33 protein-coding genes are annotated in these 42268 nt (G+C 74.6%); 16 read left to right on the forward strand and 17 right to left on the reverse strand.

All coding sequences use genetic code 11. From position 1 onward, the window contains the following. The first annotated feature begins 339 nt into the window (after nucleotides 1–339). Nucleotides 340–1644 (forward strand): PP2C family protein-serine/threonine phosphatase, encoded by a 1305-nt coding sequence (locus tag IE225_RS18920; RefSeq protein ID WP_190058851.1) that lies wholly within the window; start codon nucleotides 340–342, stop codon nucleotides 1642–1644. 221 nt (nucleotides 1645–1865) lie between these two features. Next, nucleotides 1866–3587, forward strand: a complete 1722-nt coding sequence (gene ctaD, locus IE225_RS18925) for an aa3-type cytochrome oxidase subunit I (protein WP_373303228.1) — start codon at nucleotides 1866–1868, stop codon at nucleotides 3585–3587. Between the two features lie 49 nt (nucleotides 3588–3636). Here the strand turns inward: ctaD and ppk2 are convergent, their stop codons facing one another. From ppk2 to ppdK, 6 genes are all read right to left on the reverse strand, one after another. Then, nucleotides 3637–4476, reverse strand: coding sequence for a polyphosphate kinase 2 (ppk2, locus tag IE225_RS18930; protein WP_190058739.1), 840 nt, complete (start codon nucleotides 4474–4476; stop codon nucleotides 3637–3639). After that, nucleotides 4473–4982, reverse strand: a complete 510-nt coding sequence (locus tag IE225_RS18935; protein WP_190058740.1) for a flavodoxin domain-containing protein — start codon at nucleotides 4980–4982, stop codon at nucleotides 4473–4475. The genes ppk2 and IE225_RS18935 overlap by 4 nt, the downstream gene beginning before the upstream one ends. Before the next feature lie 320 nt (nucleotides 4983–5302). Beyond that, nucleotides 5303–8110 (reverse strand): bifunctional acetaldehyde-CoA/alcohol dehydrogenase, encoded by a 2808-nt coding sequence (gene adhE / locus IE225_RS18940; protein ID WP_190058741.1) that lies wholly within the window; start codon nucleotides 8108–8110, stop codon nucleotides 5303–5305. Nucleotides 8111–8339: 229 nt separating this feature from the next. After that, on the reverse strand, nucleotides 8340–8981 hold the full coding sequence (locus tag IE225_RS18945) for a CBS domain-containing protein (protein WP_190058742.1): 642 nt from the start codon (nucleotides 8979–8981) through the stop codon (nucleotides 8340–8342). Nucleotides 8982–9085: 104 nt separating this feature from the next. Beyond that, nucleotides 9086–9457, reverse strand: a complete 372-nt coding sequence (locus IE225_RS18950) for a hypothetical protein (protein WP_190058743.1) — start codon at nucleotides 9455–9457, stop codon at nucleotides 9086–9088. A 105-nt stretch (nucleotides 9458–9562) separates the two neighbouring features. Then, nucleotides 9563–12259 (reverse strand): pyruvate, phosphate dikinase, encoded by a 2697-nt coding sequence (gene ppdK / locus IE225_RS18955; RefSeq protein ID WP_190058744.1) that lies wholly within the window; start codon nucleotides 12257–12259, stop codon nucleotides 9563–9565. Nucleotides 12260–12799: 540 nt separating this feature from the next. Here ppdK and IE225_RS18960 point away from each other — a divergent pair. The 4 genes from IE225_RS18960 to pflA all read left to right on the forward strand — a co-directional run bounded on the left by IE225_RS18960 (nucleotide 12800) and on the right by pflA (nucleotide 17915). Then, nucleotides 12800–13711 (forward strand): universal stress protein, encoded by a 912-nt coding sequence (locus IE225_RS18960; RefSeq protein ID WP_190058745.1) that lies wholly within the window; start codon nucleotides 12800–12802, stop codon nucleotides 13709–13711. Between the two features lie 123 nt (nucleotides 13712–13834). Further along, complete coding sequence (locus IE225_RS18965; protein WP_190058746.1) at nucleotides 13835–14755, forward strand: amino acid kinase family protein; 921 nt, start codon at nucleotides 13835–13837, stop codon at nucleotides 14753–14755. Nucleotides 14756–14892: 137 nt separating this feature from the next. After that, nucleotides 14893–17154 (forward strand): formate C-acetyltransferase, encoded by a 2262-nt coding sequence (gene pflB / locus IE225_RS18970; protein WP_190058747.1) that lies wholly within the window; start codon nucleotides 14893–14895, stop codon nucleotides 17152–17154. After that, nucleotides 17151–17915 (forward strand): pyruvate formate-lyase-activating protein, encoded by a 765-nt coding sequence (pflA, locus tag IE225_RS18975; protein WP_190058748.1) that lies wholly within the window; start codon nucleotides 17151–17153, stop codon nucleotides 17913–17915. Before pflB ends, pflA begins: the two co-directional genes overlap by 4 nt. Nucleotides 17916–17952: 37 nt before the next feature. On the opposite strand, the gene IE225_RS18980 is transcribed toward pflA, so the two are convergent. The 6 genes from IE225_RS18980 to IE225_RS19005 form a co-directional block, all read right to left on the reverse strand. Continuing rightward, entirely contained in the window at nucleotides 17953–18855 is a 903-nt protein-coding gene (locus tag IE225_RS18980; protein ID WP_190058749.1) for a universal stress protein, read from the reverse strand. A gap of 20 nt (nucleotides 18856–18875) precedes the next feature. Continuing rightward, complete coding sequence (locus tag IE225_RS18985; RefSeq protein ID WP_190058750.1) at nucleotides 18876–20354, reverse strand: FAD-dependent oxidoreductase; 1479 nt, start codon at nucleotides 20352–20354, stop codon at nucleotides 18876–18878. Between the two features lie 106 nt (nucleotides 20355–20460). Beyond that, a complete protein-coding gene (locus IE225_RS18990; protein ID WP_190058751.1) occupies nucleotides 20461–21711 on the reverse strand; it encodes a polysaccharide pyruvyl transferase family protein in 1251 nt (416 codons plus the stop codon). A 438-nt stretch (nucleotides 21712–22149) separates the two neighbouring features. After that, on the reverse strand, nucleotides 22150–22503 hold the full coding sequence (locus tag IE225_RS18995; RefSeq protein WP_190058752.1) for a DUF8129 domain-containing protein: 354 nt from the start codon (nucleotides 22501–22503) through the stop codon (nucleotides 22150–22152). Between the two features lie 90 nt (nucleotides 22504–22593). Beyond that, nucleotides 22594–22971 (reverse strand): DUF6479 family protein, encoded by a 378-nt coding sequence (locus tag IE225_RS19000; RefSeq protein WP_190058753.1) that lies wholly within the window; start codon nucleotides 22969–22971, stop codon nucleotides 22594–22596. A gap of 37 nt (nucleotides 22972–23008) precedes the next feature. After that, the gene (locus IE225_RS19005; RefSeq protein ID WP_190058754.1) at nucleotides 23009–23413 is read right to left on the reverse strand and encodes a ChaB family protein; all 405 of its coding nucleotides are present in this window, start codon (nucleotides 23411–23413) and stop codon (nucleotides 23009–23011) included. A gap of 140 nt (nucleotides 23414–23553) precedes the next feature. On the opposite strand from IE225_RS19005, the gene IE225_RS19010 reads away from it, so the two are divergent. From IE225_RS19010 to IE225_RS19020, 3 genes are all read left to right on the forward strand, one after another. Further along, nucleotides 23554–23937: a four-helix bundle copper-binding protein gene (locus tag IE225_RS19010; RefSeq protein WP_190058755.1), complete on the forward strand. Its 384-nt coding sequence runs from the start codon at nucleotides 23554–23556 to the stop codon at nucleotides 23935–23937. Nucleotides 23938–24139: 202 nt separating this feature from the next. Continuing rightward, complete coding sequence (locus tag IE225_RS19015; RefSeq protein ID WP_190058756.1) at nucleotides 24140–25717, forward strand: phytoene desaturase family protein; 1578 nt, start codon at nucleotides 24140–24142, stop codon at nucleotides 25715–25717. Nucleotides 25718–25870: 153 nt separating this feature from the next. Beyond that, nucleotides 25871–26059: a DUF2795 domain-containing protein gene (locus tag IE225_RS19020; RefSeq protein WP_190058757.1), complete on the forward strand. Its 189-nt coding sequence runs from the start codon at nucleotides 25871–25873 to the stop codon at nucleotides 26057–26059. A 102-nt stretch (nucleotides 26060–26161) separates the two neighbouring features. Here the strand turns inward: IE225_RS19020 and IE225_RS19025 are convergent, their stop codons facing one another. Further along, the gene (locus tag IE225_RS19025) at nucleotides 26162–27940 is read right to left on the reverse strand and encodes a serine hydrolase domain-containing protein (protein WP_190058758.1); all 1779 of its coding nucleotides are present in this window, start codon (nucleotides 27938–27940) and stop codon (nucleotides 26162–26164) included. A 300-nt stretch (nucleotides 27941–28240) separates the two neighbouring features. On the opposite strand from IE225_RS19025, the gene IE225_RS19030 reads away from it, so the two are divergent. Further along, nucleotides 28241–29746: an acyl-CoA synthetase gene (locus IE225_RS19030; protein WP_190058759.1), complete on the forward strand. Its 1506-nt coding sequence runs from the start codon at nucleotides 28241–28243 to the stop codon at nucleotides 29744–29746. An 83-nt stretch (nucleotides 29747–29829) separates the two neighbouring features. Here IE225_RS19030 and paaK read toward each other — a convergent pair whose 3' ends face one another. Continuing rightward, entirely contained in the window at nucleotides 29830–31128 is a 1299-nt protein-coding gene (gene paaK / locus IE225_RS19035) for a phenylacetate--CoA ligase PaaK (protein ID WP_190058760.1), read from the reverse strand. Between the two features lie 195 nt (nucleotides 31129–31323). On the opposite strand from paaK, the gene IE225_RS19040 reads away from it, so the two are divergent. The 4 genes from IE225_RS19040 (at nucleotide 31324) to IE225_RS19055 (ending at nucleotide 34277) form a co-directional block, all read left to right on the forward strand. Further along, complete coding sequence (locus IE225_RS19040; RefSeq protein WP_229879705.1) at nucleotides 31324–32190, forward strand: alpha/beta fold hydrolase; 867 nt, start codon at nucleotides 31324–31326, stop codon at nucleotides 32188–32190. A 117-nt stretch (nucleotides 32191–32307) separates the two neighbouring features. Next, the gene (locus IE225_RS19045; protein ID WP_190058762.1) at nucleotides 32308–32550 is read left to right on the forward strand and encodes a DUF397 domain-containing protein; all 243 of its coding nucleotides are present in this window, start codon (nucleotides 32308–32310) and stop codon (nucleotides 32548–32550) included. Between the two features lie 122 nt (nucleotides 32551–32672). Then, a complete protein-coding gene (locus IE225_RS19050) occupies nucleotides 32673–33644 on the forward strand; it encodes a universal stress protein (protein ID WP_190058763.1) in 972 nt (323 codons plus the stop codon). A gap of 135 nt (nucleotides 33645–33779) precedes the next feature. Further along, the gene (locus tag IE225_RS19055; protein ID WP_190058764.1) at nucleotides 33780–34277 is read left to right on the forward strand and encodes a hypothetical protein; all 498 of its coding nucleotides are present in this window, start codon (nucleotides 33780–33782) and stop codon (nucleotides 34275–34277) included. A gap of 52 nt (nucleotides 34278–34329) precedes the next feature. Here the strand turns inward: IE225_RS19055 and IE225_RS19060 are convergent, their stop codons facing one another. Further along, nucleotides 34330–36300, reverse strand: a complete 1971-nt coding sequence (locus IE225_RS19060) for an N-acetylmuramoyl-L-alanine amidase (protein ID WP_190058765.1) — start codon at nucleotides 36298–36300, stop codon at nucleotides 34330–34332. Between the two features lie 476 nt (nucleotides 36301–36776). Beyond that, nucleotides 36777–37907 carry an aminoglycoside phosphotransferase family protein gene (locus tag IE225_RS19065; protein WP_190058766.1) on the reverse strand — a complete coding sequence of 377 codons (1131 nt, stop codon included), beginning with the start codon at nucleotides 37905–37907 and terminating at the stop codon, nucleotides 36777–36779. Between the two features lie 283 nt (nucleotides 37908–38190). On the opposite strand from IE225_RS19065, the gene IE225_RS19070 reads away from it, so the two are divergent. Next, nucleotides 38191–39684, forward strand: a complete 1494-nt coding sequence (locus IE225_RS19070) for a DNA-binding protein NsdB (protein ID WP_190058767.1) — start codon at nucleotides 38191–38193, stop codon at nucleotides 39682–39684. Nucleotides 39685–39771: 87 nt separating this feature from the next. Here IE225_RS19070 and IE225_RS19075 read toward each other — a convergent pair whose 3' ends face one another. After that, nucleotides 39772–41202: a PP2C family protein-serine/threonine phosphatase gene (locus tag IE225_RS19075; RefSeq protein ID WP_190058768.1), complete on the reverse strand. Its 1431-nt coding sequence runs from the start codon at nucleotides 41200–41202 to the stop codon at nucleotides 39772–39774. A gap of 342 nt (nucleotides 41203–41544) precedes the next feature. Between IE225_RS19075 and IE225_RS19080 the strand changes: the two genes are divergently transcribed. Further along, nucleotides 41545–41958 (forward strand): SsgA family sporulation/cell division regulator, encoded by a 414-nt coding sequence (locus IE225_RS19080; protein WP_190058769.1) that lies wholly within the window; start codon nucleotides 41545–41547, stop codon nucleotides 41956–41958. Nucleotides 41959–42268 lie beyond the last annotated feature (310 nt).

Raw genomic sequence — 42268 nt, forward strand, 5'->3', positions numbered from 1 at the left:
ACCGGCATGTCGCGCACCGGCATGTCGCGCACCGGCATGTCGCGCACCGGCATGTCGCGCACCGGCATGTCGCGCACCGGCCGGGGCGTGCCGCCGGTATGCGCCGTACCCCCGTGCGGGACCCGGGGCCCTGCGCTCCCCCGGGCCGTCACCGCGGAAACCATGCCCGCCGGCCACGGGCGGGCGGCGCCGGCAGGTACTCTGACCTGGGTCGCTCGCTCGTCGCGGGGTGCCCTAGGCTGGTCTGTGTCTGCGGCCCGGCGACCGGCCGGGCGGCTGCGGGAAAAGGGGTGAGCGGCGGTGGCCGGCGGCGGGGAGCCGTTGCGGCACCCGGTGGAGATGCCCAGGCTGGCCTGGGACGAGGGCCTGGACCGCATCACCGAGCAGATCGGCCGGCTGGCCGTGGCGCAGCAGCGGATGCAGGGGCTGCTGGACGCGGTGCCGGCCGTCAGCCGGGAGACGGAACTCCCGGTGGTGCTGCGGCGCATCGTGACCACCGCGATGGACCTGGTCGACGCCCGCTACGGAGCCCTGGGCGTGCTCGACGAGGACGGCACCGGACTGCGGGAGTTCATCCCGCTCGGCCTGGACGACCAGGAACAGCGGGAGCCGGCCGGCGTCGGACTGCCGCACGGCCGCGGCCTGCTCGGGCACCTCATCGACCACTCCGAACCGCTGCGCCTGGAGGACCTTTCCCGGCACCCGGACTCGGTGGGCTTCCCCGCCGGCCACCCGCCGATGCGCACCCTGCTCGGGGTGGCGATCGGCGTGCGCGGGCGCGTCTACGGCAACCTGTACCTGCCGGACCGGCGCGACGGCAGACCCTTCGACGACCACGACGAGGCGGTCGTGGTGGCGCTGGCGGGCGCGGCCGGTGTGGCCATCGAGAACGCCCGCCTGCTGCAGGAGATCCGCTCGGCCGCCGAGCAGTTCCAGCGGCTGCTGCTGCTCACCCTGCCGGACCTCGCCCCGTTCACCGGCGCCGCCGTCCACCGGCCCGCCACCGCCCCCGGCCATCACCTGGGCGGGGACTGGTACGACGCGCTGCGGCTCCCGGACGGCGGCTGCGCCGCCATCATCGGCGACGTGGTGGGCCACGACCTGACGGCCGCCGCGGCCATGGCGCAGATCCGCAACATGCTCCGGGCCCTGCTCTACGACCGGCGCACCCCGCCCAGCCTGGTGCTGCACCGGCTCGACCACACGCTGCAGGCCGTCAGCGAGGTTCCGGTCACCACCGCCTGTCTCGCCCGCATGGAGCCCGCCGCGGACGGCTGGCGCCTGCACTGGTCGACCGCCGGTCACCTGCCCCCGCTCGTCGTGGCCGCCGACGGCTCCGCCCGCTCCCTGCACGTGGAGCCCGGCGTGCCGCTGGGGGTCGACCCGAGCCTGTCGCGCCCCGACCACATCCGGACGCTGGCTCCCGGGGACACGGTGCTGCTCTTCACGGACGGGCTCGTCGAACACCCCCGGCGTTCCCTGGAGCGGGGCCTGGACGCCCTGGCCCGGCTCGCCGCCGCCCACGCCGCGCAGCCCCTGGACGTGCTCTGCCGCACCCTGGCCGACCACCACCCCAGCGACGGCCACGACGACCTGGCCATCCTGGCCCTGCGCATCCCGCCCGCGGACCGCGCGACGGGCTGACCGCGGACGCGGGCGGCACCTCCGGGCGCGCCGCCCCGCGAGGGACCTTCGGCCCAGTTCGCAGGGGGAAGACCGGCCCAGTCCGGTGGGGGAAGACCGGCCCTGTCCCGCCGTCCGCCCGGCCGCCGATCATGAGGCGGCCGGACGGGCCGCCCGTCTCCCCGTGCACCGTGGCCCGTCGGCGTTCCCTGCCGAACCGAGAGGGTGGAGGTCGCGTCCCGGTGGACGTTCACGACACGCACGGCCGCACACGGCACGAAGAGGGCGGCGACCCGCCGGTGAGCGCGGACGGCCGGGCGGCCGCCCGGCCGAGGAGGGGCACCCGGCACGTCGTCGTGGACTGGCTGACCACCACCGACCACAAGAAGATCGGCACGCTCTACCTGGTGTCGGCGTTCTCCTTCTTCCTCGCCGGCGGTGTGCTGGCCCTGGTGATGCGGGCCGAACTCGCCCGGCCGGGACTGCAGTTGGTGACCAGTGAGCAGTTCAACCAGGCGTTCACGATGCACGGCTCCATCATGCTGCTGCTGTTCGCGATGCCGCTGTTCACCGGCTTCGCCAACTGGATCATGCCGCTGCAGATCGGTGCGCCGGACGTCGCCTTCCCGCGCCTGAACATGCTCGCCTACTGGCTGTTCCTGTTCGGCTCGCTGATCGCCGCCGGCGGCTTCCTCACCCCGCAGGGCGCCGCCGACTTCGGCTGGTTCCTCTACGCGCCGCTGTCGGACGCCGTGCACTCGCCCGGCGTCGGCGCCGACCTGTGGATCATGGGAGTGGCGCTGTCCGGCTTCGGCAGCATCCTCGGCGCGGTCAACTTCATCACCACGATCATCTGCATGCGCGCCCCGGGCATGACCATGTTCCGCATGCCGATCTTCACCTGGAACGTGCTGCTGACCGGCGTGCTCGTCCTGCTCGTCTTCCCGGTGCTGGCGGCCGCGCTGCTCGCCCTGGAGTGCGACCGGAAGTTCGGCAGCCACGTCTTCGACGCCGCCAACGGCGGGGCCCTGCTGTGGCAGCACCTGTTCTGGTTCTTCGGCCACCCCGAGGTCTACATCCTGGCCCTGCCGTTCTTCGGCATCATCAGCGAGGTCGTCCCGGTCTTCTCCCGCAAGCCGATGTTCGGCTACCTGGGCCTGATCGGCGCGACCATCGCCATCGCCGGCCTGTCGGTCACCGTGTGGGCGCACCACATGTACGTCACCGGCGGCGTGCTGCTGCCGTTCTTCTCCTTCATGACCCTGCTGATCGCGGTGCCCACCGGCGTGAAGTTCTTCAACTGGATCGGCACCATGTGGAGGGGCAGCCTGTCCTTCGAGACGCCGATGCTGTGGGCCACCGGCTTCCTGGTCACCTTCACCTTCGGCGGGCTCACCGGCGTCATCCTCGCCGCGCCGCCGCTGGACTTCCACGTCTCCGATTCCTACTTCGTCGTCGCGCACTTCCACTACACGCTCTTCGGCACGGTGGTGTACGCGATGTTCGCCGGATTCCACTTCTGGTGGCCCAAGTTCACCGGCAGGATCCTCGACGAGCGCCTCGGGAAGATCACCTTCTGGACGCTGACGGCGGGCTTCCACCTCACCTTCCTCGTGCAGCACTGGCTGGGCGTCGAGGGCATGCCGCGCCGGTACGCCGACTACCTGGCCGCCGACGGCTTCACCGCCCTCAACACCCTGTCCACGATCGGCTCGTTCGTGCTGGGCCTGTCGATCCTGCCGTTCCTGTACAACGTGTGGAAGACCGCCAGGTACGGCAAGCCGGTCGGCGTGGACGACCCGTGGGGCTACGGCCGCTCGCTGGAGTGGGCGACCTCCTGCCCGCCGCCGCGGCACAACTTCCTCACCCTGCCCCGCATCCGCTCCGAGTCCCCGGCGTTCGACCTGCACCACCCGGAGATCGCCGCCGCGGAACTCGCCGCCCGGGAGACCGCCGGGAGTTGAGACGGCCGCGCCGCCCGGGAGGCCGCCGGGAGCCGGGGCGACCGGTTCCTCACAGCCGCGCTGCGTGGTCCGGGACGTAGGTCTGCAGGGCGCGCGGCGGGCGCATGTACCCCGTCGACGGCGGGCGCGGCGGCAGCTCGAGGACGGGCGGCGGCACGTCGCGGTAGGGGACGGAATCCAGCAGGTGGGCGATCATGTTCAGCCGGGCCCGGCGCTTGTCGTCGCTCTCCACGACGTACCACGGCGCCTCGGGGATGTCGGTGTGCACGAACATCTCGTCCTTGGCCCGCGAGTAGGCCTCCCACCGGGTGATCGACTCCAGGTCCATCGGCGACAGCTTCCAGCGCCGCAGCGGGTCCTCCAGGCGGCGCCGGAAGCGTTCCTCCTGCACGGCGTCGCTGACGGAGAACCAGTACTTGCGCAGCAGGATGCCGTCCTCCACGAGCATCCGCTCGAAGACGGGGCACTGGCGCAGGAACAGCCGGTGCTCCTTTGGGGTGCAGAAGCCCATCACGTGCTCGACCCCGGCCCGGTTGTACCAGCTGCGGTCGAACAGCACGATCTCCCCGGCGGCCGGGAGCTGCTCGACGTACCGCTGGAAGTACCACTGGGTGCGCTCCCGCTCCGTGGGCCGGGGCAGGGCCGCGATCCGGGCGACGCGCGGGTTCAGGTGCTCGGTGACCCGCTTGATCGTGCTGCCCTTGCCGGCCGCGTCCCGGCCCTCGAAGACGATGACGAGGCGCCTGCCCTCCGCCCGCACCCACTCCTGGAGCTTCACCAGCTCCGTCTGCAGGCGCAGCAGCTCCTTCTCGTACGCCTTGCGCGGCAGTCGCGTCGCCTGCCCGCCGGTCGTGCCGTCCTCCCGGCGCGGTGCGGCGGGGCGGGTCACCGCTCGCCGGGGCGCTCTCGGAGGTCGTGTGCGACCCCCGCGGCCCAGGTGTCGATCTGCGCGAAGTCGCGGAAGTCGCCGCCCTTGCCCGACTTCACGATGCTGCGGGCGATGCGGCCCTTGGCGCCCTCGGTCAGCCGGCCGCCGAACGTGATGTGCCCGCGGGCGTCCAGCCGGTCCGCGACCCGGCGCACGCCCGGGGCCGGCGGGATGTCCCGCTCGGCCGCGGAGCGGTCCAGGGGGCCGCTGCTGAACAGCCAGACGGGGCGGTGCCGCAGGGCCCGGCGGTGGCGGCGGGCGAACCGGCGCGCGTCGCGCTGCCAGCGCCCCGCGTACAGGGAAGCGCCGAGCACCACCGCGTCGTAGGACTCGACGGTGGCGACCTCCCCGGCGGGGTGCACCTCCACGGCCAGCCCCTCCTTGGCGAGGACCTCGCCGACGTGCTGCGCGATCTCCGCGGTGGAGCCGTACTTCGACCCGTAGGCGACCAGGACCTTCTCCGTCATGGTCACGCACCTCCTCGGCGTCCGTCCGGCCGGGTGTCCGGCGCGGCAGTTCCAGGGTCGCGCCGCCCCGCCCGCCGTCCCATGGGCCGGTCGGGCACGGCGGGGGGCCCTACGGTCCTGCCGGGCGGGTCCGGAGACCAAGGAAGCGGAGACCCGTGGGGGACCGGCCGGAGATCACCGGAGACCGCCGGAGACCCGTCGAAGAAGGTCTCCCCCCGTGTCTTCCGCTGTTTTCGTCCTCGTCGGCCTGGACGGCCGCGGGCCGGCCGCGCGGCCCTGCGGCGCGCGGCCGGCCCGGTGCGGCCGGCGCGGTCCCCGGGTCAGCCCCGGCCCACCAACTCGGCCGGCTTCACCGTCTTCTCGCCCTTCTCCGTCCTCTCGCCCTTCTCCGTCTTTTCCGCCTGCTCGCCCTTCCCGGCCTTCTTCTCTCCCTTCCTCGGCGCCGTCCGGACCCGCTCTCCGGCGGCCGGCGCGGTGCCGTAGTAGGCGGTGCGCATGAGTTCCTCCAGGTCGGCCAGCATCGGCATGCGCGGGTTGGCGGGCGCGCACTGGTCCTCGTAGGCGTTGAGCGCCTGCTGGGGGAGGGCCGTCAGGAAGGTCTGCTCGTCGACGCCGAGCGCGCGGAACGACGGCTCGATGCCGACGGCGTCCCGCAGCCGCTCGACGGCGCGGGCGAGGGACTCCACGCCCTCGGCCGGCGTGGCCGCGGGCAGGCCCAGCGTGCGGGAGATGTCCTGGAAGCGCTCGGGGGCCCGGTAGTGCTCGTACTTGGGCCAGCCGGTCGGCTTGGCCGGGACGGTGCCGTTGTAGCGGATCACGTGCGGCAGCAGGATCGCGTTGGTGCGCCCGTGGGCGATGCGGAAGCGGGCGCCGAGGGTGTGCGACAGGGCGTGCACGACGCCGAGGAAGGCGTTGCCGAACGCCATGCCCGCGATCGTGCCGGCGTTGTGCATCTTCTCGCGCGCCTCCGGGCCGGCGGCGCGGTCGTTCACCGCGGCTTCGATGTGCTCGAAGACCAACCGGATCGCGTGCAGGGCCAGACCGTCGGTGAAGTCGTTGGCGTAGACGGACACGTACGCCTCGACGGCGTGCGTGAGGGCGTCGAAGCCGCTGTCGGCGGCCAGCGTTGGGGGCAGCTCGGTGGTGAGCAGCGGGTCGACGATGGCGACGCTGGGCGTGAGCGCGTAGTCGGCCAGCGGGTACTTCTTGCCGCTCGCGGAATCGGAGATGACGGCGAACGGGGTGACCTCGGCTCCGGTGCCGGACGTGGTCGGGATGCACACCAGGCGGGCCAGTTTCCCCAGCACCGGGAAGCGGAAGGCGCGCTTGCGGATGTCGGAGAACTTCTGCCGCATGTCGGCGAAGTCGACGTCCCGGCCCGCGGCCTGCTCCTCGTACAGCAGCCACATCACCTTCGCCGCGTCCATGGGGGAGCCGCCGCCGAGCGCGATGATCACGTCCGGCCGGAAGTCGCCCATGAGGCGGGCGCCCCGGCGCACCGAGTCGATGCTCGGCTCCGGCTCGACGTTGTCGATGATCTGCAGCGTCACCGGCTCCCGGCGCCGCTGCAGCACCCTGCCGACCCGGTCGACGAAGCCGAGGCGGGTCATGGTCGCGTCGGTGACGACGGTGACGCGGTGGACGTCCGGCATGGACTGCAGGTAGCGGATGGCCTGCGGCTCGAAGTAGATCTTCGGCGGCACTTTGAACCACTGCAGGTTGTTGCGCCGCGTGCTCACCCGCTTGACGTTCAGAAGCTGGGTGGCGGAGACGTTGTCCGACACCGACGTGCTGCCCCAGGAGCCGCAGCCCAGGGTGAGCGAGGGCAGCAGACCGTTGTAGATCCCGCCGATCGCGCCCTGCGAGGAGGGGGCGTTGACGATGACCCGCACGGTCTTCATGCGCCGGCCGTACGCCTCCGCCAGCTCGCGGTCCTCGGTGTGGATGACGGCGCTGTGGCCCTGGCCGTGGAAGGCGACCATGTCGGCGGCGAGGTCGAAGCCCTGCCGCTCGTCCCGCGCGCGCAGCACCGCCAGCACCGGGCAGAGCTTCTCGCGGGTCAGCGGCTCGTCCGGGCCCACCCGGTCCGCCTCCACGAGGATCACGGAGGTGCCGGCGGGCACGGCGAACCCGGCGTGCTCGGCGATCCAGGCCGGGCTCTGCCCGACGGCCGCCGCGTTGACCTTCGGCTCGCAGCCCGCGCCCGCCGCGCCGGCCAGGAACAGGAACGCCTCCAGCTTCGCCTTCTCCTCGGCGGTGGCCAGGTGGGCGTGGAGCGCGCGGAACTCCGCGAGCGCCGCGTCGTAGATCTCCTCGTCCAGGACGACCGCCTGCTCGGAGGCGCAGATCATGCCGTTGTCGAAGGACTTCGACAGCACCAGGTCGTTGACCGCCCGGCGCAGCTTCGCGCTCTTGTGCACGTAGGCGGGGACGTTGCCGGCGCCGACGCCCAGGGCGGGCTTGCCCGCCGAGTAGGCCGCCTTGACTATCGCGTTGCCGCCGGTGGCGAGGATGAGGGAGACCCCCGGGTGGTGCATCAGCGCGCGCGTGGCCTCCAGCGACGGCTCCTCGACCCACTGCACACAGTGCTCCGGTGCGCCGGCGGCGACGGCCGCGTCGCGCACGACGCGGGCCGCCTCGGCGCTGCACCGCTGCGCGGAGGGGTGGAAGGCGAAGACGACCGGGTTGCGGGTCTTCAGCGCCATCAGCGCCTTGAAGATCGTGGTCGAGGTCGGGTTGGTGACGGGCGTGATCGCGCACACCACGCCCACCGGCTCGGCGATCTCCACCATGTCCTCGACGTCGTCGCGGGCGATGACGCCGACCGTCTTCATCGAGCCCATGCTGTGCGTGACGTGCTCGCACGCGAACATGTTCTTGGCCGCCTTGTCCTCGAACAGGCCGCGCCCGGTCTCCTCCACCGCCAGCCGCGCCAGCGCGGTGTGCCGGTCCAGCGCGGCCACCGAGGCCTTCTTGACGATGTGGTCGACCTGCTCCTGGGTGAGCGCCTCGTAGTCCGCCAGCGCCTTCAGCCCGGCGGTGACCAGGCGGTCGACGGCGACGGCAGTGTCGGACGGCGCCTCGGCGCGGGCGGTGGTGGCCGGGGTCCCGGCTTCCTGTCGGGTCATGGCGGTGCGCCTCCGGTACGTCGGTGCCGCCGGCGGTCGTCCGGCGGCGCGGTGAGCAGCGCACCGGAAGGAATCCCGGTGCCGCTCCGCCTTCCACTCTGGTCCCGGGCCCCGCACCGGGGCAGGCGCCGATGGTCCCCGGCCCTGCCCGTCCGGCCCGGCCGGACAGGGCCGGGCGGCCCCTCGGCCCCGGGTGACCGGAACGTCACGGGCGGCGCGGGCCGGGAGGTCACACGGACGGCCCGGGGCCCACGTGCTCGTCGTCCGGCTGCCGCCAGCCGGGCGGTGCGCAGTCGTCGAGGCGGAAGTCCAGGCCGTTGACCACGCCCACGACGCCGTCCACCCGCCAGGCCGCGTGGACGGCCTCGGGCACCTGGCTGCGCAGCTCCACCCGGCCCCGCAGCGTGACCATGCCATCCCCGACCGACACCTGCACCGCGCCGGGCGGCAGCCCGAGGGCGACGGGCAGCACCTCGTCGGCCACCTGACGACGGATCTCGTCGTCCGTGCGCAGGAAGATCCGCAGCAGGTCGCGGCGGGTGGCGATGCCGATGAGCCGGTCCTCCTCGTCCACCACGGGCAGCCGCTCGACGTTGTGCCGCTCCATCACCCGTGCCGCGTCCGGCACCGACTGCTCCGGGTGCACGGTGACCGCGGGCGTCGACATCAGGTCCGCGGCCGTGACGGCCCGCCCCGGGCCGGGGCCGGACCGGGCGGCCTGCACGCGCACCAGGTCGGTCCCCGAGATCACGCCGATCACCTTGTCGTCGTGGTCGACGACCGGCATCCCGCTGATCCGGTGATGGTCCAGCAGCCGGACCACCTCCTTGAACGGCGTCGTCCGGCGGACCCGGACGACGTCCCTGGTCATTACCTCACCGATGGTGCGGGTTGTCACGACAGTTCCTCCTTGCCAGTACGGGCGGGAAGGGCACGGGGCCCCTCCCGCCCGCCGGGGTCGCCGGTGCGGCACCCTCAACCGCGCGGACCGCCGCGCCACGGCGGCGGCGTGGCCGACCTGCGGGCCGCGTCCCAGCGGTGCGCGGCACGGTCGGTGCGGGCACGCAGCCGGTCCTGCAGCCGGTCGGCCATCTCGCACGCGCTCGCCTCCTGCGCGTGGACGACCACCAGCTCACCGCCCAGGCGGATCTCGGCCGAGGCGGTCCACGGCTGCCGCACGTGGTGCGCCGTGGACCTGATGATCCGCACGTCACCGTCGGCGACGGGCAGACCCGCACGCCCGAGGACCGCGTCGACCTTCTCGCGGACGTAGGCGAGGGCCTCGCCGTCCACGTCTCCCGTGCTCCTGATCCGCACCACGGGGGCGCCGGTGCTGCTGACGGTCATCCGCTCCACTCCTTCTGGTCGCTCCGGCCGTTCTGGCCGTTCCGGTCGTTTCGCTCTGGTCGTTCTCCGGTGGTTCCACCAGGCTGCGGTCCGCACCCGGCCCGCTCACCTGCTGTCGCTCCCGTCGGTGCCCTCCAGCGCGGCACGGCCGGCCTCCAGGCGGGCCACCGGGACGCGGAACGGCGAGCAGGAGACGTAGTCCAGCCCGGCGGTGTGGAAGAAGTGCACGGACTCCGGGTCGCCGCCGTGCTCGCCGCACACCCCGATCGTCAGGTCGGGACGCGTCGCCCGGCCCTCGGCGACGGCGATCCCGACCAGCCGCCCCACACCGGCGCGGTCGATCGTCTCGAACGGCGAGGCGGGGAAGATCCCCTTGTCGAGGTAGTCGGAGAAGAACGCCGCCTCCACGTCGTCGCGGGAGAAGCCCCACGTGGTCTGGGTGAGGTCGTTGGTGCCGAAGGAGAAGAACTCCGCCTCCTCGGCGATCCGGCCCGCCGTGAGCGCCGCCCGGGGCAGCTCGATCATCGTGCCGACCGGGCACCGCACCGGGACCCCGGACTCCTCGGCGACCTCGGCCAGCACCCGCGCCACCTCCTCGCGCACCAGCCGCAGCTCCGTCACGTCGCCGACGAGCGGCACCATGATCTCCGCCCGCGGGTCCCCGCCGGCCCGGGTGCGCTCCACGACGGCCTCCGCGACGGCCCGCACCTGCAGGGGGAACAGGCCCGGCACGACCAGGCCCAGGCGCACCCCGCGCAGCCCGAGCATCGGGTTCTCCTCGTGCATCCGGCCCACCGCGTCCAGCAGTTCGGCGTCGTGCGGGTCGGGCCGCTCGCCGCGGGCCTCGGCGGCGGCGATGCGCACGGCCAGTTCCGTGCGGTCGGGCAGGAACTCGTGCAGCGGCGGATCCAGCAGCCGGATGGTGACCGGCAGGCCGTCCATCGCCTCCAGGATGCCGGTGAAGTCCGACCGCTGCAGCGGCAGCAGGGCGTCCAGCGCGTGGCGCCGCTCGGCGTCGGTGCGGGCCAGGATCATCTCCTCGACCAGCTTGCGCCGGTCGCCGAGGAACATGTGCTCGGTACGGCACAGGCCGATGCCCCGGGCGCCGAAGCGGCGGGCGCGGGCGGCGTCCTCGGGGGTGTCGGCGTTGGCCCGCACCTCCAGCCGCCGCACCGCGTCGGCGTGGCGCAGGGCGCGCGCCACCGCGCCGACCACCCGGTCGGAGTCCTCCTCGGCCCGCCCGCCCTCCAGATACCGCAGGACCGGGGAGTCGGCCGGCGGCACCGCGCCGGCGTACACGTCACCGGTGAAGCCGTCCACCGAGAGCAGGGCGCCCTCCTCCACCACGGTGCCGTCGGCGGTGGTGAGGCGACGCCGCTCGGTGTCGACGGCGAGCTCCTCGGCGCCGCACACGCACACCTTGCCCATGCCGCGGGCGACGACGGCCGCGTGCGAGGTCTTGCCGCCGCGGCTGGTGAGCACCGCCCGCGCGGCCACCATGCCGGGCAGGTCGTCGGGGTTGGTCTCCTGCCGGACGAGGACCACCTGCTCGCCGGCCGCGGCCCGCCGCACCGCCTCGGCGGAGTCGAACACCGCCGCGCCGGACGCGGCGCCGGGCGAGGCCGCCAGGCCGCGGGCGAGCGGCCGGCCGGTCCGGGAGGCGTCGAAGCGCGGGAACATCAGCCGCGCGAGCCCCTCCCCGCTCACCCGGGCCAGCGCCTCGTCGTCGTCGATCAGCCCCTCGTCGACGAGTTCGGCGGCGATGGCGAAGGCGGCCTCGGCGGTGCGCTTGCCCACCCGGGTCTGCAGCATCCACAGGGTGCCGCGCTCGATGGTGAGCTCGATGTCGCACAGGTCCCGGTAGTGCCGCTCCAACGTGCCCATGTGATCGAGCAGTTGACGGTAGGAGCGCGGGTCGAGGCGCTCCAGTTCGGTCAGCGGCACGGTGTTGCGGATGCCGGCGACGACGTCCTCGCCCTGCGCGTTGGGCAGGTAGTCGCCGTACAGGCCGGGGCGTCCGGTGGCCGGGTCGCGGGTGAAGGCGACGCCGCTGCCGGAGTCGGAGCCGAGGTTGCCGTACACCATGCGCTGCACGGTGACGGCGGTGCCCAGGTCGTCGGGGATGTGCTCGCGCCGCCGGTACAGGCGGGCGCGTTCGCCGTTCCAGGACTCGAAGACCGCGAGGATCGCCCGCTGCAACTGCTCGGCGGGGGACTGGGGGAAGTCCTCGCCCGTCACGTCGCGGACGAGCGTCTTGTACGCCTCCACCAGTTCGACGAGGTCGCCGGTGGACAGGTGCACGTCGTCGGGGACGCCGCGCAACTCCTTCAGCGTCGCCAGGGTCCGCTCGAACAGGGCGGCGTCGACGCCCATCACCGTGCTGCCGAACATCTGCACCAGGCGCCGGTAGGAGTCCCAGGCGAAGCGGGCGCTGCCGGAGACCCGGGCCAGGCCCTGGACCGAGTCGTCGTTGAGGCCGATGTCGAGGACGGTCTCCATCATGCCGGGCATGGAGAAGCGGGCCCCGGAGCGGACCGACACCAGCAGCGGGTCCTCCGGCTGCCCCAGCCGCCGCCCGGCGGATTGCTCCAGCGCGGCCAGGTGCCGCGAGACCTCACGCGACATGCCCTCCGGTTCCGCGCCGGTGGCGAGGTACGCCCGGCACGCCTCGGTGCTGACGACGAACCCCGGCGGGACGGGCAGGCCCAGCCGGGTCATCTCGGCCAGGTTCGCCCCCTTGCCGCCGAGCAGGCCGGCCAGGTCACGGCCGCCCTCGGTGAAGTCGTACACGTAACGGACCATGACGTGTGCTCCTCGGGTGTGTGGGCCGGTGCCTTCCACGGTCGGCGGGCCGCCGCCCGCCGGGGAGGTGCCGGCCGTCCCCGCCCGGGGGCCGGTCGGCCCCGGCCCGCGGGCCGGGCGTCCCGCCGCATCCGCCGCCGGCCGGCCACCACGCGGTCATCGGGCCGGCCGCCACGCGGTCATCGGGCGGGGCCGCCACGCGGTCATCGGGCCGGCCGCCACGCGGTCATCGGGCGGGGCCGCCACGCGGTCATCGGGCCGGGGGCGCCGCCGGCGGGCTGCGCGCCCCCGGCCCGCCCCGCACTCCGTCGGGGCCCTCGCCCCGCCCGCGCACGAGGCTCTGCCTCCCCCCGGCCCCCTCCCGTTCCTTCCGCCCCGCCCGCGCACGAGGCCCTGCCCCGGCCCCGCTCAAGCCCCCGCAAAACCTTGGGCCGAAGGGACCCGGCGTGAGGACTGGGCGGCCCATGGGCGTGGGGCGGGACCGGCGGGAGGCTGGATACGACAGGAGGGCCGCCGGGGCCCGGGCGGAGGGACGACGCCATGCTTCACAACGTCGCAGTGGGAATCGACGGCTCTGCCGAGAGCCTCGCGGCCGCGCACTGGGCGGCCCGGGAGGCACTGCGCCGGGGTGCCGGGCTGACCGTGGTGCACGCCTGGTGGCGCCGGGTGCGTCCGGGACCGGACGTCCCGGCGGCCACCGGCGAGCACGACCGGGCCGAGCAGACGCTGCGGGAGGCGGTCGACGGCGTGCGCGCGGCCCATCCGGAGCTGTCCGTCACCGGACGCCTGATCTGCGACGCCACCGTCTCCGCCCTGCTCACGGCGGCCGCCGGGACGGACCTGCTGGTGCTCGGCTCGTCCGGGCCCGGCGGCGTGGCCGGTTGCGTGACCGGCTCCGTCTCCCGGCGCGTCGCGGGCCGCTCCCCGTGCCCCGTGGTGCTGGTCGGGGCCGGGCAGGGCACCGTGAGCGAACACCTGCTCGCCACGGACGGCATCGCCCCGGACGAGATCCCCGAGATCCCCTACCGCGCGGTCCTCCTCGGCCTGGACACCGGGCACCCCTGCGACGAGCTGATCGCGTTCGCCTTCGAGGCGGCCCGCAGGCGCGGCACCGAACTGCGCGTCCTGCACGCCTGCCGGCCGCCGTCGGGCTCGGTCGCCGACACCGCCTCCGTCTCCCGGCCGTCCGGGCCGGAGCGGCCGGCCGCGGCGGAACACGCCGTCCTCGCGGCGGTGCGCCCCTGGCGTGAGAAGTACCCCGAGGTGCCCGTCACCGAGTCCGTCGTCGAGGGCCGCGCCACCACCGAACTGGTGCGCGCCGCGGCCGAGGCGGGCCTCGCCGTGGTGGGGCGCCGCACCCGCGGCGGCCGCATCGGCACCCACCTCGGCCCGGTCGCCCACGCCGTCCTGCACCACGTCCGCTGCCCCGTCGCCGTCGTACCGCACTCCTGACCCCGTGCGGCCCGGCCGCCCGCGGCCGTACCACCGGCGCCGGTACGCCGCCCCCGCGACCCGGCCGCCCCGCCCGCCCCCGTCCCCGTCCCGTCCCCTCCCGGTAGCGAAGGAACCGCCCCGATGCGCATCGTGATCTCCCTCGGCGGCAACGCCCTCCTGCACCGGGGCGACCGTCCCGACGCCGAGGTCCAGCGGGCGAACGTCGTGCGGGTCGCCACCGCGCTCGCCCCGCTCGCCCACGACCACGACCTCGTCGTCACCCACGGCAACGGCCCGCACACGGGCCCGCTCGCCGGCGACAGCACGGCGGACCCCGCCCCGGACGCCCCCTGCCCGCTGGACCTGGCCGCCGCCCGGGCCCAGGGACTGATCGGCTCCCTGCTGGCCCGCGCGCTGCGCGACGCCCTGCCCGGACGCCGGGTCGCCGCCCTGGTCACCCACACCCTGGTCCGCGCCGACGACCCCGCCTTCGACCGGCCCACCGAGCCGGTCGGGCGGGCCTATGCGAAGAAGCCGGCGCTGTCCCTGGCCCGCCGGCGCGGCTGGCACGTCGCCGAGGCCCCGGACGGCACCTGGCGCCGTGTCGTGCCCGCGCCCGGCCCGGAGCGGATCCTGGAGACCGACACCGTGCACGACCTGCTCGCCGGCGGCACGGTCGTGGTCTGCTCCGGTGGCGGGGGCGTCCCGGTGACCGCGGAGGCCGGGCTCCTGCACGGCACGGAGGCGGTCGTCGACAAGGACCTGGCCGCCGCCCAGCTCGCCGGGGACCTGAAGGCCGACTTCCTGCTCGTCCTCACCGACGTGCCCAACGTCTACGCCCGCTACGGCACCCGCGACCAGCGGCCCGTCCTGGACGCCACGCCCGCCGAACTGCGCGCGGGCCACTACGCCGCCGCCTCCATGGGGCCGAAGGCGGAGGCGGCCGCCCGGTTCGTGGAGCGCACCGGCAACCTGGCGGCGATCGGCGCCCTCGACGCCGCCTACGAGATCGTCCACGGCAGGTCGGGCACCCTCGTCCGCCCCGACCTGGCCCCCGGCTGAGACACCGCCGACGCGGGCCGAAGGTCCCGGCGCACCCGGGCCGGACGGAGCGGCCCCGTGCCCTGTCGGCTCTGCCCCGCGCCCGCCCCGCGCGACGAGCATCGACCGTGGACCACCACTCAGGGAGAGGACCCGTGATGACCGCGACGACGGTGACAGCCGACAGCCGGACCACCGAGGCCTGGCGCGGATTCGCCGGGACGGCATGGCGCGAGCGCATCGACGTCCGCGACTTCGTCCAGGCCAACTACACGCCCTACGAGGGCGACGCGTCCTTCCTGGCCGGCCCCACCGACCGCACCCGGGCGGTGTGGGAGAAGGTCGGCGCGCTGTTCCCGGAGGAGCGCCGCAAGGGCATCCACGACGTCGACGCGGCCACCCCCTCGACGATCACCTCGCACGCGCCCGGCTACATCGACCGCGACCGGGAACTGATCGTCGGCCTGCAGACCGACGCCCCGCTGAAGCGGGCGATCATGCCGAACGGCGGCCTGCGTATGGTGAAGAACGGCCTGCGGGCCTACGGCTACGAGCCCGACCCGTTCGTCACCAAGGTCTTCGGCACCTACCGCAAGACCCACAACGACGGCGTGTTCGACGCCTACACCCCCGAGATGCGCGCCGCCCGCCGGGTCGGCATCATCACCGGCCTGCCCGACGCCTACGGCCGCGGCCGCATCATCGGCGACTACCGGCGCGTCGCCCTGTACGGCACCGACCGCCTGATCGCCGCCAAGCGCGCCGAGCGCGCCCTGCTGGACGCGCGGCCCTCCACCGAGCACGTGATCCGCGACCGCGAGGAACTCGCCGAGCAGATCAGGGCGCTGGGCGAGCTGACACGGATGGCGGCGAGCTACGGCTGCGACGTCTCCCGCCCCGCCGCCACCGCGCGTGAGGCGATCCAGTGGCTCTACCTCGGTTTCCTGGCCGCCGTGAAGGAGCAGAACGGCGCCGCCATGTCGCTCGGGCGCACCTCCACCTTCCTCGACGTCTACCTCCAGCGGGACCTTCAGGAGGGCGTCCTCGACGAGACCCGCGCCCAGGAACTGGTCGACGAATTCGTCATCAAGCTGCGTATCGTCCGCTTCCTGCGCACCCCCGAGTACGACGCCCTGTTCTCCGGCGACCCGACCTGGGTGACGGAGTCCATCGGCGGCATCGGCCTGGACGGCCGCCCGCTGGTCACCCGCACCTCCTTCCGGTTCCTGCAGACGCTGTACAACCTTGGACCGGCGCCCGAACCGAACCTGACCGTGCTGTGGTCGCCGCAACTACCCGCCGGTTTCAAGGAGTTCTGCGCACAGGTCTCCATCGACACCAGCGCCGTCCAATACGAGTCGGACGACCTGATGCGGCCCCGCACCGGCGACGACACCGCCATCGCCTGCTGCGTCTCCGCCATGGCGGTGGGCAGGCAGATGCAGTTCTTCGGCGCCCGCGTCAACCTCGCCAAGGCGCTGCTGTACGCGGTCAACGGCGGCCGCGACGAGATGACCGGCGACCGGATCACCCCCGAGATGCCCCCGCTGACCGGCGAGTACCTGGACTACGAGGAGCTGTCGGCGGCCTACGACCGGGTCCTGGACTGGCTGGCCGAGACCTACGTCAACGCCCTCAACGTCATCCACTACATGCACGACAAGTACGCCTACGAGCGGCTGGAGATGGCGCTGCACGATCACCCCGTGCACCGCTTCATGGCCTGCGGCATCGCCGGCCTCTCCGTCGCCGTGGACAGCCTGTCCGCCGTCAAGTACGCACGCGTGAAGGTCGTCCGGGACGCCACCGGACTCGCCGTCGACTACGAGACGCAAGGGCAGTACCCGGCCTACGGCAACAACGACGACCGCGCCGACGCGATCGCCGCCGGCCTGGTGGAGTCGTTCATGGCGAAGGTGCGCAAGCACCCCGCCTACCGGGACGCCGAACACACCCAGTCCGTGCTGACGATCACCTCCAACGTCGTCTACGGCAAGCACACCGGCAACACCCCCGACGGCCGCCGCGCCGGAGCCCCCTTCGCGCCCGGCGCCAACCCGATGAACGGCCGCGACCGGCACGGGGTGGCCGCCTCGGCGCTGTCGGTGGCGAAGCTGCCCTACGAGCACGCCCGCGACGGCATCTCGCTGACCACCACGATCACCCCCGAGGGCCTGGGCCACGTGCCGCTGGACCGCGCGGGCAACCTGGTCGGCATCCTCGACGCCTACATGGCGGCCGGCGGGTTCCACATGAACGTCAACGTGCTGAACCGGTCGGTCCTGGAGGACGCCATGGAGCACCCCGAGAAGTACCCGGACCTGACGATCCGGGTCTCCGGGTACGCCGTCAACTTCGTCCGCCTGACCCGCGAGCAGCAGCTCGACGTGATCAGCCGCACCTTCCACGGATCGCTGTGAACGGCAGGACGGCGCACGGTGCCCCGGCCGCCGCGGGCACCGGCCGGATCCACTCCTGGGACCTGTCCACCGGCGTGGACGGTCCCGGGACCCGGTTCGTCCTCTTCGTCAGCGGCTGCCCGCTGCGCTGCCTGTACTGCGCCAACCCCGACACCTGGCACCTGCGCGACGGCCGGCCGGCCACCGTCGACGAGGTCATGGCGGAGATCGGCAAGTACCGCGCCTTCGTCACCGCGGCGGGCGGCGGGGTGACCGTCACCGGCGGCGAGCCGCTGCTGCAGCCCGGCTTCACCGGCGCCGTGCTGCGCCGCTGCAAGGAGGCCGAGCTGCATACGGCGCTGGACACCTCCGGCTTCCTCGGCGCCCGCGCCTGCGACGCACTCCTCGCCGACACCGACCTGGTGCTGCTGGACATCAAGTCCTTCGACGTCGCCACCTACCGGAAGCTGACCGGCGGCGAGCTGACCCCCACCCTCAACTTCGCCACCCGCCTGAACCGGCTCGGCAAGCGGATGTGGATCCGCTACGTCCTGGTGCCCGGCTGGACCGACGACCCCGAGGCGGTGGACGGCCTGGCCCGCTTCCTCGCGGGCCTGGACAGCGTCGAACGGGTCGACGTGCTGCCCTTCCACAAGCTCGGCGCCGCCAAGTACGACGCCCTCGGCATCCCCTTCCCGCTGCGCGACAACCCCGTCCCCGACCACGAACTGATCGAACGGGTCCGCAAGCAGTTCCGGCGACACGGCCTGGCCGCCCACTGAACACCGGCGCGTTCCTCGGATCCGCCGGCGGGACGCCTCAGCCGTGCGGCACCACGGCGACGGGGCACGGCACCTGGCGCAGCACCGCCCGCGCCACCGACCCGAGCATCCAGCCCGGGCGGGACGGGTGCCTGCGGCGCCCGATGACGGTGAGCAGGCCGTGGGCGGCGGCGGACTGCAGGGCCGCGGCCGCGGGCGCGTCCGTCACGTCCTCCGTCGTGGGGACGTGCGGGAACTTCTCCCGCCAGGGCTCCAGCGCGGCCGTCAGCCGGGCCCGCGCACCCGTCGGCGGGGGGCCGCCGGCACCGGCCGGCGCGTGCCCGGCGGCGCGGTGCGGGGCGGCGCGGTGCGGGGCGGGGGGCCGCAGGACGTGCACGGCGTGCAGGCCGGCACCGTGCACCTGCGCGCTGCCGTAGGCGAACTCCAGCAGCGGGGCGTCGCTCCCGCCCGGCTCGCGCAGACCGACCACGATCTCGCTCCGGTCCGGCGCCGCGGCGGGCCTGCGGCCGACGGTGACGACCGGGTCGCCGGCCCGGACGGCGACGACCGGGCAGGGCGCGTGGCCCAGCACGTGCAGCACCACGGACCCCAGCGGGAAACCCGCCGGGGCGTCCTGCATGTGGTTGCCCAGCACCAGCATGAACGCGCCCGGGGCATGCCGCAGCAGGGCCTGCGCGGCCGGCTCCGCCACCAGTTCCCGGGCCATCTCCAAGTCGCCGTAGCGTTGCCGCAGTTCACTCTCGGCGCGCTCCAGCACGGATCGGCCGTAGTCCCGCTCGGCGGCGGCCGCGTGGGCGAGGGGCCCGCCGGGCCGGTGCGTGGTCCAGGAGTGGAGCAGGACCAGGGGCAGGTGCCGCGCGGCGGCCTCGCCCGCGGCCCACCACGCGGCCGCCACGCTCCGCGGGGAGCCGTCCAGCCCCACGACGACGGATCCGGTCATGCCGCTCCTCCCGTCACCCGTCACCCGCCCGGCCCGGACGGCCGTGCGGAGTACTCGGCGCGCGCCGCCCCGCCCGGGCCGGTGCGCACCCGGGCGCCCTGCCGCAGCAGCTCCCGCTGGACGCGCTGGTGCGGCACCGCGCGCGGCGTGCGGCCGTCCCGCGCGGCCAGCGCCGCGCACACCCCGGCGGCCTGGCCGGTGGCCATCGCGATCGGCATGACGCGGTACGAGGAGTGCGCCACGTGGGTGCCGGAGATGCACCGGCCGGCCACCAGCAGCCGCTCGGTGCCGCGCGGCAGCAGGCAGCGCAGCGGGATGTCGTAGAACTGCCCGGGCGGCACCCGCTTCAGCAGGGTGCCGGTGCCCGCCGGGTTGTGGATGTCGACCGGGTAGGCGCCGTGCGCCACCGCGTCCGGGAAGGCGCGGGCCGCCAGGATGTCCTCGCCGGTGAGCTGGTAGTCGCCCAGGATGCGGCGGGTCTCCCGCACACCGATGTGGGTGCCGCTCTGCACGACGTAGGAGTCCTCGAAGCCGGGCACGTGCCGGCGCAGGAAGCGGTCGATCTGCTCCAGTTGGCGGCGGGCCGTCCACTCGGCCCGGGTCAGGTCCCACACGCTGGTGCCCAGCGCCCGGGTGACCCGGGTGCTGTTGACGCTGACCTCGCCCGGGTGCGGGGTGGCGAAGAACAGCACGTCCTCGCGCGGCAGTTGCAGCTCCCCGGCCTTCGTGGCCTGCTCCACCAGGTCCCACAGTCCGTGCACCCCGCGCCACTGGTCGGGGTGCTCGCGCACGTAGGCGGCGAACTCCGGGTGGGCGAAGCCGGTGACGCGGAACATCAGCGTCATCGGCTGCACCAGCCCGTCCTCCGGCCGCCCGATCTCGTACGGCGCTCCGCACGCGGCCGCCACGTCGCCGTCGCCGGTGCCGTCCACGACCACACCGGCGTCCACCGCGACGGGCCCCGACTTGGTCTCGAACACCACCCGCCAGCCGTCCTGGAGCGGCAGCGCGGTGGAGGCGAACGCGTGCAGCAGCAGCCGCACGCCCGCCTCGTCCAGCAGGTCGAGCAGGACCAGTTTGAAGACCTCCGGGTCGAACGGCACCGTGTAGCCGGTGTGCACCGAGGGCGGTATGCAGCCGCCGCGCTCGGCGAGCCGGTCCAGCAGGCGCCACAGCACGCCCGCGACCACCGGCTCGCCCTCGCCGTGGTCGGTGGGCAGCAGCCGCGTGCTGTCCCCGTCCTCGCCGAAGAGGGCCTGCCGGTGCTCGTTGTGGAACGACATCAGCGGCATCACGAGCGCCGCCGTCGCGTTGCCGCCGAGGAAGCCGTGGCGCTCCACCAGGACGACGTCGGCGCCCGCGTCGGCCGCGGCGATCGCCGCGGCGAACCCGGCGGGGCCGCCGCCGACGACCAGGACGTCGGTGCGGCCGCCGTGCCGTGCCGTGCGCGGGGGCAGGGTGACGGTGCGGGGCTGCGGGGGCTCTTCCAGGACGGGCATCGACCTTCCTCGCTGCTGGGGCTGCCGGAGTACCGGATCGGACGGACGCCGGACGGACAGCGGACGGACATCGGACGGACAGGGCCGCGGGGCGGCGCGGCGGGCCTCAGGCCCGGGCGCCCTGCTCCTGGGAGACGGGGTGCGCGTACGGCGCGCCGACGGGAAGCGGCCCGGAGCCGTCCCCGTGCGCCGCCCGCGCCGCCAGGTCGGCGTCCACGGTGTCGAGGACCGCCTCGCAGTGCACGCAGTTCTCCTCGGCGAGGGCGCGCAGCTCGCTCAGGCGGGTCTGCAGCAGCGTGCGGCGCTGCGGATACTCGTCCCACAGCCGGTCCACCTCCGCCAGCAGCAGCCCCGCCTGCTCGCGGGCCACCCCGACCAGCGCGGGCGCGCCCATCCGGCGGGCGAAGTCGAACACCTTCCCGGCGTACGGCAGCGGCAGGAACGGCAGCCCCGAGACGGCGGCGAAGATCAGGAAGTGCAGGCGCATGCCCACCGCCAGGTCCAGGTGGCGCATGAACCCGAGCACCTGCCCCGGGCTGTAGGCGCTGTTGAGGATGCGGCCCCGGTCCGGCGCGGTCATGTGGGACAGCACGGCGTGCGCGTGGCGTACGTCCTGCCGCTCCATCGGCATGAACACCACGTGCGCGTCCAGTCGGCGTACCAGGAAGTCCGCCACGTCGGCCAGCAGCGCGTGGTACCCGCCCTCGTCGAGCTTCTCCGCCGCCCGCCCGGGCTCCCGCACCGACATCCCCACCAGCCGGGTCCCGGTGGGCACGCCCTCCTCGCGCATCATGCGGTCGGTGAACGGCTCGGGCCGCAGCAGCAGCGCCGGATCGGCGGTGACGGCGATCTCCCGCTCCAGGCCCACCTCCTCCAGCACCAGCCGGGACTCCTCGTCGCGCACCACCACGTCGTCCATCCGCGCGAGCACGGTGCGCACCGCCTCCCGGTCCTCCGCCTCCCGCAGCGGGCCCGCGCCCACGGCGTGGGCGAAGGTGCGCACCCCGTGGGCCTGGGCGGCGCGCACCAGCCTGAGGTAGCGGCGCGCCTCGCCGTCGTAGAGCGTGCCGCCGCCGCCCAGCACCAGCAGGTCCAGCCCGCCGATCGCGTCCAGCAGCCGCCGCTGCGGGACGCCCTCCCAGGCGACCACCTCGTCGGCGGCCTGGTGGACGCGGGTGTGCTCGGCGTCGCGGCTGAAGACGGTGATCCGGGCCTGCGGGCGGTGCCGGCGCAGGCAGTCCAGGACGCAGGCCAGGATGGCCTCGTCACCCACGTTGAAGCCGCCGTACGAACCGAGCACGCCGATGCGCGGCTCGGACGGGCGGCCGGCGGACGCGGCCGGGGTCGTACTGGTCATCCGTGGGCTCCCGTCATGTCGCGGTCGGGTGGGCACATCAGCGGTCCTGGCCGGGTTGCCGCCGCCGCGGTGGCGGAAACACCCCCCGCGGATCGGGGCCGTACGACCGGATTACCACACCCTCGCCGCCGCCGCGCGGCAACGGGTTCGCCCACCCGCCCAGGGCAGCCGTCGGGCCCGCACCGCAGGAAGACGAACCGCAGGAAGACGAGGTGTGCGGGCACGGCATCCCCGGCACGCACCTCCCGGACGGACGGCCCGCGGGCAGGGCGACGCCGGGATGGGACGGGACGGACCGGAACCGCACGAGGAACACGAGGAAACGGACCGGAACCGAACGAAAACCGGAAAGAAACCGGAAGAAAACCGAACGAAGGGGCCCCTGGTGCGGGGCCCCTTCGTCCGAGGGCCGGGAGGATCCGGCCCGGCGGTCCGGTGTCAGGCGCGGTCGGCCTTCGGCTTGCCGCGCTGGTCCGGCGTGCCGTGCGGCGGCGGGCCGAACGGCTGCGGCGAGGTCGCCGGCGACACCGGGGAGCCTCCCGTGCCGCCGTGCGACTGCTCGGGGCGGACGGCCCCGGGATCGCCGGACGTCGGCTGCGCGCCCGCCTTGAGCTCCTCCAGCCGGGCCTGCAGCAGTTCCGTCACCGGCAGCCGGTGGGCGTGCTGCCGCTCGTAGGCCAGCAGTTCCTCCACCTGCTCGGCGGTCAGCGAGCGGATGCGGCTCTCCAGCCCGCCGAGCGGCAGGTGGTCGTAGTCGGGCAGGGGCAGAGTGCTGCGGCCGGAGTCGGCCATGGCTCTCACTTTCCTCTCTGCGACGTGCGGGGGCTTGCGTGCCGTCGGCTGCGGGGAGCCGGCCCTCAAGGGCCGCCTTCGCGGGCCGGCTCAGTGGCGGCCCGGGCTCCCGCTGCCGAACGCACCGCTGCTGCCCTCGTCCCAGCGCGGACGCGTCTGCGTCGGGCTGGTGCGGGTGCCGGAGTTGCCGTGGCCCTTGAGCCGGTGCGGGGTCAGCCGGTGACGGCCCTGGGGAACCTCGTCGGGCTCGCGGTACTCCCGCACCTCGTGCACTGGGCCGCCCTCGGGCAGCCGGGGCTGCTCCTCCGGGCGCGGCGGGGCCGGCTCGCGGCGCCGGATGCGCGCGCCGATGACGAAGGCGCCGATCAGCAGCGCCACGACGGCCAGGCCCGCCACGAACGGCCCGATGCCCACCTGCAGGTCACGGCTTGCGGCGATGTCCGTCCATGCGGTCCATGCGATGTTCATGGCTCGCGGGTACCCCTGGGCCGGCCGGTGAACCGGCTCACCGCGAGCGCGCCCGGCGGGTCTGCGAACGGTTGGCCTTGCGGATGGCGTCCAGCAGCTCCCCCTTCGACATCCGCGAGCGGCCCTCGACCCCGAGGTGCTTGGCGACGTCGTACAGGTGCTGCTTGGAGGCGTTCTCGTCGACGCCCTCGCCGCTGCGGCCGCCCTGCTGCCGCGGGCGCGCCGAGCGCGGGTCGGAGGGGCCCTTGCGGCCGCCCTCCTTGCGCTCCCAGTGGTCGCCGACCTTCTCGTACTTGTGCTTCAGGGCCCCGTAGGCCACCCGGTGCGCGCGCTCGCCCTCGCCGTACTCCTCCACCGCCGAGTCGTGCGCCTTGATCCAGGTGCGCTGGGCGTCCTCGGGGGAGCGCTCCAGTGTGGACGGCAGTTCCTGTCGTCCGGGCACGGTCCTCACCTCCGTAATCTCCGTACGTCGTGCCGTGCGATCCGCACGCATCCCGGGTAACCGGCGCCGGTGCGGGAAAACCGCGCCGGGACGCGGCACGGGCCGGGTTTGGCGCGGTCGGACCCGGCTACCCGCCCCGTGTGACTTCCACGACTTCGCAGCAGGAGCTCTTCCGCTTCCTGGAGGACCGCTTCGCGTGCGCACTGGCCTGCACGGAGTGCGCCCGGGAGTGCGCTCTGCGCGCCAGCCTCGCGGAACCGCGCGGAGACACCGACCAGGAGCGCGTACGACGCCAGGGGATCATGTGCGCCGAGGTGTGCGATGCCACCTGCCGGGTGCTGTCGGAGGAGAACAGCGTCGGCGAGGGGGTCGAGGACGCCATCCGCGCCCAGCTCGAGTACTGCCGGGCCGTCTCCCTGGAGAGCGCCCACGTCTTCGACGCCCGGTCCGGCGCGGAGGAGACCGCGGCCGCCTGCCGGGCCTGCGCCCGCGCCTGCTCGGACTTCCTCGCAACACTGAACTGAACGACACCGGACCGAACGACGCCGGACCGGACGGCACCGGACCGTAGGGTGCCGGACCGGACGGCACTGGACCGAACGGCGTCGAACCAGAGGGCGTCGGGCCGGGGCGCCCGCGCGCCGTGCCGTACGGCGGCATCCGCGTCGCCGGGTGGCCGGCCGCCCGGCCCTGGCTGCCGTGGATCACCGCGTGCTACCAAGGACCATGCCCGCACACGAGGACCCCGCCGTCCGCCGCACCTACGACGCCGTCGTGATCGGCGGCGGCCACAACGGCCTGGTCGCCGCCGCCTACCTGGCCCGCGCCGGACGCTCGGTACTGGTGCTGGAACGGCTGGAGCACACCGGTGGCGCCGCCGTGTCCACCCGGCCCTTCCCCGGCGTCGACGCCCGCCTGTCCCGCTACTCGTACCTGGTCAGCCTGCTGCCCCGGAAGATCCTCGACGATCTCGGAGTCGAGGTGACGCTGCGCCCCCGCGCCGTCTCCTCCTACACGCCCGCCGAGCGGGCCGGGCGGCCCACCGGACTGCTGGTGGGCGGCGGGGAGCAACGCACCCGGGAGGCGTTCGCCCGGCTGACCGGCTCCGACCGCGAGTACGCGGCCTGGCGCCGTTTCCACGGCGTCACCGGCCGTGTCGCGCGGCGCGTCTTCCCCACCCTCACCGAGCCGCTGCCCACCCGCGAGGAGCTGCGCCGCCGCGTCGACGACGAGGACGCCTGGCGGATGCTGTTCGAGGAGCCGATCGGTGTGGCGATCGAGGAGCACTTCGCCGACGACCTGGTGCGCGGCGTCGTCCTCACCGACGCCCTCATCGGCACCTTCGCCGACGCCCACGACCCGTCCCTGGTACAGAACCGCTGCTTCCTCTACCACGTCATCGGCGGCGGCACCGGCGCCTGGGACGTGCCGGTCGGCGGCATGGGCGCCCTCACCGACGCCCTGGCCGCCGCCGCGCGCCGCGCGGGCGCCGTGCTCGCCACCGGCCACGAGGCCGTCCGGCTGGACACCGACGGGCGCACCGCCGAGGTGACGTACCGGACCCGCGACGGGGAGGGGACCGTCGGCGCCCGGCACGTGCTGGTCAACGCCTCCCCGCACGAGCTGGCCGCGCTCACCGGCCAGGCGCCGCCCGAGCCCGTCGAGGGCGCCCAGTTGAAGGTGAACATGCTGCTGAAGCGGCTGCCGCGGCTGCGCGACCCGGCCGTGGCGGCGCGGGAGGCGTTCGCCGGCACCTTCCACATCGCCGAGGGCTACGAGCAGCTCGCCGCCGCCCACGCCCGGGCGGCCTCCGGCGACCTGCCGGCCGCGCCGCCCTGCGAGATCTACTGCCACTCCCTGACCGACCCGACCATCCTCGCCCCCGACCTGGCCGCGAGCGGCCACCACACGCTCACCCTGTTCGGCCTGCACACCCCGGCCCGGCTGTTCGCCCGTGACCACGACGCCGTCCGCGACGCACTGCTCGCGGCCACCCTGGCCCAGCTCGACGCCCACCTCGCCGAGCCGCTCGCCGACTGCCTGGCGACCGACGCCGACGGCCGCCCCTGCCTGGAGGTCAAAACCCCGCTGGATCTGGAGCGGGAGCTGCGCCTGCCCGGCGGCAACATCTTCCACCGCCCCCTGAGCTGGCCGTACGCCGACGGGCACACCGGCCGGTGGGGCGTGGAGACCCGGGACGCCAACGTGCTGCTGTGCGGGGCGGGCGCGGTGCGCGGCGGCGGCGTGAGCGGGGTGCCGGGACACAACGCGGCCATGGCCGTGCTGGAGGCGGGCACCGGCTGATCCCGGGCCCGGCCGGCCGGACCCGGGATCAGCCGTCGCGCCCGGGTGTCCTGAATGCGCGGCGCCGGACGGGGCACTCCGACAACACGGTCATCTGTACGACACGGCCGTCACCCCTCCGGGAGGGCGGCCGGCACCCCAAGGGAGGCATCCATGGCCGACCTCAGCCCCATCGATCTGCAGAAGGCCCTCCACGGCATGGGCTACCCGGCCGAGAAGAAGGACCTCGTCGAGTGTGCCCGCCGCAACCACGCCGACAAGAAGGTCGTCGAGCGCCTGGACGGCCTGAAGCAGGACCACTTCGACGGTCCGAACGAGGTCCAGAAGGCCGTCTTCAGTTAGTTGGTGACGCGGACCTTCGGCCCGTGACGCGGGCCGTGGCCCACGTGGCTCATGCGGCCCACATGGCTCATGCGGCCTACGTGGCTCATGTGGCCCGCGTGGTCAGTCGGCGGACGCCGTCCAGCCCACCGCCTCGATGCGGGCCGCGTCCGCCGGACGGGCCTCGTCGAAGAGGACCGTGCCGCCCGCCTCGGCGCGCAGCGCGTCGACGTAGGCGCCGCGGCCGACGTAGAGCCGGTCGGTGGTGTACCGCCAGCGCAGCGTGAGCGCCGCCGCGGCGGGCAGGGCGGCCGTCAGCCGGTACCAGACGCGGCCCGAGAAGCCGGTGGCGGTGCCCGCCGGGTGCTGCCGCGGCTCCCCGCCCGGCCGCCCGGTGGTGAACGGCACCGGCCGCCATCCGCCGTCGCCGGCGCGGGCCTCCAGCACCAGCACGTCCGCGTCCGGCTCGGTGTCCCACCACAGCGCGCAGCGCAGCCGGGCGCCGCCGGCGGAGGTGTCCAGCGGCGGCAGGGTGAGCGTCGCGGTGGCGGCGTTCGCCGTGCCGGAGAACCAGGCGGTGCGGCCCCGCACCGGGCGGACCGGCACGGCCCGCGCGAGGCCGGTGCCGGCCGCGACCCGGGGCGCGGAGCCGGAACGCCAGGTGCGCACCGGGTGCACCGAGTTGCCGAGGAGGACGAGGAACGCGTCGGTCGTCGGGTCCAGCACCAGGCAGGTGCCGGTGAAGCCGGTGTGCCCGGCGGTGCGCGGGGTGGCCAGGGCGCCCATGTACCAGTGCTGGTACAGCTCGAAGCCGAGGCCGTGGTCGTGGCCGGGGAAGGCGGTGTTGAGGTTGGTGAACATCAGCTCCACCGACTCGGGCCGCAGGATGCGGGCACGGCCGTGGGCGCCGCCGTTGAGCAGCGTCCGGCCCAGCACCGCCAGGTCCCACGCGGTGGAGAACACGCCGGCGTGGCCCGCGACGCCGCCGAGGGCGTGGGCGTTCTCGTCGTGCACCTCGCCCCACACCAGGCCCCGGTCCAGTCCCGACCAGGGCCTGCGGGCGTCCTCCGTGGCCGCGATCCGCGGCCGCCAGGAGGCGGGCGGGTTGTAGCGGGTGCGGTGCAGACCGAGCGGCCCGGTGATCTCCTCGTGCAGCAGGGCGTCCAGCCGCCGGCCGGTGACCCTCTCCAGCACCAGCTGGAGGGAGATCAGGTTCAGGTCCGAGTACAGGTACGCCGTGCCCGGCGGGCTGACCGGCGCCTCGTCGTAGAGGCGTTGGATCATCCCCTCGTACGTCGCCTCCTCGTACAGCGGGAGCCAGGCGCGGAACCCCGAGGTGTGCGTCAGTAATTGACGGATCGTCATGTCCTGTTTGCCGGCGCGGCCGAACTCCGGCAGGTACGAGGCGACCTCCGCCTCCAGTTCCAGCCTGCCGCGCTCGGTCTGCTGCACGGCCAGGATCGAGGTGAACAGCTTGGAGACCGAGGCGAGGTCGAAGACGGTGTCCCGGGACATCGGGATCTGCTCCTCGGGCGAGAACTCGACGCCGGTGTCGGTCGTCTCGTCGTAGGCCCGGTAGCGCACCGCCGTCCCGATCGGCTCGTGCAGGGCCACCGTGCCGCCGCGCCCGGCGAGCAGGACGGCCCCCGCGTACCAGGGGTGCTGGGGCGAGGGGCCGAGGAAGGCCCGGGCGTCGGCGACGAGTTGCCGCAGCGGACCGGGCAGGAGCCCGGCCTGCCGCGGGGTGCCGTGGCGCAGGGTGGGCCACCCGCCGCCCGCCGCGGCCGCGCGGGCCCCGGCGGCGGGCAGCGGGGCGAGCGCCAGGGCACCGCCCAGCACCAGGCCGCCCAGGTGGCGCCGGGTCAATCTGCCGGTTCCGCCGTCCTGTGCCCGCGTGCCCATCGGACCCCCTCCGCCGCGCCGTCCGGAAATACCTGAGTACCTGAAAGCTGAAAGTAACTTTCCGTGCCCGCTGTGCGGAGTGAAACTTTCCTGCCGGACGGGCGGTGTGTCAACGGGTCCGGACGCTCCGCCGGAAACCCGGCGGCACGGCGGCGGCACAGCGGCGGGACGGCGGCGGAACAACCCCGCGGGACGCCCGGCGGCGCACCGGCACCGGGCTCGCGGCTCCCGGCACCGGCCGGACGCGCCGGCGCCCGGCTGCCTTGACCTCCGCGTACACCGGGCCGAGGATCGTCTGCCATGACGCCCGGACACGGCAGCACGGTCGACGGGGTACTGCGGCGCAGCGCCCGGCGCACCCCGGCACGCGTCGCCCTGGAACACGGGGAGCGGACCTGGACGTACGCGGAGCTCGACGACGCCGTCTCCCGCGCCGCGAGCGTCCTGCGCGACCAGGGACTCGCCCCCGGCGACCGGGTCGCCGCCTACGGCCACAACTCCGACGCCTACCTGATCGCCTTCCTCGCCTGCGCCCGCGCCGGCCTGGTGCACGTGCCGGTCAACCAGCACCTCACCGGGGACGACCTCGCGTACCTCCTGCGCCAGTCCGGCAGCGCGCTCGTCCTGGCCGACCCGGCCCTGGCCGGCCGCCTCCCGGACGGCGTGCGGACGCTGCCGCTGCGGGACGCCGGCGGCTCGCTGCTCGACCGGCTGCCCGGGGCCCGGCCGTACGACGGCGACGAACCGCGCGGCGAGGACCTGGTGCAGCTCCTGTACACGTCCGGGACCACGGCGCTGCCCAAGGGCGCGATGATGACGCACCGGGCGCTGGTGCACGAATACCTGAGCGCCATCACGGCGCTCGACCTGAGCGCCGGCGACCGGCCCGCGCACGCGCTGCCGCTGTACCACTCGGCGCAGATGCACGTCTTCCTGCTGCCCTACCTCGCCGTCGGCGCCACCAACATCGTCCTCGACGCGCCCGACGGCGACCGGCTGTTCGACCTGATCGAGGCGGGCCGGGTGGACAGCCTGTTCGCCCCGCCCACCGTGTGGATCGCGCTCGCGGGCCGGCCCGACTTCGCCGACCGGGACCTGAGCGGGCTGCGCAAGGCGTACTACGGCGCCTCGGTCATGCCGGTGCCCGTGCTGGAGCGGCTGCGCGCGCGGCTGCCGGGGCTGGCGTTCTACAACTGCTTCGGGCAGAGCGAGATCGGCCCGCTGGCGATGGTGCTCGGACCCGACGAGCACCAGGGGCGGATGGACTCCTGCGGCCGTCCGGTGCTGTTCGTCGACGCGCGCGTGGTCGACGAGGACGGCCGCGACGTGCCCGACGGCACACCCGGCGAGATCGTCTACCGCTCGCCGCAGCTGTGCGAGGGCTACTGGGACAAGCCGGAGCAGACCGAGGCGGCCTTCCGCGACGGCTGGTTCCGCTCCGGCGACCTCGCGGTGCGCGACCCGCACGGCTACTACACCGTCGTCGACCGGGTGAAGGACGTCATCAACTCCGGCGGCGTCCTCGTCGCCTCCCGGCAGGTCGAGGACGCCCTCTACACGCACGAGGCGGTCGCCGAGGCCGCGGTGATCGGCCTGCCCGACGAGAAGTGGATCGAGGCGGTCACCGCGGTCGTCGTGCCGCGCGGCGAGGTCACCGAGGCCGAACTCCTCGCCCACGCCCGGAAGAGGCTGGCGCCCTTCAAGGTGCCCAAGCGGGTGCTGTTCACCGACGCGCTGCCGCGCAACGCCAGCGGCAAGATCCTCAAGCGGGAGCTGCGCGAGCGCTACGGCGGACGGGTGCCGTAGCGCCGGCGGGCGACCGCGACCGCCGCCCGCCGGCCGGCTCCCGGCAGGCCGCGGTGCTGGTCGGCTCCCGGCAGGCCGCGGCGCTACGGGCGCGGCCGCAGGTCCACGATCCGGCGGAGCTTGCCCACGGACCGCTCCAGCGTCTCCGGATCGACGATCTCGACGTCGACCGAGACGCCGATGCCGTCCTTCACGGCCGCCGCGATCGCCCGCGCCGCCGCCTCGCGCACCTCGGGCCCGGCGCCGGGGCGGGCCTCGGCGCGCACGGTGAGCGCGTCCATCCGGTCCTGGCGGGTCAGCCGGAGCTGGAAGTGGGGCGCGACGCCCGGCGTGCGCAGCACGATCTCCTCGATCTGCGTGGGGAACAGGTTCACCCCGCGCAGGATCACCATGTCGTCGCTGCGGCCGGTGACCTTCTCCATCCGGCGGAAGACCCGCGCCGTGCCCGGCAGCAGCCGGGTCAGGTCCCGCGTCCGGTAGCGGATCACCGGCATCGCCTCCTTGGTGAGGGAGGTGAACACCAGCTCGCCCCGCTCGCCCTCCGGCAGCACCTCGCCGGTGACGGGGTCGACGACCTCCGGATAGAAGTGGTCCTCCCAGATGTGCAGCCCGTCCTTGGTCTCCACGCACTCCTGCGCCACCCCCGGGCCCATCACCTCCGACAGCCCGTAGATGTCGACCGCGTCGATCCCGAACCGCTCCTCGATCTCCCGCCGCATCTCCTCCGTCCACGGCTCCGCCCCGAAGACGCCGACGCGCAGCGAGGTCGCGCGCGGGTCCACGCCCTGCCGTTCGAACTCGTCCAGCAGCGTGAGCATGTACGACGGCGTCACCATGATCACGTCCGGCCGCAGGTCCCGGATCAGCTGCACCTGGCGGGCCGTCATGCCGCCGGAGGCGGGGACCACCGTGCAGCCCAGCCGCTCGGCGCCGTAGTGGGCGCCCAGGCCGCCGGTGAACAGGCCGTAGCCGTAGGCCACGTGCACCGTGTCCCCGGGCCGCCCGCCCGCCGCCCGGATCGACCGGGCCACCACGTCCGCCCAGGTCGCCAGGTCGCGGTCGGTGTAGCCGACGACCGTGGGCCGGCCGGTGGTGCCGCTGGAGGCGTGGATGCGGCGGATGCGCTCGCGCGGCACGGCGAACATGCCGTACGGGTACGTCTCGCGCAGGTCCGCCTTGGTGGTGAACGGGAAGCGGGCCAGATCGGCCAGCGAGCGGCAGTCCTCCGGGCGCACGCCGGCCTTGTCGAAGGACTCCCGGTAGAACGGCACGTTGTCGTACGCGTGCCGCAGCGTCGCCCGCAGCCGCTCGAGCTGCAGCGCCCGCAGCCGCTCGGCGTCCAGCCGCTCGCCCTCGTCCAGCAGCTCCGTCGTGTCCGCCATGGCGCCTCTCTCCTCGCAAAACCACCATCCCGGGCGACCGATCATTCGGTCGATCCCGCAGGGATGACTTATCCGGGTCACGGGCCCCGGGGCAAGAGCCCGGCAGGCATTTTCTGGCCGCCGGGGCGAAAATTTCTGGCCGTCGGGGCGAAAAATCCCTGGCGGGCACCGCCGGGCCCGCGCCAGGATCGGCGGGTGCCGACGACCTTCACCGCCCCCGACGGGACCGTGCTCGCCTGCCACCTGCGCGGGCGGGGCGCGCCGCTCGTCGTCCTGCCCGGCGGGCCCATGCGGGCCTCGCGCTACCTCGGCGACCTCGGCGGGCTCACCGCCCACCGCCGCCTGGCCCTGCTGGACCTGCGCGGCACCGGCGACTCGGCGCTGCCGGCGGACCCGGCGACCTACCGCTGCGACCGGCTCGTCGACGATGTCGAGGCGCTCCGTGTCCACCTGGGCCTGGAGCGGATGGACGTGCTCGCGCACTCGGCGGGCGGCAGCCTGGCGCTGCTGTACGCGGCCCGCCACCCGCACCGCGTCTCCCGGCTGGCGCTGATCACCGCCACGCCGTGGGCGCTGGGCCGGCCGGCCACCGCGGCGGACCGCCTGGCCGCGGCGCGCCTGCGGGCCGGCGAGCCGTGGTTCGCCGCGGCCCTCCCGGCGTTCGAGGCGTGGCTCGCGGGCGACGGCGATGTCGACCCCGACGCCTTCGCGCCCTTCTTCTACGGCCGCTGGGACGAGGCGGCCCGTCGGCACAGCGCGGCCGGCGCCACCGAGTACAACGACGAGGCCGCCGACCGGTACGGCGCCGACGGCGCCTACGACCCGCCCGCCACCCGCGCCGCCCTGGCCCGCTGCACCGCCCCGGTCCTCGTCCTCGCCGGCGAACTCGACGGCGGCCCCCGGCCGGGTCTCGCCCGCGCCGCCGCCGAGGTCTTCCCGTACGCCGAGTTCGCGGTCCAGCCCGGCGCCGGGCACTACCCGTGGCTGGACGACCCCGAGTGGTTCGTACGGCGCCTCGTCGCCTTCCTCGACGGCGCCGCCCCGGCGCCGGCGGCCGGATGACGGCGCCGGACCCCCCCTCGGCGAAAGCCTGCCGAAGGCCCCCGTGCGCGGCCTGTCGGCGCCCCGGCCCGGTCGCTAGGCTGACCCGCGGACGACGCGACGCGAAGGAGCACGGACGTGGCCGAGAGCACCATCCAGCAGCAGCCGCTCACGGGCTGGGACAAGCCGGAGCTGGACCTCAGCAACGCCGAGTGGCGCGCCGCCGGCAAGGGCCTGGGCGATGTCCAGATCGCCTTCGTCGAGGGCTTCATCGCGATGCGCAACTCCCGCCGTCCCGGCAGCCCGTCCCTGATCTTCACGCCCGCCGAGTGGGGCGCGTTCGTGTCCGGGGCCCGCGAGGGGGAGTTCGATCTCACCTGACCCGTTCCGTCCCGCCCGGTGTTCCGGCGGGTTTTCCGGACACGCGACGAGCAGAGGCCTTTCCGGGGCCGGTCCCGCGCCGGCCTTGGAGGGGAACGTCGTGTTCCAGAGGTGAGGAACCCATGAGCACCCCGCCGGTCATCGCCGCGGTCGACGGCTCGGACGGCAGCCTGCGCGCCCTGGACTGGGCGCTGGACGCCGCCCGCCGGCGCCGGGCACCGCTGCGGGCGGTCCACGTGCGGCAGTACGCCGCGTGGGCCCAGCCCGACCTCCTCCTCACCGGGCCGCCCGAGGCGGACGCCGACCCCGTGCTCGATACGGCCCGCGCGCACCTGGAGAAACAGGGCGACCTGCCGCCGGTGGAGTACACCGGCCTGGAGGGCGCGCCCGGCGTCCTGCTGCCCGAACTGGGCGCCGCCGCGCAGTTGCTCGTGCTCGGCTCCCGGGGCCGCGGCGGCTTCGCCGGGCTGCTGCTCGGTTCCAACGGCATGACCTGCGCCCGCGACGCCGAGTGCCCCGTCGTCGTGGTGCCGCCGCCCGGCCGCGAGACGCCCGGCGGCGAGACGCCCGACGGCGAGACGCCCGACGGCGAGACGCCCGACGGTGAAACGCCCGACGGTGCCCCCGACGGGCCCGGACCCCGGATCGTCCTCGGCCTGCACGCCGACAGCCCCGACGAGGCCGCGCTCGCCTTCGCCTTCGCCGAGGCCGCCGCGCGCGGCGCCCGCCTGCACGTGGTCGCCGCCTACCCGTGGCCCGCCCTGCCCTGGCTCGCCCCCACCGAACCCGCCCCGCCGGTGATCGACCAGGACGCCGTCGAGAACGAGACCCGCACCCTCGCCGAGGGCTTCCTCGCCCCGCACCGCAAGCGGCAGCCCGAGGTCCCCGTCGACCTCGCCGTCCTGCCCGGCGACGCCGCCGGGCACCTCGTCGCCGCCTCCCGCGGCGCCGGCCTCGTCGTCGTCGGCCGCCACCGGCGGCGCCTGCTGGCCCCGGCCCGCATGATGGGCTCCGTCACCCATGCCGTCCTGCTGCACGCGGCGAGCCCGGTCGCGGTCGTGCCGCCGCTCGCGCCGGCGCCCGCGGAGGAGTAGCGGGCGCGGCGGAAGGCCGGCGACACGGCGGGGCCGGCCGCGGATCCGCCCCCGTGAACGGCGTGGGACGATCCCCCGAACGCGGGACGGCGCCCGGTCGGCGCAGGTCGTCCCCGGGACACGTACCATGGCCGCATGTCGTTCCTCCGCCGCCGCAGCGCCACCCCCGCCGGCCCCGATTTCGACGTACTGGCCATGGATCCGGGCGACTGGCCCGGCAATCTCGGCGCCGGGCTGCTGCCCGGACCCGACGGCTCCTGCCAGGGTGTGTTCCTGCGGTACGACCTGTTCGGCGGCCGCGGACCCGCCATGATCATCGGCAATCTGCCGGAGGGCTCCCCGGCGCGGGAGGTCGCCGAGGGCGAGGTGCCCTTCGAGGTGGCCCAACTGCTGCTGGCGTTGGGGAACGACGAGGAGGTCACCGTCGTCGGCACCGAGGACGTCCCGGTGCTGCAGGGCGACAACCTCCTGATCGTGCGCCGCGTCAAGCTGTCCGAGAGCCGGATCTCCTGCGTGCAGTTCGACCGCAGCGACGGCGTCCTGGTCACCATCGCCGCCTGGGACCGGCCCATCACCGACGACCTGTACGCCCTGCTGAAACCCCTCCCGGCGGAGCTGTTCCAGCAGGGCTGAGCAGGGCCGGACCAGTCCGGCCGCGGGCGGGTCCGGCTACGGGCGGGTCCGGCTAGGACGACAGCACCCGCACGTCGGCGGCGCGCACGAACGCCACCCGGTGGCCGAACTGGATCTCGTAGTACCGGTCCTGGCCGGTCACGACCCGGTGCGAGCCGGTGGCGAAGGTGACCGCGTAGTAGTACTCGCCCGGCACCTCGCCGCCGACCACGTACTTCTGCCCGGCGGGCAGCCGGTACGGCAGCGGCGACACGGCCTGCGCCGGCACGCCCGCCGGATAGGCCTCCTTCTCCGGGTAGGCGCGCCCGTACACCGGCACACCGTCCACCCCGTCCTTCGGGGTGACCACCAGGCCGGAGGCGGGCACCGCCGCCGGGTGGTCCGCCGGGTTCCTGAACCACGCCTTCTGCCCGAGGTACCAGATCGCGGTCCAGTCGTCCCAGTGGTCGGCGACCGCGTACTGCTGGCCGGTGGAGACGCGGGAGGACAGGTCGTTCACGCCCGTGGTGGGGGTCGTGCCCAGGCCGACGTCCTTGATCAGGGGCGCGTTCTCGTCGTGGTCGGCGTACAGCCGCACCTCGCTGGAGCCGTGCGCCGCGCACGGCTCGCCCTTGGCGGCGCAGTCGGTGTACCGGGGCTGGTTGGCCGCGTAGTCGGGCCGGATCGTCACCAGGCCGGCGGCCTGCCGGGGCGCGGTGGCGCGGAAGGGGTGGCCGAGCAGCTCGAAGTAGTGCCGCCAGTCCCAGTAGGGACCCGGGTCGGTGTGCATGCCGGGGACGGAGGCGGTGGTCGGGCCGGGCACGTTGTCGTGGCCGAGGATGTGCTGCCGGTCCAGCGGGATGCCGTACTTCGCCGCCAGGTAGGCCACCAGCCGGGCCGAGGCCCGGTACATCGCCTCCGTGTACCAGGCGTCCGGCGCGGCGAGGAAACCCTCGTGCTCGATGCCGACGGAGGCGGCGTTGACGTACCAGTTGCCCGCGTGCCAGGCCACGTCCTTCGCCTTGACGTGCTGGGCGATCAGGCCGTCGGTGGAGCGGACGGTGTAGTTCCACGACACGTAGGTCGGGTCCTGCACCAGGTTCAGGACACCCTCCCAGCCGCCCTCGGTGTCGTGCACGACGATGTAGCGGATGCGCTGCGAGGCCGGCCGGTCGCCCAGGTCGTGGTTGCCGTAGTCGTCGTCGCCGAACTGCTCGTAGGGCGCCGGGATCCACTCGCAGGACACCGACGCCGGGCACTCGGTGCCGTCGGCGGAGCGGTGGCGCAGGCCGGTGCGGCGCAGCTGCGCGGTGTCGGGCACGAGGCCGGGCCGCGCGGCCAGGGTGACGCGCTGACCGTCGCTGGTGGTGCGCTGCTCGCCGCTGCGGATCACGTCGTAGACGTCGTCGGCGTACGCCGCCGCGGTCGCGGCGTCGTCGGCGCCGGAGAAGCGGGCCACCGCGCCGTACCAGTCGGCCGGGTCGGCGCTCAGCGGCTCGCCCAGCTCCTTCTGGGCCGCCGCCAGCAGCGCCGCCCCGCCCGCGATGTTGGCGGCCTCGTCGGTGCGCAGCCGCTGCGCCGGCAGGCCGGTCAGCTCCGCCGCCCGCGGCAGCGTCCGCAGCCGGGCCGGCAGCTCGGAGGCGGCGGGCGGGACCGGGGCGGGCCGCAGCGGGGAGCGGGCCGTGTCGCCGCGGGCGTCCTCGGCGCCGTCGCTGTGGTGCGGGGCGGTGGCGAGCGCGGTGCGGGCGTCCGTCAGGTGCATCGGGCCGTAGCCGCCGCTGACGCTCGGCGCGCCGCCGTGCCCGTCCCAGCGGGACTGCAGGTAGGAGACGCCGAGCAGCACGCTCTGCGGCACGTGGTAGGCGGCGGCCGCGTCGGCGAAGGCCCGCTGCAGATCGCCGGGGGCGGCCCCGGTGGGCGGGGCGGCGCCGAGCAGCGGCAGCAGCAGCGCGGTGCCGGCGAGCGCGCCGGCCGTTCTGCGGATGCGTCTGCGGGTGCGTCTGCGGCCGGGTGCGGAGGTGGGGGAAGGGGCGGAATCCGGCAAGGCGGCCTCCTGTGGGGTGGGGGCGTGCGGGGACGCGGACGGGGCCGGGCTGGGTCAGTGGTACCGGTCGTCCGACGATCCGTCAATCATGTCTTCAACAAGGAGATTTCCCACGTCACACGGGCCCCGACGCCGGTTTCGCGGTGGAGGTTCACCCGCCTGCGGCGCGTCAGTGGCATAGACCAATGGGTGTGTCCGGCGACCGCCGTCCGGACCGGACACGGAACGGGCACGGAACGGATCCGGACGGAGCGCGGAACAGACCCGGCCCGAGCCAGGAACAGATCCGGCCCGAGCACGGAACGGATCCAACCCCCGACCCCGGAACAGATCAGGCCCGGCCCCGGACCGGCATGGCCCGGGGCCGGGCCGACACGGCGAAGGCCCGCGGCGCGCCTCCCCTCCGGCGCACCACGGGCCTTCGCCGCACTACGGGCGCTCACCGCACCACGGCACCACGGGCGTTCAACCGCCCGTCAGCGGGTGCCCACCGCCGCGCGTACGGCCCGCCGGGCCAGCTGCACGTCGTCGTGCAGGCGGCGCAGCAGCAGCCGCTGCTCCTCACCGGTCGCCATCGCACCCTGCGGGAGGGGCGTCGCCGGTGTCTCGCGCATGGAGCGCTGCACGGCCGTCTCGTACGTGCGGATCTCGCGGGTCAGGACGAGCATCAGGTTGACCAGGAACGCGTCCCGTGCCGCCGGGCCCGCCTGCTGCGCGAGCTGGCTGATCTGCCGCCGGGCCACCGGCGCGTCCCCGAGCACCGACCACAGGGTCGCCAGGTCGTAGCCGGGCAGGTACCAGCCCGCGTGCTCCCAGTCCACCAGCACCGGACCGGCGGGCGACAGCAGCATGTTGGACAGCAGGGCGTCGCCGTGGCAGAACTGGCCCATGCCCTGCCGGCCCGCCGCCAGCGCGATGCCGCGCAGCAGCTTCTGCAGGTCGCCCAGGTCCCGGTCGGTGAGCAGGCCCAGTTCGTGGTAGCGGGCGATGCGGGCCGCGTAGTCCAGCGGCGCGTCGAACGTGCCGGCCGGCGGCCGCCAGGAGTTGAGCCGGCAGATCGCGCCGAGCGCCGCCCGGATGTCCGCCCGCGGCGGCGCCTCCACCGGATGCCGCTGCAGTGCCGCCACCCGGCCCGGCACGCGCTCCACGACCAGCGTGCAGGTTTCCGGGTCCGCCGCGATCAGCCGGGGCACCCGGACCGGGGGCCGGTGCCGGACGAACGCGCGGTAGGCGGCTATCTCGTGCCGGTACCGCTCCACCCATACGGGGGAGTGGTCCAGTAAGCACTTGGCGACGGCCGTGCCGCGTCCGGCCGTGCCGACCAGGAGGACGGACCGCCCGCTGCGGCGCAGCACCTGCACCGGGGTGAACTCCGGGCAGATCCGGTGCACCGCGGCGATCACCGAGTGCAGCTGGGCGCCTTGGGGGCCGGACAGGTCGAGTCTCCCGCTGAGCGGTGGGGTGCCGGGACCCGCGGCGCGCCGCGCCCGGGCGGCACCGAGCGCGGGGGCCGGGGGGCGCACCGGGTCGAGGTACGGGCCGCCGGGGCCCGGACGGGGATGCGGCGGCCGGGGCGGGGCGGACACGGAGGACGATGCTGCGTACATGGACGATACAGATCCCTTCGTGTGCCTGCGTGTACGTCGTGCCTGTGAACAGGCGTGCCTGTGGGTGGAGCCGGCCCGTGGGGCCGGCGCGCCGCCCGTCCCGGACCCGCGGAAGCACCCTGGGGAATGCGCCGGGGCGACCGGGTCGGGGTGACGCGGTTCTACCTGACACCCGATCACCCCTGGCACACCATCTGGCGCACCCTGGCGAACCCTGGCGAATAGTCGCCCGGCAAGTCCGGCCGGGCTACTGTCAACTCAGCCGAGAACCTGGGGGCTTGACGTGAGCGGACGACCCAACACCCGTCTTGCGGACCTGTTCGGGATGACCGGCTGGTCCAAGGGAGAACTCGCGAGGCTGGTCAACCGGCAGGCGGCGGCCATGGGCCACCCCCAGCTGGCGACCGATACCTCACGGGTGCGGCGCTGGATCGACACGGGCGAGATCCCGCGCGATCCCGTGCCGCGGGTGCTGGCGGCTCTGTTCACCGAGCGTCTCGGCCGTGTCGTGACCATCGAGGACCTCGGTCTGGTGCGGCGCGGGCGCGCGGGGAAACGGCAGGGCGGCGGGAGCGCGGAACATCCCGACGGAGTGCCGTGGGCGCCCGAGCGGACCGCCGCGGTCCTCACCGAATTCACGGGAATGGACCTCATGCTCAACCGACGCGGCTTGGTGGGCGCGGGCGCCGCGCTCGCCGCGGGATCCGCACTCAGCAGCGCCATGCACGACTGGTTGCACACCGATCCGGCCCTCAGGGCCGACGCTCCCGTCCTCGACAAGCCCCTGCTCGCCGACCCCGCCGGGTACGACCGCTATGAGGCCGCCCCCATCGGGTCGCAGGAGATCGAGGAGCTGGAGCGCTCGGTCGAGGTGTTCCGGGCCTGGGACGCCGCCCGCGGCGGCGGCCTGCAGCGCAAGGCCGTGGTGGGCCAGCTCAACGAGGTGGGCGGGATGCTCGCCTACCGGCACCCGCCCCACCTGCAGCGGCGCCTGTGGGGCGTCGCCGCCAACCTCGCCGTCCTGGCCGGCTGGATGTCGCACGACGTCGGCCTGGAGCCCACGGCGCAGAAGTACTTCGTCATCGCCGCGCACGCGGCACGGGAGGGCGGCGACCGGCCCCGCGCCGGGGAGGCGCTCTCCCGCGCCGCCCGCCAGATGGTGCACCTGGGCCGGCCCGACGATGCACTGGACCTGATGAAGCTCGCCCAGTCCGGCTCCGGGCCGGAGGTGCTGCCCCGCACCCGGGCCATGCTCTGCACCATCGAGGCCTGGGCGCAGGCGTCCATGGGCAAGGGGCAGGCCATGCGCCGCACCCTGGGGCAGGCGGAGGAGCTGTTCGTCTCCGACCGGGGCGACGTGCCGCCGCCGAGCTGGATGCAGATGTTCGACGAGGCGGACCTGTACGGCATGCAGGCCCTCGCCTACCGCACGCTGGCCGAGTTCGAGCCGGACGCGGCCGTGCACGCCCAGCACTACGCGGAGAAGGCCCTCACCCTGCGCAGTGAGGGGCGGGACCGGTCGAAGATCTTCGACTACCTGTCCATGGCCTCCGCCTGCTTCATCGCCGACGACCCCGAACAGGCCGCCGGGTACGCCCGGCTGGCGCTGGTGTCGATGGGCTCCAACTCCTCCCGCCGCACCTGGGACCGGCTGCGTCAGATGTACCGGCTGACCGCCGAGTACGCCGACTACCCGAAGATCCGGGAGCTGCGGGAGGAGATCCAGCGGGCGCTGCCCCGGGCACCACGGAGCCGGGGCGGCACGGCGCAGACCTGACCGGGCGCGGACCCGGCCGGCCGGGGAGGCACGGGGCGGCGGCGGACCCGAAGACCGCCGGCGGGCCGTCGGCTCCGGTGTCCGCCGTCAGGCGGGTATCCGGGCGACGAGGACACAGGCACCCCGCAGGTGTGCCGTCCCGCCGCACTCCTCCACCACCGCGCGCAGACAGTCCAGCGCACTGCGCGCCGCCTCCAGGCGCGGCGCCAGGTCCAGGAGCGGGCGTACGTCGGCGGTGTCCCCGTGCCGGGGCAGCAGCCCGTCGGTGTGCAGCAGGAGCACGTCCCCCGCCTCGAGCGTCTCCTCGGCCTGCCCGTAGGTGCCGTCCGGGGTGGCGCCGAGGGGCACTCCGGACGGCACCTCGTGGGGTGTTCCGGGCGGGGCGCCCAGGACGCGGCCCGTCCCGGCCCGGAACAGCAGCGGGGCGGGGTGCCCGGCCCGCGCCCACTGCAGGGTGCGGGTGCCGGGCCGGTAGCGGCAGCACACGGCGCTGCCCAGGGCGGGTTGCAGGGTGGTGTCGAGCAGCCGGTTGAGCCACGTCATCAGCCGGCCGGGCGCGGTACCGGCCGTGGCCATGCCGCGCAGCGCGCCCAGCAGCATCGCGGTGCCGGTGGTGACGGCGACGCCGTGCCCGATGACGCCGCCGGCGCTCAGCAGCAGGTCCCCGTCGGGGAGTTCGAGCGCGTCGTACCAGTCGCCGTCGGCCGGGGTGCCGCCCGGCGCGGGCAGGTGGCGGCCCGCCAGGTCCAGGGTGCCGCGGTGCGGGAGCCGCAGGGAGCCGTGCCACGGGGGGAGCACGGCCTCCTGCGGCTCGACCGCGAGCCGGTGCCCGGTGTGCGCCGGGTGCCGCCGGGGGCGGAGCGAGTCACGGGTCTCGCTCACCTCCTCCTGGCTGCGGCGCAGTTCGCTGACGTCCCGCAGCACGGCCCACATCGAGGCGGTGCTGCCGTCGGCGTCGAGCACGGGCTCGCCCATCATGTGCACGGTGCGCACGGCACCGTCGGGCCGGACGATGCGGAACTCCCCGTCGATGCGCTTGGCATCGACCAGGCAGTCCGTGACCATCGCCGTCAGGGTGGACCGGTCCTCGTCGAGCACGACGGAGGGCAGCTCGTCGAGGGTGAGCGGGGGTGTGGCCGGGTCGCGGCCGAGGATGCGGTACAGCTCCGCCGACCAGCCGGCCTCGTCGGTCAGCAGGTTCCACTCGGCGCTGCCGACCCGGCTGAGCAGGGAGCCCTCCGGGGACTCCGGTGCCGGTGCCGTGCCGGGGGAGGCCGGCGGTGGCGGGCCCTCCCGCAGCTGCGCCAAGTGCTCGTCCAAGTCGTCGAGTTGGTGCAGCGCCAGGTCGTACAGCGCGCGCTCCCAGCGCCGTCTGGGGTCCGCCGTGTTGTCCGCTGCGTCCCGCCGTACCGCGTCCACGTGGCCCTTCAGCCGCCGCGTCTGCGAAATCAGCGCGTCGACCGGCCCGTGCCCGGGCGGTGGGGCGGCTGAGCGGTCCGCGGGACGAGGGGACGGCATGACGCACTCCGATACGGCAACGGCTGCGCAGGACACGGCCGGCGCGGGCGGGACGCTACGACTGTGGCACAGCCCGGGGCGGCCTGTAAGGGAATCGGCAACACACGATACGGGCGTGCGCACGGCATATGCCACCGTCTTCGCGGACCGTTGCGGCGGTGCGGATGACGTAGGCGTCCGCAGGCCCAAGTCGTAGGAAACGTACGCGACTTGACGAGACGCTTGAGGGTTCGGCCGTCATTCATGCGGGTGTTCGACGGTCATGTGTTCGCGGTGGTGCAGATCACAGCATCCCGGTGCCGGTGACCTGTCCTGAAAGCCGCCGTGCGGACTCGTAAGGGTATGGACATCACCATCGAGCAGACCGCCCGGGGCCGCCTGGTGACCGCTCAGCAGCGGTGCACCTCGGTGGCCGCCACCTTCCGCTACAGCTCCGCCGAGCCGCTGGCCGTGCACGTCGGCTTCCCGCCCGAGGCGTCGCTGGAGGGCGACGCCGTGACATGGACCTTCGCGCGCGATCTGCTGGAGGAGGGGCTGGAGCGGCCGGCCGGCCGCGGGGACGTGCAGCTGTGGCCGTGCGGCCCCGGCCACACGGTCGTGGAGCTCCACGCGCCGGGCGGCATCGCCATGCTCCTGTTCGCCGCACCGCTGCTGCGCCGCTTCCTGCAGCACACCTACGCCGCGGTGCCGGCCGGCCAGGAGAACCTGCAGGACGCCGTGGACCGCGGACTGGAGGCCCTGTTCGGCGGGGTGTGACCGGGGTGTGACCGGGAGGGGACCGGTGACGAGCGGGCCGGTCGGGAGGGGAGCGGGGCCGGGGGAGGGGGTGGGGGAGAGGGCGGTGCCGATACGCGGTGCCGGCCGGTCCCGCCGCGCGGCCGTGCCGCGGCCCGAGGCCGCGGGCCGTCGGCGCGCCGTCCAGGGGGTGCACCGTCGGGTGGGCCAGGTGGGTGCGCCGGGCGCGCACGGGATGATCCACCGGTGCGGAAACGGGGATTTCCCGTTTCTTGGAGAAGACTTTGCCGTTGGCCGATTCGTGACGAGCCCGCGCGGCGGGCGGCGCGCC

The organism is Streptomyces echinoruber (assembly GCF_014651135.1).
GTDB lineage: Bacteria > Actinomycetota > Actinomycetes > Streptomycetales > Streptomycetaceae > Streptomyces > Streptomyces echinoruber.

Bases quoted from the DNA above. Each gene is read 5' to 3' on its own strand.
- IE225_RS18920 (WP_190058851.1), top strand. From the start codon at position 340: ATGCCCAGGCTGGCCTGGGACGAGGGCCTGGACCGCATCACCGAGCAG.
- IE225_RS18935 (WP_190058740.1), bottom strand. From the start codon at position 4,982: ATGACGGAGAAGGTCCTGGTCGCCTACGGGTCGAAGTACGGCTCCACC.
- adhE (WP_190058741.1), bottom strand. From the start codon at position 8,110: ATGACCCGACAGGAAGCCGGGACCCCGGCCACCACCGCCCGCGCCGAG.
- IE225_RS18945 (WP_190058742.1), bottom strand. From the start codon at position 8,981: ATGACCAGGGACGTCGTCCGGGTCCGCCGGACGACGCCGTTCAAGGAG.
- IE225_RS18950 (WP_190058743.1), bottom strand. From the start codon at position 9,457: ATGACCGTCAGCAGCACCGGCGCCCCCGTGGTGCGGATCAGGAGCACG.
- ppdK (WP_190058744.1), bottom strand. From the start codon at position 12,259: ATGGTCCGTTACGTGTACGACTTCACCGAGGGCGGCCGTGACCTGGCC.
- IE225_RS18960 (WP_190058745.1), top strand. From the start codon at position 12,800: ATGCTTCACAACGTCGCAGTGGGAATCGACGGCTCTGCCGAGAGCCTC.
- IE225_RS18965 (WP_190058746.1), top strand. From the start codon at position 13,835: ATGCGCATCGTGATCTCCCTCGGCGGCAACGCCCTCCTGCACCGGGGC.
- pflB (WP_190058747.1), top strand. From the start codon at position 14,893: ATGACCGCGACGACGGTGACAGCCGACAGCCGGACCACCGAGGCCTGG.
- IE225_RS18980 (WP_190058749.1), bottom strand. From the start codon at position 18,855: ATGACCGGATCCGTCGTCGTGGGGCTGGACGGCTCCCCGCGGAGCGTG.
- IE225_RS18985 (WP_190058750.1), bottom strand. From the start codon at position 20,354: ATGCCCGTCCTGGAAGAGCCCCCGCAGCCCCGCACCGTCACCCTGCCC.
- IE225_RS18990 (WP_190058751.1), bottom strand. From the start codon at position 21,711: ATGACCAGTACGACCCCGGCCGCGTCCGCCGGCCGCCCGTCCGAGCCG.
- IE225_RS18995 (WP_190058752.1), bottom strand. From the start codon at position 22,503: ATGGCCGACTCCGGCCGCAGCACTCTGCCCCTGCCCGACTACGACCAC.
- IE225_RS19000 (WP_190058753.1), bottom strand. From the start codon at position 22,971: ATGAACATCGCATGGACCGCATGGACGGACATCGCCGCAAGCCGTGAC.
- IE225_RS19015 (WP_190058756.1), top strand. From the start codon at position 24,140: ATGCCCGCACACGAGGACCCCGCCGTCCGCCGCACCTACGACGCCGTC.
- IE225_RS19020 (WP_190058757.1), top strand. From the start codon at position 25,871: ATGGCCGACCTCAGCCCCATCGATCTGCAGAAGGCCCTCCACGGCATG.
- IE225_RS19025 (WP_190058758.1), bottom strand. From the start codon at position 27,940: ATGGGCACGCGGGCACAGGACGGCGGAACCGGCAGATTGACCCGGCGC.
- IE225_RS19030 (WP_190058759.1), top strand. From the start codon at position 28,241: ATGACGCCCGGACACGGCAGCACGGTCGACGGGGTACTGCGGCGCAGC.
- paaK (WP_190058760.1), bottom strand. From the start codon at position 31,128: ATGGCGGACACGACGGAGCTGCTGGACGAGGGCGAGCGGCTGGACGCC.
- IE225_RS19050 (WP_190058763.1), top strand. From the start codon at position 32,673: ATGAGCACCCCGCCGGTCATCGCCGCGGTCGACGGCTCGGACGGCAGC.
- IE225_RS19055 (WP_190058764.1), top strand. From the start codon at position 33,780: ATGTCGTTCCTCCGCCGCCGCAGCGCCACCCCCGCCGGCCCCGATTTC.
- IE225_RS19065 (WP_190058766.1), bottom strand. From the start codon at position 37,907: ATGTACGCAGCATCGTCCTCCGTGTCCGCCCCGCCCCGGCCGCCGCAT.
- IE225_RS19075 (WP_190058768.1), bottom strand. From the start codon at position 41,202: ATGCCGTCCCCTCGTCCCGCGGACCGCTCAGCCGCCCCACCGCCCGGG.
- IE225_RS19080 (WP_190058769.1), top strand. From the start codon at position 41,545: ATGGACATCACCATCGAGCAGACCGCCCGGGGCCGCCTGGTGACCGCT.